Raw genomic sequence first — 57671 nt, 5'->3', positions numbered from 1 at the left:
GTAGTCGACTTTATTTTACCTGATGCCCCTTTAGGTGAAGCAATTCCTTGTACTGTTATGGCAGACATTCCTACTATTGTAATGACTGGCAATATAGACAAACAAACGCGCGACACAGTAGAAAAATACCCAATCATTGATTACATCATTAAAGAAAACAAACAAGCGTACCAGTATCTAGAAAGACAATTACTTAGACTAACTCGCAACGAAAATGTAAAAGTGCTTGTTGTTGACGACTCAGCATCTACACGTACCTACATATGCAGTTTGCTTGCACGCCATAAATATCAAATTCTACAAGCTGCAGATGGTGTAGAAGCACTTGCCGCACTTGAAGCCTCACCTGATATATCGGTAATTATTACTGATAACGAAATGCCAAACATGAATGGTGATGAACTATGCACCGAAATTCGTCGTTTATATGACAACGATGAAAAGGCAATTATTGGTGTTTCTGCTGCAGACTCATCTGATTTATCAACTTTATTTTTAAAAAATGGCGCAAACGACTACCTTCGTAAACCTTTTAACAATGAAGAGTTTTATTGTCGCCTAAGCCAGAACGTCGATATGCTAGAACTTATGGCTACAATAAAACGCCAAGCAAACACCGATTATTTAACTAATTTACCTAATCGTCGTTACTTTTTTGAAGAGACGGGTAAATCACTCCAAAAAATTAAAGGTGAGCAAGGATGTGGGTCGTTAGCCATGCTTGATATTGATCATTTTAAAGTGATTAATGACACACACGGACATGATGTAGGCGACGAAGTATTAAAAGGGCTTTCTATTTGCTTTAGTAAATATTTTAAAAAGTATTTAGTAGCGCGTTTAGGTGGTGAAGAATTTGCAGTGTACTTTGCCGACACTGATAAACAAGAAGCGCTAAAAAGGCTTGAAGGTTTTAGGTACTTTATAGAAGCAAATAGCCAAGAGTTTAGTAAAGCTAAAATTAAGTTTACACTTTCTATTGGCTTTGCTTTTGGACCTGTTTATCAAATTGATGAATTATTAAAACAGGCCGATTTAAAGCTTTACGACGCGAAAGAATCAGGTCGCAATAAAGTAGTTAGCTAACAGATCTATTAGTTATACTTCTGCGGCTGTAATAGCCGCTTTTTTACGTTTGCGTGATTGATGGTAAGAGTCCCAACTAAAAATAGCTAAGGCACTCCAAATACATGCAAACGTTACTACACGCTCTGCATCAAACACTTCACCATAAAATACTACCGCAAGTATAAACATTAAGCTTGGTCCAATGTACTGAAAAAAGCCAAGTGTAGTGTACTTCAAACGCTTAGCAGCACCGGTAAAACAAAGCAGCGGCAATGTAGTTACAATTCCGGCACTAATTAGTAATGCATTAGTATGCCAATCATTAGCAGGCAAACTTGATGTTGTTGTAGGCACCATTAACCACCAATAAATAAGCGCAACCGGCAATAATATAAGTGCTTCGAGTAATATCCCAGGCAGAGCTTCTACGGGTAGCTTTTTACGTAATAAGCCATAAAGTGCAAATGAAACCGCTAACGAAAAAGCCACTACCGGAAACGAGCCAAAACTAATTAATTGTAATACAACACCTGTAAAAGCAAGCGCTACAGCAACACCCTGAAATTTACGTAAGCGTTCACCTAAAAATAGCATGCCCAATAATACATTTAAAAGAGGGTTTATATAGTAGCCTAAGCTGGCATCAAGCATGTGGTTGTTATTTATAGCCCATATAAATAAACCCCAATTAAACCCTAACAACGAAGACGTTATAACAAGCATGAGTAAAAGTTTAGGCTGAACAATGATGCGTTTAACTTTATCCCAATAATTTAAAATACTCACCACTAATACTAAAAATACAACCGACCAAATAACCCTGTGCATTAATATTTCAAAGGCAGAAACATGCTGAATCAACTTAAAATATATTGGCGCAAGACCCCACATAAAAAAAGCAAGACAAGCAAAAATAGCACCTTTACGCTGCTCGGTATCAATCGACATAATAAACACTTAGTGATTTAAAAGGTCGCTAGTTTACTTGCCATAGGTGTTTTATCCAACTAAATACGTGCCTGTACCAAAAGCAATTTGAACTGATTGATCATTATGTAATTCCATTCGACAAACACACACTTTATTACCTGAGCGAATAAGTGTGGCACTTGCTGTAAAACTCTCTCCTTTACCTGGGCGTAAATAATCAGTGCGTAAGTCTATGGTCCCTAGCGTTGCTAATCTTTTTTGCACACTTCTTATATCTAAATCTGTTAATTTATCTATTACGCTTGCAGCCGCTAACATACCACCAACGTTATCAAGCACTGCTGAAATAACACCACCATGAAGTATTTTTTGGGCGGGGTTTCCTATTAAAATATCTTGCCACGGGAACGTAATTTTTGCCTGCTCAGGGCTAAGTGACTCTACCGATATTTTTAAAAACTGATTAAACGGCATACCGTTTACAAACATTGCACCTACTTGCTCAATTAACATTTCTTTATTCATTATTATTCTCTATGTTTAAATTAGTGATATGAGTAAAACACAGCTCGGATAAAACTACGAGGTTCATGTAAAATCATTTATTAATACCAATTTTATTAAAAATATCGTCATTCTATCGCATTAAATAGCTCACTCACTGCGTTAAAAATTATTTATATAGAACAACTATATGCCATAATTTTTGTGTTGTTATTGAGCTGTTTTCTTGGTGCTATAATAAGTCACCAATTTAATGCGATTGGTATAAGCAACTCAGCTAAAGACATCCTGCTAAAAAACCACTAAAATACCGGCGATGAATACATTAACAACACCACCTAGTACGCTTGTGCGTAAACCCGAAACTGTCCTCAAACAAGTGTTTGGCTACAGCGAATTTCGCGATGGTCAAAAAACAGTTATCGATGCAGCCATAAATGGACAAGATTCGCTTGTATTACTGCCTACTGGCGGCGGGAAATCGGTTTGCTATCAAATACCTGCTTTAGTGCTTGAAGGCGTAACTATTGTTATTTCTCCGCTCATATCGCTAATGCAAGATCAGGTAAGTCAACTTCAAGCACTTGGGGTAAAAGCCGCTTACGTTAATAACAGCCTAGCGCGCGAAGAACAGCAGTTGGTGTACCAGCAACTTCATCAAGGACTAATTAAGCTCTTATATGTGGCACCTGAAAAAGTACTTCAGCGAGAGTTTTTAGAACGTTTATCACATTTAAATGTAAGCTTATTTGCCATCGACGAGGCACACTGTGTATCGCATTGGGGTCACGACTTCAGGCCTCATTACTTTCGCTTGAACGAACTAAAGCAACGCTTTGCGCATGTTCCAATGATGGCACTTACCGCCACAGCCGATAAAGCGACTCGCTTTGATATAGTCGAGCAGTTAAGGCTACAGCAGCCTTATATTCATACTGGCAGCTTTGATAGGCCTAATATTCGCTACACCATTGAAGAAAAATTCAAACCAATGGTGCAACTACTTCGCTACCTAAAAGAACAAAAAAGCCAAAGTGGTATTATTTATTGCACCAGCCGTAAACGTGTAGACGATATAGCTGAAAAAATTGCTGATGCAGGTATTAACGCCGCTGCCTACCATGCAGGTATGAGTAATGAGCAACGCCAATTTGTACAAACAGGTTTCGCTCGCGACGACATACAAATAGTGGTTGCCACCGTTGCCTTTGGTATGGGGATTAATAAACCCAATGTGCGCTTTGTATTGCATTACGACATTCCAAAAAGTATCGAGTCGTACTATCAAGAAACAGGGCGTGCTGGGCGAGATGGACTTGCCGCAGAAGCCATAATGTATTTTGACCCAGCTGATATTGGCCGTGTAAGACGCTTTTTTGAAGACATAGACGACGAACAACGCCGCCGTGTAGAAGAACAACGCTTTAACGCAATGGCAAGTTTTGCAGAAGCACAAACGTGTCGCCGCCAAATTTTGCTTAACTATTTTAGTGAGTATCAACGCGAACCTTGTGGTAACTGCGATATTTGTCTAAATCCACCTAAAAGCTTTGACGGTACATTGGTTGCCCAACAGGCGCTTTCTTGTGTGTATAGAGCTGACCAACGCTTTGGTCTTGGTTACATTGTTGAGTTACTTCGCGGTGCAAACACTAGCCGCATACGAGATAACAATCACCACGAACTAAGTACATACGGTATAGGCAAAGATAAAAGCAGTGAGTTTTGGCTCAGTATTTTACGCCAACTTATTCACCAAGGTTTATTAAGCCAAGATATTACTCAAGGTGCTTCACTTAGATTAACCGAAGCTGCACGTGCAATTTTAAAAGGCGAGTACGCACTGCAATTAGCCGAACCACGCTTGCAATCTAAGCATGTTTATCAAGATAAATTAGCCCAATTTAATTACGATAAAAAACTGTTTGCTCGCTTACGAGCGCTGCGAAAAGAGCTTGCCGATGCCGACGATGTTCCACCTTATGTTGTATTTAACGACAAAACATTAGCCGAAATGGCGCAGATTATGCCAACAAACGACAGTGAGTTTTTAAAAGTGTCTGGGGTTGGCTTTACTAAATTAAATAAATACGGCGGCGCATTTTTAACTGCAATTCGCAATTATCTAGCTACAAATTAAGAATATTATGACCCAAATAGAATACGACCATATCCATAAATGCATTGTAGTTACACCTGTTGAACCTCCACATGATGATGACTTTGAGCTATGGAGTACATTATTTTTACACTCAGCTGATGTGACTATTAATGAGTATTCTGGCGGCGCTGATCGTCATCAGGTTCGCTTTACTTACAATCAGCAAAGCTTTAATTTAAATTACGAGCATTACAGTCAAAGTATTTGGATTAATGGCGAAGGCGTTGATGCTGATCACTTACTTGCTGCGCTAGCCTACTATTTAAGCTAGTTTGTTTTTTCTGATTTATTAACGTTATTTTATTTTCAAACTCCATACTTTTTGCTTACATTTAAATAACAATGATGTAAGCTGATATTACAGTAGTAAATTGCTACGTAGCAGTAAAGGGTTTGAATGGTCAATAATAAGTGGATTACGCAATTTTATATAGGCTTAAGTTTTTTAGGCTTATTTATGCCCAGTGCATTTGCACAAGAGCAACCTACTACCTTAAATAATTGCCCTATTGAAAAATCTAAACAATCAAGCGATAAAAAACTACGTCGCCAACTAGACGACGAAACCATTCTTGTCGCCGCTAAACCCAACGCCAAAATTGCCAACATAACTCTTGAACAACTCAACGTATTTAATACCGAAATTGAAGAAGAAAATAACGCCCTATTTCGCTTTGCTAATCGTGCGCATATTCAAACAGAACCTGATGTAATAAATAACCTATTATTATTTGCCGCAGGCGATAAATACGATGCGAGAAAGCTATCTGAATCAGAGCGTCTTTTACGTAAAGAAAGTTATTTATATGATGCTGAAATTAGTGCAACCGAAAACTGTGACGGCGACGTGGATGTAAAAGTAGTTACCCGCGACTTATGGACTTTATTACCAGAGATAAGCTTTAGTCGCAGTGGCGGTGAAAATAAATCGAGTATTGGCTTTAGAGAATCGAACTTATTTGGCTGGGGGAAACGCTTATCCTTTTCACGTACTACAGACAGCGATCGTAATGGTTATTTATTTGTGTATGACGACCCAAATATTTTTCCTACGCGTTACCGAGGTCGATTAGAGTATGCTGATAACAGCGATGGCAAGCGTCATTTACTTGAGCTCACCTACCCATTTTACGCAATAGATACTCCTTTTAGCTATGGCATATTAAGCTACTCTGAGCAACGCGAAGAATCGTTATATCAACGTGGTGAAGAGTTTAGCGAGTTTGATCAAACCACCGATTTAAATAGTGTATTTATTGGTCACTCTAAAGCTTTGAGTAATAATTGGACCCAACGTCTTACATTAGGTTATGTAGATCAACAAGACACTTTTAATGCAATAGACACCACCTTTGCGCCTTTAGCCGAAAATAGAAGCTTGAGCTACCCTTATGTGAGCGGGCATTGGTTTGAAGATAACTATATAAAAGTACGTAACTTCGACAGCATCCATCGAACAGAAGATTTAAACCTTGGCTGGAATGTCAAAGCGTTACTGGGTTACTCAGATGAATCGTTAAGTAATGATGATACCCGTGCGGTTTACTCATTTAACTTTAAAAAAGCACATTTTAGTGGCGATAATACATTATGGCGATTTAGTACTGATATTGATGGTTACTGGAATAAAGAAGACAAAAAACTCGAAAACTTTAAAGCAACGAGTCAAATTCAATATTATTTAAATACCAGCATTGATCAGTCTTGGTATGTAAAAGCGCGTGTGCAATATGCTAAAAACTTAACTGCCGATCAACAACTTACTTTAGGTGGAGAAACTGGCTTGCGCGGTTACCCAATGGATTATCAACATGGCGACCGTAGCTTTTTATTCAGCCTAGAAAAACGCTATTACTGGGAATACGATTTGCTACAGTTATTTAAAGTGGGTGCGGCTGGATTTATTGATGTTGGTAGAGCATGGTTTAACGACCAAGATAACGGCGAAAATGACCATGTACTTAAAAATGTTGGTATAGGTTTGCGCCTAGCACCGAGTCGTGCAAATGCAGGCACCATGATCCATATAGATATTGCCGCCCCACTTGATAGCTACGAAGATGTAGATTCTGTTCAATGGCTAGTAAGTGTAAAAAAATCTTTTTAAATAACCAAAACGCTAATTAAATAGCTATTTCGTATCAGACTAAAACGTTAAACTAATCACTTAATTATTGCTTATAACTCATGTGAGAATATATTTTGGAACCGTTAGAGATTTTAGATTTTTTTGGTGCGCAATATAAATTGATTGTAACCATAATTGCCTTGCTACTTTATCCGTTGCTACTAAAACTTACTAAAAAGCTTCTCGAAAAAACCATAAAAGGTAAAGTTGATTTACACCATAAATCGCGCGCAGAGCTGCTGCTTAAAATAATACTTGCCTGTGTGATGTTATGTTTAGTACTGGTATTTTGGGGTATTGAGCTACGCGGGTTGCTAGTACTGGGCTCATCGTTGTTTGCCATGCTAGGCGTTGCACTTTTTGCGGCATGGTCGCTATTAAGTAACTTAACCGCGTTTTTGCTTATGTTTATCCAAAATGATTGTAGAGTTGGGTATTGGGTTCGTATTATTGATGGTGCTAATAATATCGAAGGTCGTATTGTAGAAATGGGCTTAATGAATGTAGTTCTTGAACATATAGACGGGCACCGTGTTATTTATCCTAATAACCTTTTTGTTACTCGCCCCGTCATGGTTTTAAATAAAGAACCTAAACCAACAAAAGCACCAACGATAAAACGTATTATTGGACCTAAAAAATCTTAAATTAAAATAAACATACAAAAAAGCCGTTTTAGTAATTACTAAAACGGCTTTTTTACAACAGTATTAAAATTAATTATTTAGTTCGGCTGTTTTAAGCTCGTCATCTAAATCATTTATTTCGTCAATAAAGTTCTCTAGTTGCTGCTCTACTAAACTATTGTCATTTGCAAAGTAAGCAAGGTGGAATACGGCATCACCTTCATTTACTAATGGCATAGTTTGCTGACCAATAACAATACCGCCTTTAGGAGATAAAAGCTCCAGTTCAGAGTCACCCAGAGGGCTGCTTATATAAGCAAGCACTTGCCCTTTAGTTACATGCTCACCGAGGGATACTTGTGCACGCACAATGCCATCAACTTCAGCACGAATCCAACTAGTTGAACCTGCAATAATAGGATCTGGTAACTTTTTAGGACGCTTGCCACGAATCATTTTTAAATGACGCATAACATAATCAACGCCTTGCACACCGGCTGCTATTGCGATTGGATCAAAACGCAATGCTTCGCCTGCTTCATAAGTTATAACTGGTATACCTAAGTTTGCAGCTTCACTTCGTAACGAACCGTTTCGTAGTGACGCATCGATTACTGCTGGCGTGCCAAATGCTTTAGCCATGTCGGCTGTTGCTTCATCAGCTAAGTTAGCGCGAATTTGCGGTAAGTTAGTTCGATGAATAGCACCGGTATGTAAATCAATTATGTGCGTGCAATGTACCGCCACTTGATTGAAAAACATATAAGCCATGCGCCCAGCTAACGAGCCACGCTCAGACCCAGGAAAACTACGGTTCATATCGCGTCTATCGGGTAAGTATCGTGACTTATGAATAAAGCCAAATACATTCACAATAGGTACCGCTATTAACGTGCCACGTAATTGGCTAGGATCTATTTTAGCAAGCAACTGACGCACAACTTCTACGCCGTTTAATTCATCACCATGAATAGCCGCACAGACCATTAGCACTGGTCCTTCCATTACACCATTAACCACTTCGATAGGAATATTAAGTGGTGAGTGGGTGTAAAGCTTAGCAGCTTCCAAGGCAAGAGTTTTACGCTCACCTACGCCAATACTTTCACCTAATAAGGTAAAAGGACGGTTAATTTTAACCTTTGCCACGTGTTGCTGTTCCTTTACTTGAAGCATTTTTTTCGATGAAATCAATCACCATGCCCGCAATATCTTTACCTGTTGCTATTTCAATGCCCTCTAAACCTGGTGATGAATTTACTTCCATCACAAGAGGACCACGAGATGAGCGAAGTAAATCTACGCCAGCTACGTTTAGACCCATTGATTTAGCGGCTGCTACTGCTGTTTTACGCTCCTCTGGTGTAATACGAACTAATGTAGCGCTACCACCACGGTGAAGATTAGAGCGGAACTCACCTTCTTGTGCTTGGCGCTTCATTGCTGCAATTACTTTATCGCCCAATACGAAACAACGTATATCAGCACCGCCAGCTTCTTTAATGTATTCCTGAACCATAATGTTAGCTTTTAAGCCCATAAATGCTTCAATAACGCTTTCTGCCGCTTTACGCGTTTCAGCAAGTACTACACCAATACCTTGCGTACCTTCTAGTAATTTAATTACTACTGGTGCGCCGCCAACCATTTCTAATAAGTCTTTTACGTCATCTGGTTTGCTAGCAAAACCGGTTACTGGCATGCCCACGCCTTTGCGTGATAAAAGCTGTAATGAACGTAATTTATCGCGCGAACGAGAAATAGCCACCGATTCGTTTACAGGGTAAACACCCATCATTTCAAACTGGCGTAATACAGAACAGCCATAAAATGTAACCGATGCACCAATGCGTGGAATAATTGCATCGAACCCTTTTAAGTTCTCACCGCGGTAATGAATTTCTGGTTGTTCTGAGTTTATATTCATATAACAGCGTAATGCATCAACCACTTTAACTTCGTGTCCACGTGCTTCTGCAGCTTCAATTAAACGACGTGTTGAATACAAATTTTTGTTGCGAGATAAAATACCAATTTTCATAGTTAAAACCTTAACTAAATTGTGTAGCATCGACTCTTCGGGCATGTATTACACACCCAAAAACTCAATACTTTTATAATAAATGAGATAAAGCCGGATCAACGGTTATGCGATTTTCCATGGCTGTACGCCCTAATAACATTCTAAACTTCATTGTTGCACGGCTCGCCAATGTAATTTCTATTGGCCAACTATCATTGCCTGCATGCAATGTTGTTTCTATAAAGTAACGTAATTCTTTTTGCCCGCTAGAGCTAGTTACATACTTCTTTTTTTTAACCTTTGCATTGCAAGTAATTTGAGTTTGCTCATCTTCTTGCAATGGCTGGGCTGTAAATTTAACCCATTTTTCTCCGTCAACTTCGTACTCTTCAATATTAATTGCATGAATACATGAAGTGCGGGCGCCGGTATCAATTTTAGCTTTTATTCGACTGATGCCAAGCTCTGGTAAACTTAGCCACTCACGCCAACCAACTGTTATTTTTGCTGTCATAAATGTGCCCTTATTAAAAAAGTGACTTATACGCTACCGGTCAAAAAAGACCAACGAAATAAATTTATCTAGTCGATAAGTCGATTTGATTGATCTTTATAGCCAACTAGTTTAACAATGCGCACCTTACTGTAAGGTTAAATACAATTAATAATTTGTATGCGTTTATCAACTTACTGAGGACTTTAAGTAAAAACATCATCTATTTAAATATAGCTAACCTATATTACTTAAGTAGGTACACTATAGTTAACAGTATTAAAAATACACTATTATGAGAAATTAATATGATTAATGGCTTACTTCATGCTCTTGTGCTTGACGAAAATGGCGGCGCTCGCGCCATAGAAAACAGCGATGAATTACATAACTGGAAGCCTCAACAAGGTAAGTTATGGGTACATATGGATTATAGCCAAGCAGAAGTTGTAGCTTGGTTGAAAGATTGTGATTTTTTAACGGATTACGAACTTGAGTCGTTAACTGCAGACGAAACACGCCCTCGTATTACCCCTGCTACCAACGGTCATATGCTCTTTTTACGTGGTATTAATTTAAACCCAGCGCAAAGCCCCGAAGACATGGTTTCAATTCGATTTTTTATTAATCAAGACATTGTGATCACAACGCGTAAGCGTCGCTTATTATCAATACAAGATATTCTTACTTCATTTAACAGTAATACAGGTCCTTGTAGCATATCAGAGCTAGTGTGCTCTATTGCGCAAAAGCTTACATCACGCATGCAAGGCGTTATTAATTCGCTTGATGAAACTCTTGACGAATTTGAAGAGGAAATAGACGAGCCAAGTAAACCTTTTGATAACCAAGGTTTATCACAATTACGTCGTCAAACAATTGCGCTTAAACGCTATTTAAAACCACAAAAAGAAGCGCTAAGCAGTATGGTTAACCATCATTACCCATGGATTGATGAAGACGATAAAGCAAAGTTAAATGAAACCACAAACTTACTTATTCGTTATCTTGAAGAATTAGATAGCTCAATTGAGCGTGCGCAAATTATTCAGCAAACAATCACTAACCAAGTGTCTGAGCAACTAAACCAGCGCATGTATGTTATGTCGGTAGTTGCTGCTTTATTTTTACCATTAGGCTTTTTAACAGGTTTATTAGGTGTGAACGTAGGCGGTATACCAGGAACAGAAAGCCCCTATGCATTTAGTGCCTTCGTGATATTTTTAATTGTACTTACCGGCGGTATTGGAGTGTACTTTAAAAATAAAAACTGGCTTTAGATGCTACCAAATCCTTTTTTATCGAAGAGGGTTTTATAAGGCAATTAACTCTTAGCATCTGCGTTTTCACTTATTTATTACAGTAATGTGATTTTATAAAGTAGCGCAGGTGTATTTACCAAGGCAACTAATTACAAACCTCGCGTTACAATTAAATTATTTGATTTTAATGACTTTTTCAACGAATTTTTTAATCATTTTTAATAATTTTTAATAAAGTTCATTCAAAAAAACGACTCTGCCTCTCTATTTTTTTGTACTCTTCATTTTGATAATCTTAAACATTATCAACCAAAATATGATAGATATTAAAAAATAAACCAACGCTCTGAAGTCTTTCAAATATTGTTTGTAAATCTAAATTAAATAAGTAAAAAAAGAATAAAACATACACATTAAAATATTGGAAAATAAGCATTACAAACACGCTTATTTATAGTTATTCTTTTTAATCACTACTCCCAAATACAATTAATAGTATGTAAGCAAACTATATCTGTGAGTAACTTTGTACTGTATTCACAATCATCTTTAATTAAAACACTATAATAAAAAAGGTCACTCAGTTTTACACCAAAGTGACCTTATAAATAATTAAGTAATCAAATGACTAGTTAGTTTTTCTTGTGTAGCTAACATTTGTCATAGTAACTTTTGACTTAGTAATACCTAAATCTTTAAAACACTCTTTGAATGAGTCTGAGTTACCTGATTCACCACAATCATCTAGTGTATATGGGTCTTGCGATTGTAGGTAGTTACCAAATTTGAAGTAAGACTCTGAGTCATCTTCTACTGGAATACCAAAAGTAGTCCCTAGTGCAGTTACATCTACGTCTCCGTAATTGTTCACTACTTTTAGATTAAATGAACCACCGCTAGTAATAGTACCTAGTGCATGCTTTTCTTCGTTACCATTGGTGTTACGTAAACGAACATAAACGTCAAAAACTCCGTTACCCGCTACGCTATCATCAAAACCTGATTCATCAGTATCTGAAACATATACTTTCGAAATTGTACCTGTATCGCTAGCATGGTGCTGAGAAATAATCGTTTTACCACCATCCGACATTTCAACTTTTACAGTTGCTTCAAAAACTTCATAGGTTTCGGTCATTGCAACACGTGCACTTTCTTTAACCTTATATTCATGACGCCAGCCATTTCCATTTGGAGTGATATGACGTGCTTCTAAAGGAACAAATTCTAAAGTGTCACTATTTACTAATGGGTTAGGATTGTCGCCTTCAAGGTCGAAAATACTGCCATCAGTGATATTGCTTGCTATGCCAGAACCGTTATCAGTACCGCCACCAGTATCACCGCCGCCAGTGTCACCACCACCTGAACCACCATTGCTTAGAGCAAAGTCATCAAAACGAACATCACTTGAGCTGTTATTGTGCTTAGCAAAAACTTGTAATGAGTTAGTATTCGCTGAAGTAAATGTTTTAGTCACTTTAGTCCATGAAGAAACATCAAATTTTTCGCTTTGAAATAAGCCATTTAGATCATTAACGCCAATTTCACCTTTACCAAGTACATATGCACTTAACGTGTATTCAGTGTTTTTATCTATATTTACAACTTGGTGCACACGACCAGGACTACCTTGAATTTTTAACGAACTAGAACCTTTGTAAGCACTATCTGAAATAGCGGCTGGTTCTACTTCATTCCAGTTGCTCCAACCATCTTCAAAACCAGAGTTTTCAATAGTTGCTGCCTGTACGAAACTTGAACTAGCAGTCATAGCTGCAAGTATAAATAGGGATTTTTGGTTAATCATTATGTTATTTCTCCGAACCTGTACATGAAAACAATCTACTACTTGGCTAAGTAAAAAATCACTTGAACCTAGATCACTGCCTGTAAACAAGCTTTAAATTGTGTATTGTATATTGTGTAATTGGTAATAATAAAATCAAAACAAAGCTCCAGACTTGAGTTGAAAGAATGTATTACCAATTGAAGTTACCAGCTGGTCGAAACACAAGGTATATTTCTTGTTAATACTTTGCAACATTTAATTTGATAAGAAATAAGTACTAGTTACATTTACTTTCTTGTATGGATAATAGGTATAAATGCAGTATAAACAACGAATAAGGTAGAAATTATGAGCAAAAAAGACATAAAACCTAAATAAGGAACAGCGTGAAAATAATAAATAAGTACTAACAATAAATTGTAATTGGTAGACCAAAAAACGAACATTCATTAAAAATCAAAAAATCGGTAAAAATGTAAATAAAAAAATTGTTTATTTTGTTTTTGGTAATAAAGCTTACGTTCAGCTTTGGTTACTAAATCACACCATTGGTTAACCAATAAGCATTAAGTAAATTCATCTTTTATGAAGAATTATTTACATATCGGCTTTTAGTTACGCAATAATATAATTATGCAAAGTTGAATCGGCACTTAAAAAGCATCAAATAAATGTATCTTCAGTAAAAAACAGGTATAAAACGGCGGGAGTAAATATACCTAAAAGCGTGTCGCCTTTCAGGGTTAAAGTTTGTTCAATCTAGGAGATATTTGTAGTGGTACAATTTAAACGCAGTGTGGGATTTATAATCTAATAAGCTCGGTAACGGCTTCTTTGTTGCCTCACCGCTCTTAACCTATTTAAGAATCAGTAAAAAAAAACTAAAGCATCAACATCCTACTCACCTCTTTAACTACATCTATGCAGGCAATAAAGAGCTAATTTCTGCTAGAAATAGCCTTTTGGCATCGTATATTTCACCCCTATGTGTCGTTATCACCTATTTACAGAGGGGGTTACCATCTCATAACATTAAATAGCCCCCTACATCGCTTAGAAAACAGAGCTGTAAATTTAACCTCGATAGATAACCGTACTTCAGCAAACTTACGATGTTTATATAAGTAGCTTAATTGATGGGATAAATTTTTCTCAAACAAAAAAGGCGAACATTTTTCAATGTTCGCCTTTTAATAAACGCTAGTTACTAATTACTCTTGAAAGTAAGTGCCCCAACCGTCGTATTCTACTTCGCACTCTACAGCTAGTTGAGCTAGCTTATCAACGTCTTCCATAATAACGTCTACATCAAGCTCAGCTTCAACAACTATGTCAAAGCTCCAAATTTTACTGCCGTCTTCAAGCTCAAGTTCTGCTGGCTCTTCAACATCGTAACCCAATTTAAAAGCAGCAAGAGCAGCTTGCTCTAATTTAGGAAAGTCTTCACATACAAAGTGATGTTCTACTTCGTATAATATTTCAGGATCAGACCCATCTTCAAGTAATGAAGATACGATGTCTTCACTTATTTCACGCCAATTTTCCATTATTTTTCTCTCACTTGAGCATCTAATTCAGTTATTTTAGCAGCCATAATACTGTGTACACTTTTGGCGTGCTCTCGCGCACTAATACTTTCATCAAGTGATATAGGCGCTAACATTTCGATGTAAATTGTACCATTATCCCAGCGGTTTAGCTTAATGGTTTTATGCGAAGTGCTCATACACACTGGCACTATTGGTACATCTGCACTCATAGCGGTATGAAAAGCCCCTGTTTTAAAAGGCAATAAACCGCGCCCGTAGCTACGGGTACCTTCGGCAAATACCCAAACAGATAAGCCATTTTGCTTTATTTTATCAGCTGCTTTTGAAATTGTACCAGCCGCTTTTGAACGATTTGCTCGATCAATTAAAATATTACCTGAAAGCCAATAAAGCTGACCAAAAAATGGGATCCACTTTAAACTCTTTTTACCTAAACTCACGCAGTTTTTTGGCACCATTGCTGGCACTGTAAATAAATCGTAGCTATTTTGATGGTTAGCAACATAAACAGCAGGACCAATATCAGCAGCATCTTTATGACGGGTTAAAACTAATTTAACACCAATCATTTTAGCCATTGAGCCAAACCAACCCGCTATAATATGTACATTATTACGGTGAAATGGTCTTACTAACGAAAGCAATAAGCCAAAAAAACAGCTTAACAATATAAATAGCAGCATAATAAAAATACGAATAACAGCTAGCAAATGAACACCTCCTAAAATCTATTATAAGTATTATAGCGTTATTTTGTGACACAAACGAGATAATAGCGCACAAGTGTACGCTGAAATTTTTAATTTTTTATTTGAAAAAAAAACGGCCTGCAAATGCAGACCGTTTCTAATTATACAAAAAAGTAATTGGCTACTCTTCAATAATGGTTTCTATTGGCTCATCATCTTGAGGTGTTAACTCAACAACGGCTTCGTCAACACGCTGTAACCCGCGCGGTAGCTTATTACCTCTACGACCTCGCTCACCATGATAGTGTTCTAGGTCACTTGGTTTAAGGGTTAGTTTTCGCTTACCAGCATGCAATGTTACGCTACTGCCTTGTGGTACAACAGCAAGCACTTTTACAAACTCTTCGCGAGCTTGCACTTTAGCACCTGGAATAGAGATTATCTTATTACCTTTACCTTTGCCTAACTTTGGTAAGTCACGCAGCGGGAATAAAAGCATTCTGCCTTCGTTAGAAATAGCCATACAATAATCGCTAGCTACGTCGTTAACTCTAATAGGAGAAAGTAATATTCCACCCTTAGGTACACTTACTAACGCTTTACCGTTTTTATTTTTACTAACTAAATCTTTAAAGTCGGTAATAAAGCCGTAACCCGCATCTGACGCCATAAGCAATACTTGCTCATCTTCACTCATTACCACGTGCTCAAAATTAGCCCCTGCTGTTAAGTTAAATCGGCCAGTCATTGGCTCGCCTTGGCTGCGCGCCGAAGGTAGGCTATGCGCATCGGTTGCAAACGCGCGTCCTGCTGAATCTAAAAATACCGCAGGTTGATTACTCTTACCACGAGCAGAGGCTCTAAAGCCGTCACCCGAGCGATAATTTAAACCTTGTACATCTAAGTCATGACCTTTACCAACGCGTGCCCAGCCTTTGTCTGATAGCACAACAGTGACTGACTCTGATGGAATTAAGTCTTTTTCGTTGAGTGCTTTCGCTTCTGAGCGCTCAATCACTGGCGAGCGACGATCGTCACCGTACATTTCAGCGGCTTCTTGGATTTCTTTTTTAAGCAGTGTCGACATACGACGTTCTGAACCAAGAATTTGCGCTAATTTATCACGCTCTTTGGCTAGTTCATCTTGCTCACCGCGAATTTTAAATTCTTCAAGTTTTGCTAAATGACGAAGTTTTAATTCTAGAATTGCTTCTGCTTGCGTATCAGTTAAATCAAAGCGCTCCATTAATACAGGCTTTGGTTTATCTTCGCTGCGGATGATTTCAATTACTTCATCAATATTTAAAAAGGCGGCTAATAAGCCCTCTAAAATATGCAAACGCGCTAATACTTTATCTAAACGGTACTGCAAACGACGACGCACTGTTTCACGTCTAAATATTAGCCATTCACTTAAAATACAGCGTAAATCTTTAACCTGCGGACGACCATCTAGCCCCAGCATATTTAAGTTTACGCGGTAATTTTTTTCTAAATCGGTGGTTGCAAATAAGTGCGCCATTAATGGCTCAGCTTTAATACGATTTGAGCGCGGAATAATTACAATACGTGTTGGATTTTCGTGATCTGACTCGTCACGTAAATCGGCAATCATTGGTAATTTTTTAGCGTTCATTTGCGCTGCAATTTGCTCAAGTACTTTACCACCAGAACATTGATGCGGCAGTGCCGTAATAACAATATCGCCATGCTCTTCAGTGTATACCGCGCGCATTTTGATAGACCCACGGCCGGTTTTATATATTTTATGAATATCGGCTTTTGGGGTAATTATTTCAGCATCGGTTGGGTAATCTGGCGCATGTACAAGCTCAAGTAATTCTTCAAGCTCTGTTTTTGGTTTATCAAGTAATAAACAACATGCACTGGCTACTTCACGTACGTTATGCGGCGGAATATCGGTTGCCATACCTACGGCAATACCGGTTATACCGTTAAGTAAAATATGCGGTAAACGAGAAGGCAGTACAACAGGTTCATCCATTGTGCCATCAAAATTTGGTGTCCAATCTACAGTCCCTTGACCAAGCTCTTTAAGCAGTATTTCAGAAAACTTTGATAAACGCGCTTCGGTATAACGCATTGCTGCAAACGATTTAGGATCATCTGCCGCCCCCCAGTTTCCTTGCCCGTCTACCAAAGGGTAGCGATAAGAAAATGGCTGCGCCATTAATACCATTGCTTCGTAACAAGCGCTGTCGCCATGTGGATGATATTTACCGAGTACGTCACCCACTGTACGGGCTGATTTTTTGTACTTAGCATTTGCCGATAAACCCAGTTCACTCATCGCATAAATAATACGACGCTGTACTGGTTTTAAGCCATCACCTACATGCGGTAAAGCACGATCCATAATTACGTACATGGAGTAGTTTAAATAGGCGTCTTCTGTAAAACGCCCCATTGTTTGTTGTTCAATTCCTTGCATTAGCAAGGTATCTGTATCACTCATTAAAGCTTACCTAGTTTTTCTTATAGCTTACACGGTAGATTACATTGGCGTAATCATCGCTTACCAATAGACTGCCATCGCCTAACTCTGCAAATGCAACAGGGCGTCCAAATGTTGTTTCGTCTTTCATAAAACCAGTAATAAATGGTGTATATTTAGTTACGCGACCTACTTCAATTGTTGCCAGCCCTACTTTATAACCTGACTTTTTAGAACGATTCCATGAGCCATGTTCAGCAACAAATAACTGCTGCTTATAACTTGCTGGAAATTGCTTACCGTTATAAAAATGAATACCCAGTGGTGCTACATGTGCAGGGAGTGCAAGTGCCGGCGACGTGTAATCGGCAATATTTTTGCCAGCACCAAATTCAGGATCGATAATCGCACCGGCGTGTACATACGGAAAGCCAAAATGCTCACCTTCTTTAGTTGCACGATTTAATTCATCCGGCGGAATATCATCGCCCATCATGTCGCGACCATTATCAGTAAACCATAGGGCTTGAGTGGCAGGATGAAAATCAAAACCAACTGAGTTTCTTACGCCTTGCGCTATGGTTTTTATTTGCTTTGTTTCTACATTTAGCGCGAAAATTCGACCAAAGCGTTCATCCTCAGCACAAATATTACATGGCACACCAACTGGAATAATTAACTCACCCGTTGGCGCAAAACGTAAAAACTTCCAACCATGATGACGCTCAGACGGTAATGCGTTATAAACAACATCAAACTTTGGATCTTTTAATTGAGTATCAATATTTTTAAAGCGAATTATACGGTGTACTTCACCTACATATAAATCACCATCTTTAATGGCGATACCTGATGGCATATTTAACCCCTCAGCAACCAACATTTTTTTATCTGCTACGCCGTCGCTATTATGATCAATAAGTGCATATACATTACCCGCCTTGCGAGAACCTACATATACAATACCTTTTTTTGAAACTGCTATTTGACGGGCATTTTCTACATTATCTGCAAATAGACTAATTTCAAATCCGGCTGGAACTGTAAGCTTATCGAGTATATTTTTCGCCATTACAGGGCTACTAACTAATCCAAGCAGTAGCAGTGTATTAAGTAACCTTTTCATATGCCTCTCCTAGGTTTCAGCGCTTACGCTGGCTAAACTTGTGCTTTGTTACCATGATCTTCTAACCATTGACGACGATCTGGCGATCGTTTTTTAGCAAGTAGCATATCCATCATTTCCATGGTTTCTACTTCATCTTCTAAAGTAAGCTGTACTAAACGTCGTGTATTAGGGTCCATAGTCGTTTCACGCAACTGCAGCGGATTCATTTCGCCTAGACCTTTGAATCGTTGAACGTTTACTTTACCGCGTTTTTTCTCAGCTTCAATACGCGCTAAAATTGCCGTTTTCTCTTGCTCATCTAGAGCGTAGTAAACTTCTTTGCCAATATCGATTCTAAATAAAGGTGGCATTGCAACATACACATGACCTGTTTTTACTAACTCAGGAAAGTGACGTACAAACAGTGCACACAATAACGTCGCGATGTGTAATCCATCCGAGTCAGCATCGGCTAATATACAAATTTTATTGTAGCGTAATGCCGACATATCCGTTGATTCTGGATCAATACCCAATGCCACTGAAATATCGTGTACTTCTTGTGATGCCAGTATTTGACCTGACTCAACTTCCCACGTATTTAAAATTTTACCACGTAGCGGCATGATAGCCTGAAATTCACGGTCTCTTGCTTGTTTAGCTGAGCCACCAGCAGAATCACCTTCCACTAAAAACAATTCGGTACGGTCGTTGTCTGCCGCACTACAATCGGTAAGTTTACCAGGTAAAGCAGGACCTGCAGTAACACGTTTACGCACTACTTTTTTAGCTGCACGCAAGCGAGTTTGCGCATTTGAAATACATAACTCAGCTAATAATTCTGCGGTATCGGTATGTTCATTTAACCATAAACTAAACGAGTCTTTTACAACCCCCGATACAAATGCAGAACACGAGCGTGATGATAGTTTTTCTTTTGTTTGGCCGGCAAATTGAGGGTCTTGCATTTTAACCGACAACACATAACTACAACGATCCCAAATATCATCAGGAGTCAGTTTCACACCACGTGGAAGTAAGTTTCTAAACTCACAAAATTCACGCATTGCTTCAAGCAAGCCTTGGCGTAAACCATTTACATGCGTACCACCTTGCGCGGTAGGAATAAGGTTTACGTAGCTTTCAGCTATTGATTCACCACCTTCAGGTAGCCATACAACAGCCCAATCAGCGCCTTCAATTGAGCTTTTAAATTCGCCAACAAATGGGTCTTGCGGTAGGGTTTCAAAACCTTTAATTGCTTCAACTAAATAATCTTTTAAGCCTGTTTCGTAAAACCATTCTTGAGTTTCTTTTGTTTGTTTGTTAACAAACTTAATACGTAGCCCAGGACATAAAACCGCTTTGGCTTTTAATAAATGGTTAAGTTTAGTAATTGAATAATTTGGCGAATCAAAGTAGCTAACATCAGCCCAAAAACGAACCGTAGTACCGGTGTTACGCTTACCGACTGTACCAATTACGTTTAAGTCTTCTACTTTATCGCCGCTTTCAAATGCCATTCTAAATTGCTGAGCGTCGCGTCTTACTGTTACTTCTACACGCGTAGATAACGCATTTACAACCGAAATACCTACCCCGTGCAAACCACCAGAAAACTGATAGTTTTTATTAGAAAACTTACCACCGGCGTGTAATTTAGTGAAGATCAGCTCAACTCCAGGTATCCCCTCTTCCGGATGGATATCAATAGGCATACCACGGCCATCATCACTTACTTCGAGTGAGTTATCTTCGTGTAAAATCACGTCAATACGCGTGGCGTGACCGGCCATGGCTTCATCGACGCTGTTATCGATAACCTCTTGACCTAAATGATTGGGACGTGTTGTATCTGTGTACATCCCTGGGCGTCTTTTTACCGGATCTAATCCATTAAGTACTTCAATGGCTTCGGCATTATAATTTTGATCACTCATAATTTTTATCTTTATATGCGCTAAGGCTATGCTCAGCTAGTTTTACGTGATTTTAAGAAAATCTACAATACTTGCAAAGGTGCTCTCGAAACCGGTGTAACTGTGGTCGCCACCAAATTCTACTAGCTGCTTGCATTGCGAATAATAATTTACTGCGTGTTGAAAATTTAACACTTCATCGCCCGTTTGCTGTAATAAATAGAGCAGTTCAGGGTGTTTTAATTCATTTACAGCCAAAGCTTTGAGCGCTTCTATATGACTATTATTTAAATCATAATGATAATCTTGATACGGATTGTAATTAGGTCCAATCAATGACTGTAATAAGTTGTATGGTGCTACTGCGGGATTTATTACCACTGCAGGAATTTGATAACGCTGCGATAAATATGTGGCAAAAAAACCGCCAAGCGAACTTCCTAATAATACGGTATTAGGTGTTAATAACTGCTCAAGCTTAATGATTGCTTGTAAAGGCTCGTGGTTTAAGCACGGCACACAATAGTCAACTTCATAGTGTGCCATAAGCTCACCAAAGCGCACAGCTTTATATGATTTTTGTGAGCTATTAAAGCCATGAATATAAATTACTCGTTTAGCCATACCACTTCCGTTCTTATACTTATTTTATCTTGTTTTGAAACTATATAAAGCATTCTATAAGCTGCACCACAATTTTGTTGCAACCACTGCGAGCTATGTTTTTTAAACTGCACCGAACTTGCTGGAGTAGAAAGAATATTAAGCCCTCTAAAGCTTTGCTCATATTCGTTATGAACATGCCCATAAAACATTGCATTTACTCGGTCACTATTTACCAATGCATTTAAAAGTTGCGGGCCATTTTCAAGCATATGCTTATCAAGGTAGCCATTTATTGGTAGAGGATTGTGATGGCAAAATATCACTTTGCTGTTACTTGATTGAATCAAGCATTGTGCTATTTCATCTAAATGGGTATCTGTCACCCAACCTGCGGGTGTAATCCCTTTAGAATTAATTAGTAATAACTCTATGCCATTAGCAATAACATGCTTGGCACTTTTTATTTGCCCATCACTAATTTGATTAAACAATGCAATGTCGTCGTGATTACCTGGCAGCCAAAATACAGGACACGTTAAATCACTGCTTATAATTAGTTCTTTAAATAACAAGTAAGATTCAAGACTGTGATCTTGTGTTAAATCGCCACCAAATATCACACAATCAAGTTGTTGTGTCGCCATATGCGCAAGCGCTTGTTCAAAATGATCAGCCGTATTTATACTAAAATACTCACCAGTTCTATCTGCAAACAAATGACAATCAGTGACATGTGCAATAGTTAAAGATGATTTATCGAATGTATACGTATCATCAAACCAAGCCATTGTTTACATCCCAGTTTAAAGTCGCTTGTCCGTGCTCTACACAAGCAACTAACCAGTCATATAAAAAAGCATTAAGCTGATACTTTTCGTCTTTTTGATGCATTTTAGGATTAGGGTAACCATAAGAAGGTTTTATACGTTGATGGTAATCGTGATGAACAATTTCAGCCACTTTGGCATCGTGATACATTCTAACTGTTAAATACAGCGGCTTAATACCTTTAACCATCCCTGTTAATTGTTTAATAGAAATATCCATAGTGTACTTAGCGCTGCCATCAATTTTTGTAGCAAACTCACTGTTACCTAACTTCACTTCACGAATACTTCCTATATCGCGATCACTTGGTAACAACTTTAATAGTCGTAAGTAATTATGCTCACAAAGTGTTAAATACTTTGGAAGGCTTTGAATATATCGTTGGGTTGTTAAAAGTGCTGTCAAAATACCGCCATAATATTAGTAAAAGTTTATGCCCATTTGTTTGTCATTTTCTCACGATTTAGTGCAAGCCACTGCATACAAATAACCGTTGCTGCATTATCCATTTCACCATTATTGAGCCGTGTAAGTGCCTCATCAACGGTTAATATGTGAGTTCTAATATCTTCGCCTTCAGTTTCTAAACCATAAACGCCAGATTTAACTTCGCTTAAATCAGCGCGCGCTAAATATAAATGCAAACGTTCAGTTGTACCGCCTGGACTTGAAAGATACGACAACATAAATTCAAGTTCAGTTAAATTAAGCCCTGCTTCTTCAAAGGCTTCTTTTTTAACTACCGCTTCGTAATCTTCATTGCCATCGGTCATACCCGCTATACATTCTAACAGCCATGGAGTTTGTTTGCTTTTAATAGCGCCCATACGTACTTGCTCAATTAAAAGTATAGTGTCTGATACGGGATCGTAAGGTAATACAGCGATTGCATCGCCTCGCTCTAAAATCTCTCTGCTAATAATTTTTGAAGTTCCGCCTGCAAACAATGCATGTTCAAATTGATATAAATCTAATTGAAAAAATCCCTTATAAAGAGATTGTACCGACTTTATGGTCACATCTTTATGGGTAAATTGAACCAAATTTTTATTAGCCATATGGCTACCTCTTGCTTATCTAATAAATTAAAATCCGTTAATATATTCTGTTACACTTGAACGTATCGTTTTACTCTTTTTTTTTTTAGTTATTAAGTAAAACACGTTACCATGCTTTTAGTATAAAAATTGTCTAAGGACTGAATCCCACATGAAAAAGAACATTCTTGCGGCGCTGGTTAGTTTATCATGCGCATTAGGCACTACAGCAGCTAACGCTGAAGATTTACTACAAGTTTTTGAAATAGCCACAGCTAACGATCCTACTGTGTTAAAAGCAAAAGCCCAAGCTGATGCACAATCTTATCAAAGCGATTTAGCAATGAGTACGCTCTTGCCGCAAATTGGTTTGACTATGGGTTATGAAAAAAGTGACGCAACGTCTTACCAAAGTGTTGGTGATTTAGCTAGCCAAGTAAAAGTTGAAAGCGACACAGACCAATTCACTCGAGGTGTTAGCTTAAGCCAAACCTTATTTGATTTAGGTGCTTGGAATACTTTAGATATTGCCGACAAACAAGCTTTACAAGCTAGCGGTTTGTACGATGCAGCAAAACAAAATTTAATTGTACGCGTTGCTGAAGGTTATTTTAACGTATTAAGTGCAAGCGATAACCTTGAATTTGTTGAAGCTGAAAAACGCGCAATCGAACGTCAACTTGAACAAACAAAACAACGTTACGCTGTAGGCTTAACCGCTATTACTGACGTACACGAAGCGCAAGCTGAATTTGATAACTCAGTAGCACAACAAATTATTGCCGGTAATGCTGTAGAAACCGCACGTGAAGAACTTCGTGAAATTACAGGAAAATACCACGCTAAATTAGACTTTTTGAATACCGATACATTTTCAACAACTAAACCAGTTAAGCGTTCAGAAGACTTTGTAAAAGTAGCTGAAGATAACAACATTAACTTACAAGTGTCTAAGGTTACGGTTGATATTGCTAAGGATCAAATTGAATTAGCTAAAGCGGGTCATTATCCAAAATTAACATTAAGTGCAAGCTACGGCGATTCACTTACTAACCGCGAAATTAATGGCGCTAACTTTGATGATCAGCCTAGAGCAGACTCAAGCTCTGTAGCACTTAACTTTAGCGTACCGCTATATTCAGGTGGTGCAACAGTTGCGGCAACAAACCAAGCGCGTGCATTTTATGTATCGGCTAGCCAAGATTACGAAACTAATTACCGCGCTGTAACTCGCTCGGTTATTACATCTTATAATCAAGTCGTTTCTGATATCGCAACTTACAGAGCACTAGAGCAAGCTGTTGTTTCTGCCCAAAGCGCACTTAAAGCAACAGAAGCAGGCTTTGAAGTAGGTACTCGTACTATTGTTGATGTGCTAGTAAGTACACAAAATTTGTATGATGCAAAACGTAACCTTGCTGATGTACGTTACCGTTACGTGTTATCAACCCTTCGCTTAAAACAAGCGGCTGGTACATTAACAAGTGAAGATTTAGTTGCTATAAACCAAGGTTTAAAAGCAGCTTAAATTGCACAACTAAATATAATGTAAATTTATTGAAAGCCAGCGTTTAGCTGGCTTTTTGTATTTTATAGCGCTTAGCGTTAAACTAGCGTTTTTATTTTAGAGATTTTTTTGTGGTCACCTCATCTCCTTTTAAAGCATCATTTTTAGGTCCCCGCTATTGGCTTACGTGGATTGGCGTTTTATTTTTATATTTAATTTCTTGGTTGCCACAAAAACTACAGCTAACAATGGGCAAACTACTTGGTCGTTTAGTTCATAAGTTTATGAAACGCCGCCGCCATATTGCAGAAGTAAACATTGGTTTATGTTTTCCTAATATGAGCGAAATAGATCAACAAGCATTAGTTTTAAAAAATATGGAAAACACCGGTATTGCTATGGTCGAAACGGGCATGGCATGGTGGTGGCCGCAGTGGCGAGTTAAAAAAGCTTATGGTTCTATTAAAGGATTAGAGCATTTTGAGCGAGTGCAGGCATCAGGCAAAGGTATTTTACTACTTGTGCCACATATTTTGCATCTAGAAATGGCAAGTCGCGTTATGGGTTTAAAGTGCCAAGGTTTAGGCTTTTATCGTCCGCATAATAATGCGTTAATGGAATACTTTACAACTAACGGTCGCCTACGTTCAAATGAGTATTTAATTGGTCGAAAAGACGTTAAAGGCCTATTAAAAGCACTTAAAAATAAAAAGATATGTTACTACTTGCCTGATCAAGATTACGGTCGTAACCGTTGTGAATTTGTACCATTTTACGCAGTACCCGATGCTGCAACTACCACCGGAACACTTATGTTTGCCGCTAGTAAAAACTGCGAAACAATGAGCTTAATTAGCCGCCGTGATGAAAATGGAAAATATCATTTAGAAGTAATTCCAGAACTCGAAAACTTCCCTAGTGGTGATGATAAAGCTGATGTAACACGCGTTAACCAACGTGTAGAACAATCAGTTAATGCAGCTCCTGAGCAATACATGTGGCTACACCGCCGTTTTAAAACACGACCTGATAAAAATACCCCTTCTTTTTATAAAAAGTAATGGTATAACAATAAAAGGTACAAATATGATGAGTTGCTGTTATGTGGTTTTGGGTTAAACATTTATCGTTCGCCGTTGTATTAATCGTACTCGCCATTTACTTTTTGGTAGGAGAAGGTCCTACGTTTGATATAAGAGACTCTAAAAATGCGGCTGCCGAAGGGCTATCACGTTTTTATGCATCTATTAAAAATCAGGCTAAAAGCGATGAAGAGCGCGACAAATACGTTCTGCAGTTAAAAACCCCAGAACAAACTCTTGATACTGTACTTGCTGAGCGTACCCGTATTGTGAGTCCTATGCCCCCTAATTGGGTGGGTAGCGTAGAGCCTAGGCGTTTTAAAAACGGCTCCACACTTAAAAAAGTACTTAGCGCTTATGCCGATAAAGAAGGCATTGTAATGTATTGGTATTTAAGTAAAGACTACGTAGTTAAAGAACATTTTAGAGTCGATGGTAATTTCACTTCTGCTTTATACCAAGTTGGACGTGCTATAAACGATGATTTTGAATACGAAGTTTACACATACCTTTGCTTTAAACAGCGTGCTGCTGTTATTACCGAAAAGCCATCTGAGTTTGTCCGAGCTAACTGTTTAAAATTAAAAACTTAAAAGAAACGACTTAAAATAAAAATCCAAGCGTACGCTTGGATTTTTGCTAATTCAATTCAATTCAATTCAATTCAATTCAATTCAAAAATAGCATTCCAAACTTGCGTTATATTAGCTATATCTTGTAAAAATGCTTCTCGGGATACTAGCTTCCCTTGCTGATCTAAACTCAACACATGATAACAAGAGCGGTAATCTATATACGCTTTAATTAGCTGCTGCTTCTGCTCTTTTGTAATGCATCCTATATTAGCTGCATCCGTTAAAATTCTTACATTATCGGAATACACCGTCAGCTGTTCAAATTCTTGAGCATGCTTAAGCACTAAATATTGAGTAATAAATTCAATATCAGCCATTCCACCAATATCTTGTTTTAAATCAAATTGCTCAGTATTTCCTTTGGCAAGATGCCCGCGCATTTTTTCACGCATTTTTATTACATCACTTTTTAGCGTTACTTCATCACGTTGCTGACAAAGAATGTTTTTACGAATTTGTGCAAAACGCTCAACAAGCTCATCTTGACCTAAAATTAAGCGAGCACGAACAAGCGCTTGATGCTCCCACGTCCATGCTTGAGTTTGTTGATAATGATTAAAGCTCTCAAGGTTAATTGCTAACAACCCTGATGCACCTTCAGGTCGTAAGCGCGTATCAAGCTCATATAAAATACCCGATGCGGTACGTGTATTAAATAAATGCATTAAGCGCTGGGCAAGCTTTAAATAAAACTGTCGTGAGTCTATTGGTTTATCGCCATTCGTTTGGCTTGTACCATCGTGATTGTGCACAAAGACTAAATCTAAATCTGAATCGTAACCTACTTCAAACCCGCCTGTTTTACCGTAGGCAATTACAGCAAAGCCTTTATGTTCATTATCAGTACCTGGCGGCATACCAAAGCGTTTAACGGTGTTATGCCATGCAATATTAACGGCCTGCTCAACAATTGCCTCTGCTAATACAGTTAAGTGATCGCTTACTTTCATTACATCAAGAACACCCGTGGCATCAGCTGCGGCAATACGTAATTGATGCGTTTGCTTAAACTGCCTTAACGACTCCATTTGTAGCTCTAAGTCATCATGCTCAATACGTAAGAAATATTGTCTTATTTCATCCTTATAAGCACTTAATGGGGTTGGCTTATAAAGTATTGCTGGGTCAATTAGCTCATCAAGTAATATTGGATAACGAGATATATGCTCACCTATCCACTTACTGTGACAACATAATAGGACCAGCTGTTTTAGTGCGCCTGGATTTTCGTATAGCAACTCTAAGTAAGCAGTACGTGAAATAATTTTATTTAGTATTTGGCAAATCATCGTAAATGCAGCCGCACTGGCTTTAAAGTCACTTAACTGCTTTAACAATGCAGGCATTAATTTATCTAGGATGTCTCGACCCCGATTTCCAACATTTACTTTTGAAAGGCGCTGCTTAAAGTTTTGAAGAGGTAATTGCCACTCATCTTTTTGCTCTTTCAAAAAGCTTATATCACCATGATCCCATGCACTAATAAATGCACCTTCGCAGGTATCTAGAGGCTCGGTTTCCTCACCTATTACATGCGTAAATTCATTATTAACCTGACCCATAACATGCTCTATTTTATTAATAGATGCAGCAAAGTCAGGTTGCTCTAAAAGAAAGTTTAAGCGTTGTTGATTTAGCTCATCGTCTGGCAGTGTTTGTGTTTGTTGATCGTCGAATATTTGTAAATACTGCTCTACCTTACGCAAATAAAGATAATTACTTTTAAGATCTTTTGCTTCTAGTTCGTCAATTACTTGGCTAATTGTTAGTTCTTTTAATGCCTTAAGTAACGATTGAGTTTGTAAATTAGCTTCTCTTCCGCCACGTACCATTTGCAATGCTTGAACAATAAACTCAACCTCGCGAATACCACCCGCCCCTAACTTAATATTATTGGTTAGGCGTTTACGGCGTACCTCTTGGGCAATCATTAGCTTCATTTTACGCAATGATTCTATTACCGAAAAATCAATATAACGACGATAAACAAACGGTTTTAATAGTTTATTAAATTCATCCCAGTATTGATTAGGCGAACCAATTAAACGCCCTTTTAGCATGGCATAACGTTCCCAATCACGACCTTGTTCTTGGTAGTAATCTTCAATTGCATTAAAGCTCATAACCAATGGACCGCTTTCACCAAATGGACGAAGGCGCATATCAACTCTAAATACTTGCCCGTCACCGGTGGTTTGGTTAAGTGATGCAATAAGCTTCTGCGCTACTTTTGTATAAAATATTTGCGCTTCAATACTGCGACGACCGCCTTGGGTTTTAATACTGCGAGGGTATGCAAAAATAAGATCTATATCAGAAGAATAATTTAGCTCTTGTCCACCTAATTTCCCCATACCAAGCACCATAAGTGGCATAGATTGACCTTGTTCATCCAAAGGCTCGCCATTTACTTTAGCAACTTGCGCATGTGCCCATTCATTAGCGCTGCGTATGAGCATATCCGCAAGCTGGCTAATATACTTAATGCTATCTGAAATTGGGTTATTACAGCATAAATCTAAAAAAGCGACTTTAAGCCAATATTTTTCACGATACTGGCGAAGTTGCTTATGACATTGTGCTTCGTCTAATTCACTCAGATTTAAATTTTCGAAAGGCGATTTTATAGCTCTGTTTTTAATTTCGTCTTTGCATAACAACCACGAGATCAAGTCAGGCTGCGAATCTAAACACCGCCATGCAAAGTCGCTAAGCGCTAGTAACCTTACAACTTCACTTTCTATATTGTTATGTGGGTACAACGACTCAAAGCGCGTTAAGCCAAGTTTTTGTAATTGAATAGGAAGTTGCTTTACGTTACTCATCAATCCTCTCTTTTATATCATCAACAACCGTACTAGAATGATTAAAACCTAGAAAGGTTAACTCTAATTAGGATTACCATGTCATATTTGTCTTTATCTAACACTAGTTTTGTTGCTATTGCCATTAGTTTTGTCGTTATTTGCATTACTATTTTTCTTTTACGAGTTGTAACTCAAGTCAAAGCAAAACAAGCGCTTAAAGATGAATTAGCGCAGTATGATAACTTTGCTATGGGTATCAGCTTTGCCTCAGAAATATCAGTTGTCATAGCAACCATAGCATTTTTATTTGATGAAATAAGTGTAAATACAGCTCAATCAAATCCATTCAAAGTAGTCGTGTTAATCATTTTGCTATTTTCATTTATAAAAGTAGGGCATTTAATTCATCGTAAATGGATTTTGCACCGTTTTAATGAAGAAGCCGCTATTTTGAAAAAAAACGTATGCGCCGCATTAGTCGATTCAGGAATGTTAATTGCTAATTGTATTATGACCTTGGGCCTTTATACATGGACCCACACACAAGGTTTTAGTAACTTGCTAATCGCATTTGTCAGCTTTTTTGTGTTGCAAGGTATGTTTGCTTGCGATAGCAAAATACGTGAATACCGATTTGCCAAAGCAAACCAAGGTGCTTCATTACAAAGTAACTTTAATTTAGAAAATACCTCTATTGGTATTCGTTATGCTGGAAAATCAATTGGTTTAGCGCTATCTGTTTACGCAGGTTTATCCAGTGCCGCGTTTCAAAATGGTAAGATGGTTGAAAACTTATTTACACTCGTTATGCATTGCGGTGTAATGTGGATATTACTTTATTCGTTAACTTATATAATAAAAAAAATATCGTTACCAAATATTGATACCGCTCTTGAGGTCGATCATCAAGATAACATTGGTATTGCTTGCATCGAATTCGCTGTTTTTTGCGCTATAGGCTATTTACTTATTAGCATGTTTTCTATTTAACTCTGAGCTTTTTAAATTAAGTTGCTATAAACGCCTGCATTTAATTAGATTAGTAAACACTTTTGCTTAAATGCATTGGGGTCTTATGCCATTTGATATAACTAACTATCTATTAATTGATATAGATAACGATTTTAGTAGAGCCCTTGCTGGGCACTCTTTTAATAGCTCTGAGAATAATGCTCCAAGCACTTTAGTGATTGCAGGTAATAATATGCGTCAGTTAGTCAAAATGATGTTTGACGAACTAATAAAAGATTACTGCTATTGCGATTTCGAAAATGAAATTAGTGTTTCTGAACTTGCGAGCTATTTGCATGAACATCACGATATAAAGGGTGTTTTATTTAATCACACCGATTATTTACTTGCCGATGAAAAACAACGTTTTATTTATAATTCATTGCATAAAAATCGATTTTTGGTCAGTCAAAACGAAAATGGTTTTACCTTTAATCCTGTTACCGACCCTGGGCACTCTAACCATTTGTCATGCCATACCGACATAGCAGAAACACCACTTAATCTTATTGAACCAAATTAAATTAGTTACTCTTTACCTCCTACATGGATGTAGATAAAGAGAGCTAGGTTTTACTGTATTGTAAAAAATCGCATCCTCAATTAAACCTCCTTTGTTTTAACATATTTAATTTTTAAAAATTCAGCCCCCTAATAGCAATTAAATTTTTGGATTAGCCAAGCCCTTGGGAATGACATAATAAATTTTAATAAAAATAAATAATTGCACCAACTCCCCTGCTTACTTACCATAGCGGTATATAACTTTTATTCGCTAACCAATAAGTGACACCACATGCGAGTTCCTCATATTTATCAGGCATCGAGTATTGCCTTAAATACTCCCGTTACATTAGATGACGACGCTGCAGGCCATATTGGTCGGGTATTACGTATGAAAGTAGGTGAAAAAGTCTCTATTTTTAATGGTGAAGGTGGAGAATACCTTAGTGAAATTATTGAGGTAAGTAAGAAAAATGTTGTTGTAATGCCACAAGAATTAAATCCGCATGATGTTGAATCACCACTTAAAATTCATTTAGGGCAATGTGTTTCTCGTGGTGACAAAATGGATTTCACTATTCAAAAGTCGGTTGAATTAGGTATTACCGAAATCACACCTATTTTTAGTCAGCGCTGTGGCGTTAAACTAATGGGTGACCGCCTTGATAAAAAGCACCAACAGTGGCAAAAAATTGCAATTGCTGCTGCAGAACAATCAGGTCGTAATTTTATTCCAATTATTCATCCACCAATAGATTTAAAGCAATGGCTTGCACAACAAACCGATGCAATTAAGCTAACGCTGCATCCTCGTGCAGAGCACAGTATTAAAACGATTACTGTTCCTAAAGATGGCGTTCGCTTTTTAGTGGGGCCAGAAGGCGGCTTTACAGATGATGAAATGGCACAAACAAAACAACAAGAATTTGTAGATATTCGCTTAGGTCCGCGCGTTTTACGAACGGAAACGGCCGCTTTAACGGTCTTAAGTGCATTACAACTTCAATTTGGCGATTTAGCTAATTGAAATAACTAAAAGCACCCTCATATAAACATTAACATTTATAGTAAGGCACAGCGCATGGCAATTAAGTTAGGTATTATTTCAGATCCTATTAGTGGATTTAACATCAAAAAAGACACCGGTTTTGCAATGATGATGCAGGCGCAAGAGCGCGGCTACGAAATTTATTACATGGAGATGGATGACTTATCTCTTCGTAAAGGTAAATCGTATGCAACAGCAGCTAAGGCGCAAGTATTTAACAACGCAGAAAAATGGTACGAACTTGAAGAAAAATCTACCATTGCGCTTGCCGATCTAGATGTGATTTTAATGCGTAAAGACCCTCCTTTCGATACAGAGTACATTTACGCAACGTACATTTTAGAGCGCGCAGAACAAGAAGGTACGTTAATAATTAACAAACCACAAAGTTTGCGTGATGCTAACGAAAAGCTGTTTACTGCTTGGTTTAGCGAGCATACCCCTGATACATTAGTGACACGTAGCCAAAAACAAATTCGTGAGTTTTTAGCTGAGCATAAAGACATTATTTTAAAACCACTTGATGGCATGGGTGGCGCGTCTATTTTTAGGGTAACTGAAAACGACGCTAATATTGGCGTTATTTGCGAAACATTAACAGAGCACGGTAGCCGCTTTGCAATGGCACAAAATTATATTCCAGAGATCAAACAAGGCGACAAGCGCGTATTGGTTATTGATGGCGAAGTAATTCCGTACTGCCTAGCGCGTATTCCACAAAATGGCGAAACACGTGGTAACTTAGCTGTTGGTGGTAGAGGCGAAGCACGCCCGCTTAGCGAGTCAGATTTAAGAATTGCTCAAGCTGTTGCACCAACGCTTAAAGAAAAAGGCTTAATATTTGTTGGTTTAGACATTATTGGCGATAAGCTAACAGAAATTAATGTTACAGCGCCAACGTGTGTTCGCGAAATTGAAGCAGCATACGATATTTCTATAACAGGTATTTTGTTTGACGCAATTGAAAGAAAGCTAGATAAATAAGCATCTACCTGTCGTTATTAAAAGCACTTTCGTGTCATAAATTTTAATATAGTTGTTAACTATTAATTTTTAAACCGTATGAAAGTGCTTTTTTAGTTTTAAAAACAAAGGTATGTGCCATACTCAAAGTTCATTAACTAAAAAGGGTGAAATCTATGCAGTCATTAGAAAATCATTTTTTAATCGCGATGCCGTCGATGCAAGACCCTCTTTTTAAACGTGCTGTTACCTATATTTGTGAGCACAATGAAGACGGGGCTATGGGCTTGGTTATTAACCAACCTATTAATGTAACAGTTGGCGAACTACTCGATAAAATAGAAATTGATAACGATAAATCCCAACAAGCAGCGCAGGTTGCTGTTTATGCTGGTGGTCCGGTTAAAACCGACCGAGGCTTTGTACTTCACTCTCCAAAACTCGGTTATACCTCAAGCCAAAAGCTCAGTAGTGAAATAATGATTACGACATCAAAAGATGTATTAGCGAGCCTAACTACGTCGCAAGCACCCGATCAATTTATTATTACTTTAGGCTATTCTGGCTGGGAGCAAGGTCAACTAGAGCAAGAACTGCTAGATAATAGCTGGTTGATCATTGAAGCAGATCCAAAGATCATTTTTGATACTCCCGTTGAAAAACGATGGGAAAAAGCAGTTTCAATGTTGGGCTTTGATATTAGCCAACTCAGCCCTGAAGCTGGTCACGCATAACAACTTAAAATTTAAACAAGATAAACATGACAAAAAGAACGCTTAAACCAAAAGGCGAACGAACTGTAATGGGTTTTGACTTTGGTACCAAAAGCATTGGTATTGCTATAGGACAAGAGCTTACTGGTAGTGCGTCTAGCCTTAAAGCCGTAAAAGCACAAGATGGCATACCTAACTGGGATGACATTGCAGTACAAGTAACCGAGTGGGAGCCCGACTTAATGGTTGTTGGTTTACCATTAAACATGGATGGCACCTCACAGGAGGTTACGTTCAAAGCTAAAAAGTTTGCCAACAGGTTGCATAACCATTACGCCATACCTGTAGAAACACAAGATGAACGCTTAACAACCGCTGATGCTAAAGCACGTTTATTTGAGCAAGGTGGTTACAAAAAGTTAGGTAAAGGAAACGTAGATAATATGTCTGCGGTTATTATTTTAGAAAGTTTTTTTGAATCTAGCTACGGTGAATAAGCCTGCTATATAAACAACTCGTTATATAAATAAAAAGCGCCGACATTGGCGCTTTTTTTATTCGATTTAAAAATTAATTACTCTTTTTCGCCCATTCCATCAACGGTAACGCCTTGTAAGAACCCTGCTCCTTGCTGCTCGTTGTTTCGCAGCTTGATCATTAAGCGTAGATCGTTAGGCGAGTCGGCATGATGCAACGCATCTGCGTAGTTAATTCGCTCTTGTCTATAAAGCTCAAACAATGCTTGGTCAAAGGTTTGCATACCCATTTCTTTCGACTTAGCCATTGCTGTTTTAATGCCACCAATATCGCCACTTTTAATGAGTTCTGCAATCATTGGTGAATTAAGTAATATTTCGATCGCAGCAACACGGCTTTCGCCATCAGAAGTTGGTACTAATTGCTGCGCCACGATAGCACGTAAATTAAGTGCTAAATCGTACTTGAGCTTATCGTGTTTTTCTTTTGGTACTAAATGCATAATACGGTCAATGGCTTGGTTTGCATTATTAGCATGCAGTGTAGCTACACATAAGTGACCTGTTTCAGCAAAGCTTAATGCGTACTCCATGGTTTCTTGTGAGCGTATTTCACCAATCAAAATTACATCGGGAGCTTGGCGTAATGAACTCTTCAGTGCTGATTCAAAGCTTTCAGTATCAAGCCCTACTTCTCGTTGAGTAATAATACTTTTACGATGCTCATGAACAAATTCAATCGGATCTTCAATCGTTAGTATGTGACCACGTTGATTACGGTTTCTGTAACCTATAAGTGCAGCTAACGAGGTAGACTTACCAGTACCTGTACCACCAACAAATAAAACTAATCCGCGCTTAGACATAATTACATCGGTAAGTGTAGAGGGCAGCCCTAATTCACTTACATCGGGTATTTGCGTCACAATTCGACGAATAACCATACCGGCTCTATCGCGTTGCCAAAAGGCTGAAATACGAAAGCGCCCTTCGTCTGTTGCAATAGCAAAGTTACATTCTTTTGTTTTATGAAACTCTGCTTTTTGCTTTTCGCTCATGGCTGATTCAACCATTTCAAGCGATTGTTCGTCTGTTAACTTTTCATCACTAAGCGCAATAAGCTCACCGTTTATTTTTGCGCTTACTGGTAGTTGGCTCGATACAAATAAATCAGAGCCTTTTTTGTCAATCATTACTAATAAAAAATCGTTTAAAGATAAAGCCATAATAATTCCTTAACCACCAAACTGTGTTTTATCTTGCGCTTTTTCTTTCGCAGCAGTATTAGTAATAACGCCACGATTTACTAAATTAGTTAAGCACTGATCCATTGTTTGCATACCTACAGAGGCACCTGTTTGAATAGATGAATACATTTGTGCAATTTTATCTTCACGTATCAAGTTACGAATGGCTGGAACTGCAATCATAATTTCGTGTGCGGCTACTCGACCACCACCCACTTTTTTAAGTAACGTTTGCGAAATTACTGCGCGCAAAGATTCAGATAACATTGAGCGCACCATTGATTTCTCTTCACCAGGGAACACATCGATAATACGGTCAATGGTTTTTGGTGCAGACGTTGTATGCAACGTACCAAATACTAAGTGACCCGTTTCTGCTGCTGTCATTGCAAGACGAATTGTTTCTAAATCTCGTAGCTCACCAACCAATATTACATCTGGATCTTCACGCAACGCACTACGAAGTGCATTTGAAAAACTATGTGTATCACGATGAACTTCACGTTGGTTAATTAAGCTTAATTTATTATCGTGAACAAACTCGATAGGATCTTCTATGGTTAAAATATGGTGATGTTTATTTTGATTTATATAATCAACCATAGCTGCAAGTGTTGTCGATTTACCAGAGCCGGTTGGTCCTGTCACTAACACGAGTCCACGTGGGGTGTCGGAGATTGTTTTAAAAATATCAGGAGCCCCCAAATCGTCAAGCGTCAAAACTTCGCTTGGGATCGTACGAAACACTGCTGCGGGGCCACGATTTGAATTAAAAGCATTAACACGAAAACGTGCTAAGTTAGGTACTTCAAACGAAAAATCCACTTCTAGATTTTGTTCATAGTCCTTACGCTGATTATCGTTCATAATATCGTAAACCAGACTGTTTACGTCTTTGTCTTCTAATGCTGGTATATTAATGCGGCGAACATCACCATCTACACGTATCATAGGTGAAACACCTGACGATAAATGTAAATCGGATGCTTTGTGCTGCACACTAAATGCCAACAATTCGGTAATATCCATTTATGACTCCACAACTAACTGATAAATATATGGTTACAATAGCAGAACGACTTACATCCGCCTACGCTAGAATTGCAAATGCGGCAAAAAATGTACAACGTAATAGTAACGAAATTAATTTGCTGGCAGTGTCTAAAACAAAGCCAAGCGAAGATATTATTGCAGCCTATCAACATGGTCAACGCCAATTTGGTGAATCTTATGTTCAAGAGGCTGTAGATAAAATAGCTCAACTACACACATATAGCGACATCATTTGGCATTTCATTGGTCCTATTCAATCAAATAAAAGTGCATTAGTTGCCGAAAATTTTGATTGGGTGCAAAGTGTGGATCGTATAAAAATAGCAAAGCGATTAGACTCACAACGTCCTGATGATAAAAGCCCGCTTAATGTACTTATTCAAGTAAATATAAGTAATGAAGAGGCTAAATCGGGCTGCCACCCAGATGAAATCAGCCAATTAGCTGACTTTATTAATCAGTGTAAACATCTAACATTACGCGGATTAATGGCTATTCCAGCTAAAAGCGATGATCCCTTAGCTCAAACTCAATCTTTTGAGCAATTACAAACTTGCTTTGATAAACTAAAGACCCAATATCTTTATATAGATACTTTGTCGATGGGAATGAGTAACGATGTTGAAGCCGCGATTAGCGCAGGATCAACTATGGTTAGAATCGGCACAGACATTTTTGGAACACGAACTTAAAAGGTGATAACAGATTTATGTCAGATAAAAAAATCGCATTTATAGGCACAGGTAATATGAGCTACGCCATTATTGGTGGCATGGTAAAAAACGGTTTTAACGCAAGTAATATCATTGCGACTAACCGCAACCAAGAAAAGCTTGCAAAGGTAGCAGCCGACTTTAAGGTGCAAACCACCAGTGACAATAACGAAGCCCTTCGCGATGCTGACGTAATTGTTTTGTCTGTTAAGCCACAAATGATGGGCGATTTATGCAAATCGTTTCAAGAATCTGGCGTAGACTTTAGCGATAAACTATTTATTTCGGTTGCAGCTGGCTTAACCGTAAAACGTTTACGTGAAATGCTTGGTCAAGAAGTGAAAATGGTACGTTGTATGCCAAATACACCTTCGTTGCTTGGTCGTGGTGTATCTGGTTTATATGGTGCAGGCGAAACACAAAGCGAGCACGAATTTGTACAACAAGTTTTTGAATGCACCGGTATTGTTGTGTGGGTTGAACAAGAGTCGCAAATTAACGACATTATTGCCGTTACCGGTTCATCACCTGCTTACTTCTTCTTATTTATGGAAGCTATTGAAGAAAAAGCTAAAGCGCTGGGTTTTAACGATGAAGATGCGCGTCGCTTAGTACAACAAACAGCACTTGGCGCAGCTGAAATGGCACTTAGCCAACCAGATATTACTATCTCGCAGTTACGCTCAAACGTAACATCAAAAGGTGGTACTACTCATGCTGCTGTTGAGCACTTAAAAGATCAAGGCTTAACAAAAACCGTTGGTGATGCTATGGATGCGTGTATTGCCCGTGCAGAGCAAATGGAAAAAGAACTTTAAGCTTATTTTACTTTAAAGGTAAAACTTATGAATACCATACAGTTTTTGATCAGTACCCTATTTGATTTATTTTTAATGGTGGTATTACTGCGTTTTTGGTTACAGTGGGCAAAAGCCGACTTTTATAATCCAATGAGCCAGTTTGTGGTTAAAGCCACTTCGTTTGCAGTAAAGCCTCTGCGTAAAATCATTCCTGGATTTGGTGGGCTTGATTTAGCATCACTATTACTTGCGTTTATTGTTGCAGTAGCCAAAATAAGCACTTTAATGCTTGTGTTATATGGTGGATGGGCAATACAGCCTGTAATTATTCAAGCATTAATAACCGTGTTAAAAGAAGGTCTTAATTTAGTCTTTTGGGTACTTATTATTCGCGCTATTTTGAGCTGGGTTAGCCAAGGTTATAACCCCATTGAGGCAGTTTTCCACCAGCTTACTGAACCAATGCTACAGCCAATTCGTAAGGTATTACCATCAATGGGTGGCTTAGATTTATCAGTTTTAGTGCTTATTATTGGTATCCAAGCTTTGCAAATGCTGCTTATGGACTTTTTAGTTTAATATAGGTTTTTAGGGCGCGCTGATCTTGAGTGGTTAAATTTACAGCAGTGTGTTTGGTTTTTAGGCAAGGTAGAGCCTGTGTAGTGTGGTTACTCCCCATAAATAGGCGATAACGCAGCATAAGACCAAACATGCGCTGCCCAAAGGGTTCCTTCTAGGGGCGATTAACTCTTTGTTGCCTACATGGATGTAGGTAAGGGGCGTGAGCAGGACGCGGAAGCTTTGCTCGGTTTTTACTTATTCTTACATGGATGTAAGTCAGTAGAATAACGCAGGAGCAGTTATCGAGCCCACTAGGTTACAAACCTCGCGCCACGATTTAATCGCCCCTAGATTGAACAAATTTTAATCCACAAAGATTAACACGCCCTAATTAAAGAGGCCCAAGGGCCTCTTTTTTATATGTTTTAAGGAATACATAATGAACCGTTTAATTAAGTTTTGTTTTATTACTTGTTTAGCATTTGCGTTTAACGCGCAAAGTGAAGAAATGCAAGGAGCACAGTATAAAGAGCTTGGTCCTTGGCAAGTACATTACATCGCGTTTCCTTCTACCTTTATTCAGCCAAAAATAGCAAAAGCGTATAACCTTGAGCGAAGTGGATACAAAGGTATTGTAAATATTTCCATATTAAAAAATGATGCCGAAAACACAGCCCAAACAGCAAAGCTTACTGGCACAGCTAGAAACCTACTTGGCAACAAACAAACACTTACTTTTAAAGAAGTAAAAGAAGGTGATTCTATTTACTACCTTGCCCAAGTTGACTATACCAACGAAGAGATTTTACGCTTTGAGATTGAAATACAACAAAATAATCAATTTCAAAAATTACAGTTTCAGCAAAAATTTTATGTAGATTAATAATATGACTAAAACTTTAGTACTTGCTACAGGTAATCCTGGCAAAGTAAACGAGCTGGCTAATATGCTAAGCCCTCTTAATATTAATGTAGTTCCACAGAGTAATTTTAACGTAGGTGAAGTTGCTGAAACTGGCACTACCTTTGTTGAAAATGCCATAATTAAAGCGCGCCATGCGGCTAAAATTACTGGTATGCCCGCTATTGCCGACGATTCAGGTTTAGAAGTAGACGGCTTAAATGGCGCACCTGGTGTGTATTCTGCCCGTTTTGCAGGTGCTGACGCTAGCGATCAGGATAATATTGATAAATTACTCGTTGATTTAGGCGACAATCCTATTCGCAGTGCGCGCTTTTGGTGTGTACTGGTATTAATGCGCCACGCAGACGATCCTACTCCACTTATTTGCAGTGCAAGCTGGGAAGGCGAAATTACACTAACTCAAAATGGTAATGGTGGTTTTGGTTACGATCCGGTATTTTTTGTACCAGAACAAAATTGTACAAGTGCTGAGCTCACAAAAGAGCAAAAAAATGCAGTAAGCCATCGTGGTCAAGCACTGCAAAAATTATTGCTAGAGTTAAAGCAAAAAGGCGGCCTGTGAACCTTCCACCACTGAGCTTATATGTGCACGTGCCTTGGTGCGTGCAAAAATGCCCGTACTGCGATTTTAATAGCCACGGACAAAAAGGTGAAATACCTGAAGCCGAATATATTCAGCATTTAATTGATGATTTAAAAGCTGATTTGCACTTAGTGCAAGGGCGTAAAATTCATAGTATTTTTATTGGTGGAGGCACTCCTAGTCTATTAACTGGTGCAGCTTACACCCGCTTACTAAAAGAAGTCGACAGCCTAATTGGACTTGAAGAGCACTGTGAAGTTACCTTGGAAGCCAACCCTGGCACAGTAGAAACAGGTCGCTTTAAAGATTACGTAAAAGCAGGTATTAACCGTATTTCTATTGGCGTGCAAAGCATGCAAAACGACAAGCTAAAAGCACTTGGTCGGATTCATGGCAGCGACGAGGCTAATTATGCCGCGCAACAAGCTAAAGAAGCTGGTTTAAACAGCTTTAATCTTGATTTAATGCACGGTTTACCAGGGCAAACACTTGACGATGCATTGAGTGATTTAAAGCAGATCATTGCACTCGATCCTCCCCATATATCTTGGTATCAACTAACTATTGAACCCAACACTCAATTTGCTTCAAAGCCTCCTACCTTGCCACAAGACGAAACACTGTGGGACATTCAAGAGCAAGGGGTAGAGTTACTCGCTCAAGCAGGTTACATACAATACGAAATATCAGGCTATGCAAAAGCGGGCTATCAATGCCAACATAACTTGAATTATTGGCGTTTTGGCGATTATCTCGGTATTGGCTGCGGCGCACATGGTAAGGTTACTGATGCAAATACAGGGCTAATTACGCGTACCGAAAAGGTTAAACACCCACGCGGTTATATGGATTTAATTAAACCGTATATGTATAAAAGCTGGCATGTAGAGCAAGACGATTTAGCATTTGAATTTTTTATGAACCGCTTTCGCCTTGTTGAGCCTTGCCCTATTAATGATTTTAATAAACTAACAACACTGCCGCTACAAAGTCAGCAAAGCGCATTAAACCAAGCAATTAATAAAGGTTTATTGACTCAAACAGACAGCCATTGGCAGGTGAGCTTAAAAGGTCATCGTTTTTTAAATGACCTGCTAGAATTGTTTGTGTAGCGCAAAGGCACTGCACAACAATATAAAACTAATAAATATAAATCACCCTAATGGGTTTCTAACAACAAAAGGGAAAACAATGCGTAAACTTACTTTTATTGCAGCAGCAGTTGGCGTTGCACTTCTTGCTGGTTGCCAGCAAACAACACAACAAGCTACTTCAGCTCCTGTTGCACAAGCAGTTCAATCACAACAAAGTGAAATAGACAAAGCGAATGCATTTTTTGAAGATACATTTAACCGCGACGTAATGAGCAGCCCTGTATATCAAACATACATGGGAATTAAGCAAGATTACGATAAGTGGGACGATGGCAGCGAAGAAAGAAAGCTTAAAGATTTAGCACAAACAAAAGCTGACCTAGTTACACTAAAAGCAATTAATCGTGATTTATTAGATAACGCAACAAAAGTTAGTTACGACTTAAAAAAACAAGATCTTGAAAGCTCAATTGCTGACTTTAAATGGCGCTACCATAACTACCCTGTGAACCAAATGTTTGGTACGCATTCTATGATCCCTGCATTTTTAATTAACCAGCATCAAATTAGTAATGTAAAAGAAGCTAAAGACTACATTTCTCGTTTAAATGGTGTGACTGGTGTTATTGATCAGCTTATCGTTGATTTAACTGTACGTGCAGAAAAAGGCATCATTGCCCCTAAATTTGTGTTCCCACATGTTATTGATTCAAGCAAAAATATTATTCATGGTGCACCGTTTGAAAAAGGCGATGATTCTACATTGCTTGCTGACTTTAAACGTAAAGTAACGGCGCTTGAAATTAGCCAAGACGAAAAAGACTCGTTAATTAGCGATGCATCAGATGCATTAAAATCAGCTGTTAAACCATCTTACTCTAAACTAATTAATTACCTAGCACAGCTTGAAAAACGTGCTGATGATCGCGATGGCGCATGGAAATTACCTGATGGCGAAGCGTTTTATAACAACGCACTTAAGCGCACAACTACAACTGATTTAACCGCTAAAGAAATTCATGCAATTGGCCTATCTGAAGTGACACGTATTCATGATGAAATGCGTGAAATTAAAGATAAAGTTGGCTTTAAAGGCGACTTAAAAGCGTTTATGCAGTTTATGAAAACTGACAAGCAATTTTACTACCCTAATGATGCACAAGGTAAACAACGTTATCTTGATGAAGCCACTGGGCTTATTGATACAATGAAAACGCGTTTAGATGAGCTATTCATTGTTAAACCAAAAGCAGGTTTAAAAGTAAAAGCGGTTGAAGGATTCCGTGAAAAAGCGGCAGGTAAAGCATTTTACCAACAGCCAGCTCCAGATGGTTCACGCCCAGGTGTTTACTACGCTAACCTTTACGATATGGAAGCAATGCCAACGTACCAAATGGAAGCACTTGCCTACCACGAAGGTATTCCGGGACACCATATGCAAATAGCTATTTCACAAGAGCTAGAAGGTATTCCTAAGTTCCGTAAGTTTGGTGGCTACACTGCGTATATTGAAGGCTGGGGTTTATACTCAGAGTTCATTCCTAAAGAAATGGGCATGTACTCAGACCCTTACTCAGATTTTGGTCGCCTTTCAATGGAGCTATGGCGCGCATGTCGCTTAGTTGTTGATACGGGTATTCACGCAATGAAGTGGACTCGCCAAGAAGGTATTGATTACTACGTAAATAACACGCCTAATGCAACATCTGACGGTGTTAAAATGGTTGAGCGTCACATTGTAATGCCTTCACAAGCAACGGCTTATAAAGTGGGTATGCTTAAGATTTTAGAACTTCGTGAAGACGCTAAAAAGCAACTGGGTGATAAATTTGATATTCGCCAGTTCCACGACGTAGTACTTAAAAATGGTCCTGTGCCACTTAATGTACTAGAAAACTTTGTTAACGAATGGGTAGCAAGCAAAAAAGCTTAATATCATTTAAAGCAATTGTTTAAATTGAAAAGGTCGTATTTGCGACCTTTTTTGTTTTATAGTGATAAAAAATCTTTGAGAATAATAATGGATTTAAGCATACAGCTACTTAACGCACGCATTTCAAAGCATCAGTTAAATGAGCTCGATAACGACTTTAAAAAGCTAAGCCCTGCTCAGCAAACTTTGCAACTAAACCATTTATATGAAAGCGCTCAACGATTGAGTGTTAAGTATGATTTTATGCAAAACATTGCTACACGTATATTAAGTACTAATACAGCACCCGCACCATTTATTAATCAACTTACTAATATTGATGCGTTAAGTTTTTTTACCCCAGCGCTCAAAGTAAATAAAGGCTTTTTAGCACAAGATACCCAAGGAAATAACGTACTGCATAATGTGTTTAAACACGCTAATTATGCAAAGCTGCCATTTAACTATGTACGCTCTCTAATGCTATTTGAATCTAATGACGATTTACTAAAAGCGCTAGCTCAGCCAAATCAACAAGGATTAACGCCGGTTGCTAACTACATTGCTTACGCCGATAAACCTAACACACCAGTTAAGCATGAGTTTTCAGCGTTATTAGCACTTATGGAAATAGAGCAAAAACAAAACCCGAGTGCCAAGCAGCAATTCCCTAGCGCATTAAAAGGTCAAAAACTTAATGAGACCACTATTTTATTAAGTGCCGCTTATTTACAGCGTTCAACAGTGCAAGTCGTACATTTAATCAAAGCACTTTAACTTACAAATGTCTTCTAAAAAACATGCTGTTTATAAAGTGGCAAGCATACGTGGCAGTGCAGTTTTTCATGGTGGTTGATGTGCTTCAATATGAATATTTTCTGCCACTTTAGAGCTTAAATAATATTTTAGATTTAATCACTTAAGTAATATTCAACACTGGTTACCACTCTTACGTTTTTTATTTGTGGTGTGTTTGAATCTCTATTACCAATACTAAACTGACCTTGGCGGGCTGTTTTTATTTTTCCTAATTTAGAATTAGAATCTTTAGCAAATTTATTAGCTACCTCTCGCGCCTTTTCAGTTGCCTCTTGCACCATTGTCGGTTTTATATCGTTTAAGCCTGTAAATATGTATTCAATTTTTGTTTCGTAGCTATCTTGCACAACAGCAATATCTTGCTTAGCAAGGCTGCTAACTTTACCAAGTGCATTTTGAACTTTATCAGGTGCATTTGAATATACGGTTATATTTGAGCGGACAATGTACCGAAACTTCTGGTTTTCGTTGTTATATTCACGTGCTTGTTTATCAATAATTGATTGGCTGCCCAAGGTTATTTCATTGTCGTCAAAACCATGTAATTTTAAAAAAGCGATTACAGCATCATTTTTTCTTTCAACTCTGCTTACCAGCTTTTCAAGGTTATTATCGGCATCACTAAACTGCAGTGGCCAAATAACTGTATCGGCGATGACTTCGCGCTCAGCTAATCCCTTTACTTGCACCGTACGTTCCATACTTTTTACATTAAGGGCCGTGCTTTTTAAAATAAATCCGAAACTAATTAAGCCTATACTTAAACAGACAGCAGCAATTACTATATAAAAATCGGGTGCTTTATTCACATTATTCTCCTTGATTGACATCAATAATAAGCAATTGTCCGCTCGAAATAACACGACAAACAGGGTACATTGAGACTATAAATAACGCAAAATTTAATCAGCCAAGGAAAATCCATGAGCTTAAAGCGCATTACCCAGTTTTTTAACCCAAGCTCAGTGGCAGTTATTGGTGCCTCTAACGTATCTACTCGTGCTGGTTTTGTTGTTATGCGTAACCTTTTACAAGGTGGCTTTAAAGGCCCAATAATGCCTGTAACACCTAGTTATACAGCAGTTCACGGTGTACTCGCATATTCTTGTATTGCCGATTTACCTAAAGTCCCCGACCTTGCTGTTATTTGCACAAACAAAAACACCTTAACCGACATAATTCAGCAGCTTGGTGAGCTGGGTTGTAAAAGCGCAATAGTTATTGCTGACGGACTTTCTGGGGATCAAAAAAGTGCGCTTAAAGCATGCGCTCAAGCCCATCAAGTTACTTTACTAGGACCAAACTGTTTAGGGTTACTGATTCCGCATATTGGTTTAAATGCGAGTTTTTCGCACACAGTAGCAAGCCCCGGTAAAATTGCATTTGTATCTCAATCTGCTGCGGTATGTTCTACCATTTTAGACTGGGCTAAAAACAAAGAAATTGGTTTTTCGTATTTTGTCTCGGTTGGTGATTGCCTTGATATAAACTTTAATGAGTTACTTGATTTTTTAGGGCGTGACGTTAAAACCAAAGCTATTTTGCTCTACATAGATAACATTGAAGATATACGCGGTTTTATTTCAGCTGCCCGTGCAGCGGCTTTTAGCAAACCTGTTATTGCTATAAAAACAGGAAAAACCAGTGCAGGCGCCCTCGCTGCAGAAATTCATACAGGCGGAAAGCAAAGCTCTGATGCAGTTTACGATGCACTTTTTCAGCGTGCTGGTATGCTACGCGTAAATGATTTACGTGAACTTTTTGCAGCTACACAAACACTTGCAATGCACCCGAAGTTACTTAAGGTTGAGCAGTTAACCATTTTAACAAATGGCGGCGGACCTGGTGTTATGGCTGTTGACGAACTTATTCAAAGTTCAGGTAAGTTAGCCGAGTTGAGCGTTGAAACTCGCAATGCGCTTAATAAAGTGATTCCGCAATCAGAAACCACTTCAAACCCTGTAGATATTTTTGGCGACTCCGCTCCGGCTCGTTACAAGCAGGCACTGGAGATTTTATTACATGCTAAAGAAGTTAAAAATTTACTTATAATTCATACTCCATCAGCGCTAGCACCTAGTGAAGATTATGCAGATATTATTGTGCAAACACTTAAAACGCTTCCTAAAATGGCCCGTCCTTATGTAATTACTAACTTTATGGGCGAAGATGCTTCATACGCAGCAAGAAAAGTGTGCTCTAACAATGCAATACCCACCTATCGTACGCCAGAGGGTGCTGTTGGTGCATTTATGCATTTAGTAACTTATCGCCGTAACCAAAAGCATTTAACACAAACACCTGAGTCTAATACCGATGACGCTAAAATAAATAAAGAGGCTGCTAAAGCCCTTATTAATGAGTTTTTAGATGATCAACACAGCTATCTACCTACCCATCAAGCGAGCCAAATATTAAATCATTATGGTATTAAGTGTATTAAAACCGAAGTTGCTTACACCCCAACAGAAGCTAAAGAGCAAGCAATAGAACTCGGGTTTCCTGTTGCATTAAAACTGATTAGTCCAAGTATTGCCTCTAAATCTGAGGTTGGTGGAGTCGTGCTTAATTTAAATGATGCGCAAGAAGTAGAACAAACTGCATTTGCAATGCTCATTCGGATCAAAAACACGTACCCTGATGCAACCATTGAAGGTTTTTCATTACAAAAAATGGCTCCTCGCGCCGGCGCTAATGAATTAAGAATAGCGATTAAAACAGAGCCAAATTTTGGTCCTGTTATTTTATTGGGTGAAGCAGGTACAGGGTTAGAATATGCACAAGCAGCGGTTGCCTTACCACCACTAAACATGAATTTAGCAAAGTATTTAATTGCCGCAGCACACGATAAAGGCGTGTTAAAAGAGCGCATATTACCTGAAAAGGTCGATAAGTATCGTTTATGCGCATTACTAACTCGCATTTCGCAGTTAGTGATTGATCAACCCGATATCAGCTCAATGGAGCTTAACCCTATACTTGCCAGTAACGGGCAGTTTTTAGTACTTGATGCGACCATGACACTTAATCGCTATCAAACCCAAAGCAATCGTAAGCGCTTATCTATTCGCCCCTACCCTATTGAGCTCGTAGAAATAGTAACGCTTAAAAACAACACTCAGGCTACGCTCAGACCAATAAAACCAGAAGACGAGCAAGCACACCAAGCATTTGATCAATCTCTTAATAAAGAAGACAGGTACAAACGATTTTTTGGTGAATTGCCACAGTTTAACCACGATCAACTCGCTAAAATGACGCAAATTGATTACGACCGTGAAATGGCGTTTATTGTATGCCAACGCTTTGAAGGTAAAACACGTACATTAGGTGTATCAAGAGTGATTATGGATCCCGATAACTTACATGCTGAATTTGCTATTGTTGTACGCTCAGACTGCCAAGGTTTAGGTTTGGGTAGAATACTAATGAGTGCAGCAATTAATCACTGTAAACGCCAAGGTGTTGAGTCGGTTGAAGGTATTACATTGCCAGAAAATACCGGCATGATTGAGCTTGCACGTAAACTCGGCTTTAAAATAAGCCGTGATTTTGAAGAAGGCAGCATTAATATGGTGCTTTTACTTAAATAATGACAAACAAACCAACCTCAAGACAAAAAGTAGCGAGTCTGTTTGAAGGCACAGGCGGCTATCATCGCGCTGGGCACCTACTTGATATTGCGCTGATTGCTTTAATTATGATTAATGTAGTCGCTATTATCATTGAATCAATCCCAAGTGTTGCACAGCAATACTACGACGCATTTTTAATCTTAGAAATTGTCTCGGTGGCTATTTTTGGAGTTGAATATGTAGTAAGAGTTTGGTCGTGTGTTGATAAACCCAAATATGCTGCAATTGAAGGTTCTAACGTAAAGCGCCGACTCAAGTATCTTTTTTCCCCATTGGCAGTAATAGATTTAATAGCTATATTGCCTAGCTTATTAATGTTTATAGTACCACTAGACCTGCGTTTTTTACGTGTACTAAGGCTTTTAAGAGTATTTAAACTTACGCGTTATTCACGTGCTATGCAGCTACTTCTACAAGCTTTTTTAAGTGAAGGAAGCTCCCTCTTTGCCGCCTTTTTTATTATGGCAGTTGTTCTTATTTTAGCGTCTTGTGGCATTTATTTAATTGAGCACGACGTACAACCAGATAAATTTGGGTCTATTCCTGCCGCCATGTGGTGGGCAATGGCAACATTAACCACGGTTGGCTATGGTGACGTAGTGCCAATAACACCACTTGGTAAGTTGTTTGGAGGAGTAATAACGCTGCTTAGTATGGGGATGATAGCAATACCAACCGGTTTATTAGCATCAAGTTTTTCAGAGCAAGTACGCAAACGTCGCCAAGCTTTTGAAGACGCTGTACACGAACAGATTCATGGTGGCACACTTAACGATGGCTCGCTTAATGATGAACAGCGCGGTCACTTAGATGAGTTACGTTGTAAATTAGGTCTAAATAAATTAGAAGCTAACAAAGCAATTAAAACTCAACTAAATGAGCACAATAGCAAATTATTTTGCCGAAATTGCGGAAAACGCCCCTAGAATGAACCCAAAGGGCAGCGTATCTTTAACTTAAAAAGACGAGCAGACCTTAGGTTAACTTTTATTGAATATGTCATCCCAGTTACGTGTAATCAGTGCTGGTACATCTTCACTTGAAACTGGCCGACTAAATAGATACCCCTGAAAATGCTTACAACCAAGCGCCTTTAAAAAGGTAAGTTGATGTGAGCTTTCAACCCCTTCAGCTACACACTCTTTTCCTAAACTATGAGCCAATGCTAATGTTGAGCGAATAATGGCTTCATCATCAGAATCAACGCCTATATCTTGCACAAAGCTGCGGTCGATTTTAAGCACATCAATAGGGAAGCGTTTTAAGTAAGTGAGTGAGGCATAGCCGGTACCAAAGTCATCCATATATAATCTACAACCAAGCTTTTTAAGCATTTCCATACTCTGTAAAGCGTGCTTTGAGTCACGAATTAGTATTGATTCTGTAATTTCAAATACAATAGCTTCTGATGGAACTCCTGCAAAGCCTAATGCTCGTTTTATCTCTGGCACTAACTCTTCAAATTCGAAATCTAATGCAGATAAATTTATAGATAAATACAACTCAGGCGACACTTTACGCCATTCTTTTAGCTCATCTAACGCACGGGCGAGCGTTTGTAACATTATTTTTGTAATCAAACCAATACTCTCAGCCGCTAAAGAAAACTCCTGAGTTTGTACTAATTTGTTCTCAGGCCAACGCAGTAACACTTCAAACCCCTCGGTTTTATAAGTTTGCGCATTTATAATCGGCTGGTAGTTATTACAAAATTCATGCTCTTGATATGCCTTAGTTAGCTGTGACTCTAAGTGAAGCGCTCTTTGTACATGTTGATTCATTTCTTGTTTATAAAACTGATAACTGCCCTCAAGTGAATCTTTAGCATGATAAAGCGCAATATTCGCAGCTTTTAATAGTGTTCCACTTTGCAATGCATCATCAGGTGAAATAGCCACACCAATGCTTAAATTAATATTTACAACTTGCCCGCTAATACTGATATTTTGGTTTACACAATCCATAAGTTTTGCGCAAATTAATAATACTTCTTCAATTTGGTGAATATCCTCTACAAGTACAACAAACTCATCACCACCAAAGCGTGCAACACTATCTGATGGGCGCAAAGTAAGCTTTAGTCGTTTGGCTACTTTTTTAATTAATTCATCAGCAGCCTCATGCCCTAATGAATCGTTAAAGTATTTAAAGCGTTTAATATTTATGTGTAATAACGCTACCTTGCATTGATGATGTTTGGCTTGCTCTAATGCGTGCTCAACACGGTCATTAAATAATGTACGATTAGGTAAGCCTGTTAATACGTCGTAGTTGGCAAGTAAATGAAGTTCATTTTCAGCTAATTTTTGCGCACTGATATCTGTTAAAATAATTACATAGCTATTTAAGCTTTGGTTGTTATCGGCTACAGCACTTATTTTCACTAATACATGACGCGACTCTCCACTAGCAAGAATAACCGTATCCTCACAAGAAAAGTGCTCCTCAACCGATAACTTTTTCATAATACGTAAATAATCAAACCGATGGCTGCGCGAAATACCTAAATTTAAGGAGCGGCTAGATAATGACTCAGCCGAAAAATTGAACGCCGTTTGTAGGGATTTATTTGAAGCTCGAATATTTAAATTTTTATCGAGTATAAACACCCAATCTCGAGTTTGTTCAAATGCTGCCGTAAATAATAACGCATGCTCTTCAAACACCATTTCACGGGTCATATTAGTATAAGTACCAGCTACTTTTTGCGGTGTTTTGTCGTCCCATTCAACTACTTTGCCAAAGTCTTTATACCAGCGCCAATAACCTTTAGCGTGGCGTAAGCGGTAGGTACAATTAAAATACCCTTTCTCGGTAGATAAAAACTCCAACCATTCTAAACGGAATAACTGCTTATCTTGAGGGTGAATTTTAGCTAAATATTCATCAAGGCTAACGGTTTCATTGCTATATCCCAATTCGCTGTATAAACGAGGCTGATAAATATTTGGGTTAGTCGATTTCCAATCCCAAACTCCAGATTCACTGCCCTCAAGCGCTATTTTTAAACGCGCCTCACTCTCTTTACTTTCTTTATTTGCAGCTAACAAAATACGTTGAATTTTATTACGACGCATTACCCACATAGCTATTAAGGCAATAAATAGCACACCATATAAAACAATAAAATATGGAGCACGCCACAGAGGGTATTTTACTTTTATTTTTAAAATAGCTGGTGAAGTGTATTCACCGGTAAGTGGATCTTTCGCCCAGACTTTTAATTGATAGTTACCTGGGTTTAATTTAGGAAACAATACTCGGTTGTTATTGCGCGTATACGTTTTTTGACCATTATCTAATTGATACTCATAAATAATACGTTCTTGATTACTAAAAGCCATTGCTGAGAATGCAACTTCAAGCCCTATATCATCATGATTTAGCACAACTTTATTTAGTGGCTGTTTTAAATTGGGAGATAAATCTCGTGACATCAAATCAACTCGCGTAATATTTACATGCTCGATAAGCGACTGATGATTTTTGTTTTCCATTGGGTGAAAATAAGTAAAACCTTTAATACCACCATAAGCAATACGACCATCTTTAAGTTGTGCCATGGCATTACTATTAAATTCAGCCGAAAGTAGCCCTTCAGAGGTTGTGAATTGTTGAAAATGAAGCGTTCCTGGATTTAATCGCCAAATACCTTTATGGCTACTCATCCAGATCATACCGTCATCATCAAGCACCATATCGTAGAGCAAAGTACCGAGTTTATTTTTTTCTAGATCAATTGTATGTACTAATTGATAAGTCGTTGCATCTAGCCCTATCAAACCAAAATTAGAAAGTGAGATCCATAAAATATTATTGTTATCTATCACATACGACAGTACGTTAATAGCAACGTTTTCATGTTGCCTAGGTACTTTATAAATCATTTTTAACGCTAAATTTTTTGGATTTACTTGATACAAAATACCCGCATTAAAAAATAATGGAGAGTCGGGTTTATTAGACAAAGCAGGTAAAAATCCGTGGGCTAAAAAAGGTTCAAACTGCGCCATTTCGCCAGCCAATCGGGACACTATTTGCGTATTTATATTATAAACAAACACGCCATGATCAGAGTGAACATAATATAAGTCGCCATTTGGCATTAAGGTAACGCCATGTACCCAACCGGTTATTTGTTCTTGGTTAGCCGGATTTTTTGTTTTAGGTTCGCTGATCTGATGTGTAATGGGATCAAAAATAAACAACCCGCGATTACTATAAAGCCAAAGCTTATCTTTATAAGGCATTATTTCATATACGGTAAACTCAGTGGTGAGTAAATCTACTTTGTAATCTTTTAAATAAGGAGTCCCTGTATTTGCTTTTAAATCAACTTCAGTTAAACCGTTATGCGTTGCTAGCCATATCTTATCTTTGTACTCTGTAATTCCCCAAATCGAGTGATGTGACAGCCCTTCTCCACCGAGTTTACTACCATCAACATTATTAAAATGGTAATTATCATTTGATAAATAAAAAGCGCCATCGGTTTTAGTAGCAACCCATTTACCACCAGACTTATCTTTAGCCATGTCTATAATACTCGTGTCGGCGAGGGTATATTTACTCTGCGTAATGCGCGTATTTTTAATTATTTCACCGCTGTTTAAATTAAACTTAAACAACCCTTTATCTGTCGCTAAATCAATTTTTCCGTGTTCGTTAACTATTTCCCAAATATTTAAATCCGCTAACAATGCTTTATTTTTAAATACTAAATCTAATCGCTCAAACATACCCGATAGATCACTGATATCTACCTGATACAAGCCTTTAACAGTGCCGACTAATAGTTGATTATTTTCAGCTAACGCAAACGACTTCACATTATTTTGATAAATATGATTAGCTTCTCCCTTTAAGTGCTGTAAAGGTCGTATTTGCTCTGTGGCAATATCAAATACATAGGCTCCATGGCTAGTGCCGATAAATATATAACCGTTGTAATGAAATAGCTTTCTAACAAGAGTACTTTTATATTCACTAGGGAGTTCAAAAATAGACGTGATTTCGCCACTTTCTATATCAAGCTTAGCAAAGTCTCGACCTCGACCAATCCATAATGTTTTTTTATCAACGGTAAGCATACTAAAAACAGATTGATTCATTATCTGTTTTTCGCTGGTAGGTTTTTTTAAAAATTGTTTATATGAATCAGTTACCGGATCGTACCTAAATAATCCAGCAAGTAGAGATGCAATCCAAATACGACCTTCGGTATCTTGGTAAATACGGTCAATAATAGCTTCTTCTAACTCGCCATTAGGACCATTAATAGAGAGCACCTGATAGCCATCATATCGATTTAGCCCTGCTTCGGTAGAGAGCCATAAGTAACCGTTATTATCAATTAGCATGGTGTTGACGTAGCTTTGTGACAAACCTTCGCTTGGAGATAAACGCTTAACCTGCGCGCTTAGTTGGCAGCTTACAATCGCCATAAAAACGATAAAGTAACTTACAATCCGGTTAACGCCTCTGCTCATGCTTATTCCACATTATTATTTATTGTTATGGGTATTTTAGGGCGACAATATTACGGTGTTTATAAATATCAAAAAGTGATTGTAAAGCAAAAGTATATGTTAACACTTGGTTAAAACCAAGAGCACTATATAAATCAACTACGTTTTTGTAAGCAAAGGTATAAACTACTTTTTTTTGGCTTTTTAAAAGTGTTGAGATTAGTAACGTAGCTAGCCCTTTTGATCGATGTTTGGGAGCCACAAAAACAGTAGATAAAAATAGAAAATCAGTTTTATTTTGCAGCCTACATGCTGCAATAATTTCTTTATCAGCATAAACAACCCACAGTTGATCTTGCTTATTAGCACGCCCTTTTGCGTTATGTTGCTTATAAAACTTATTTACGAGTGGGGTTTTAATTTCATTTATGCATTCAATCACATACATAGTTGTACCAATTCGCCTAATTAGTACTAATTTAGCATCATAACCAAATACTGTTCAAATTGTTGCTTCAAAAACATTTGATCTGCAATCGGGCGGTTATGGATCGTGTTGTACACTTGTTCACGCGTTTTTTTATTTCGCTTAATTTGATACGCCCAAAATGACGCTTCATAATCAAGCTGAATTTGATACTTTTCCTCACGTGGCAATAGACACAGATTAAAACTCACGGTATTTCCTCATTAATTTATAAATAGATATTCAAACAAGCCACCACTGTGCAACTGTGCAACTGGTAACCAACTTGCTATTATACACTTCTTATTTTATTGATTTTTTCTGTAATTGGAAGTGATAGTGCATAGACGTTTTAATACTTTGTTATTATTGGTTAATTTATTCTTTAGCGCATCATGTTTGAGCCATCAATATAACCTTACTTTTAACCGCCCTGAAAGCACACCTCAATCTGATTACGTCGTTGAGTTATTAAAACTCGCTTATGCTGATATTGGTTATAAAATACACTTTGTAGATTTTGATCGCCGAAACGCATTATTAGCGGCTAATAACGGAGTATTAGATGGACAGTTAGGTCGAGATATTAGTGTAGAAAATCGTAGTAATTTAATTCGAGTTAACTACGAGCTCCTTAAATTTAATTTAGTAGCTTATAAAAATTGCCAACCAAATACATTTGATCAGCTCGATAATGTTGCGATTTTAGATGGTTACACAGTACAAGAGCGCTACTTATCTAGCTCGCAGTTTCCAGGTAATGTGGTCCGAGTTAAAAATTTAAATACACAGTTAAACTTATTTACTCAACATAAGGTACAGGGAATTCTATTATTTAATTCTTCTTTGCCTAAAAAAACAATAGCAGATACCTGTTTTATAAAAGAAATATTAATAACTTATCCAATATATCATTACCTACATAAAAGAAATGAAAACTTAGTTGAAAAACTACAACACGCATTAATTAAGCTAAACAGCGACGGAACAGTATACGCATTAAGAGCAAAGTATAATTTAAGCTTTTAAAAATCAAAACCTTGCTGTTCTATTGTGTTATCTAATCCACTGCCTTGCTGCTTTTTTTGCAAATAACGTTTATAACGTTGCTGACACAAACTTAATACTTTCTTTTTTTGTACGTTAGTTAACGAATTCCATAAAAAACGCTCATCACGACTGCGATAACACCCTTTACAATAACCTCGATTATTAACCAGACAAATACTTTTACAAGGACTTGGAATATCAAATATTTCAATTTGTTGCATCGCATTTACACCAATTAATTAGAGGTACTTAGTATAGCGTTATTTTTGAACAAAAAAAAAGCAGCAATTAATTGCTGCTTTTCGGTGTTATTTTTAAATTAATCTAAGAGGCTAAAAGCTTAATGCTCACAACCTTTAGTTTTAATCTCTGTTTTACGATGAAACGGTTTGGCGTACATGGCAAGTACCAATGGCTTTAACTCATCTGGTACGCACGCTATACGCTGCTCAAACGTAGCTGTATCTGGCGAATCAATTACTTGTTCTTTACAGCCACCAGCAATGTAATTACCAGGATGTAAGTAAAACGAATCCACAATTTGCTTATCTATCGTTTTTGCAAGTTCTTCAGCACTATCGCAACCCGACTCAATTGGTTTTCCAAATGATAAATGCACGTGTCCTTTCGCTGCGCTAAAGCCCTCAACAATACTGGCAATATCTTCACCTGCCGACTTAATATACTCACCATGCTGTTGTTTATGATAAAGCTCTTTTGCTTTAGCTATCGCACACGGCTCGTACTGATACGATATAGAAACAGGGACTATTTTTAATTCTTTTACATAATCACTAAATTCTTTCTTTTGCTTACGTCCATTCAATTGCAGCATTTTTAAAAGTGCGGGATCGGTTTGATCAAAACCATCTTTTGCACGACCTTCTTTTTGCGCAATCCAAATAGAATTACCACTCATTAAAGAGTCATAAATATAGGACGAAAGCTGAGTAAGTGCTCTTAACATTTCTTTAGGAGCTTTAGCTGAGCGTTTAACAATAAAACTTTTATTTAAACGCATGAGCTCAGTAATATAAGGTATTTGCAATAAGTTATCGCCAATAGCAATACGTACGGTTTTCATTTTATGCTGAAATAAACCCCAATTAACTAATGCCGGATCGAGCACAATATCGCGATGGTTAGATACAAATAAGTAAGCCTGATCTGAGTCCAGTTTATCGAGCCCCGAAAATGTTACTTTTGAAGTGGTACGCTTTACTAATTTATCTAAGTATTGCGCAACTTCGTTTTGTACATCCTCAACCGTGGTCACTTTACCCCATTTTTTACGTAATTGGCTTCTTACCAATAGGCGGGCTATGAATGGCACAGACGATAAAAAGCGCGGTAAGTTATACTTTGCTATTACATCAATAAACGCATTATCGTTCATTAAACGCGAAAGCGAATCTTTAACTTCATCATCGTTATAAGGTCTTATGTCAGCGTACTTGTCTTCTAATTCACTCATTACTACATCTATAATGTTAAAAAACGGCACGCCAAGGCGCACCGTTTATGTCTATGTTCGATTATAACTCAGCCAATCTAAAATGCGAAATTACCTATAAAATGCTTCTATCTTTGATGCACTATTATCATAACTGTAGATTACTTTGTTATTCCTAAAAATCGCTAATCTGCGATAAAGCGGCAAGTTATATATTTATATTCAATTTCTATCTAAGTTACGACCACAAAATTAAGCATTAGTGCCAAAAGTTATGCGCTTAATCATCTTAGATAGCTAATCAAAATAGCATATTATTAGGGGGTTAGTGGGCTGACCACGTTGATATTCTTCACTTATAACAAACATAAGCATCGACTAGTCATTTGGTAGTATTAGCATTAACAAAAGCTAATTTTCGTAGTACCTTAAGCATCAATTCAAATTATCTGTACTTACTTTTTATATATCTTCATTATTTACAGGTATCTGCCTTTATTTTTTAATTAGATTTAATCTATATAATTAGGACACATCATGAAAATTACCGTTCTCGATAACGCGACTTTAGCTAAAACATCACTTACCGGTATAGAGCAATTAGGTGAGCTAACGACTTATGAGCTCACTAGTCCGGAGCAAGTACTTGAGCATAGCCAAGGCGCTGATGTTTTAATTACCAATAAAGCGGTTCTAAATCGCGATACAATTAGTCAATTAAAGCAACTAAAGCTTATTTGCGTAAGTGCAACAGGTACTAATAATGTTGACTTAGAAGCAGCTAAAGAATTTGGCATAGCAGTAACTAATGTTGCTGGTTACTCAACACCTTCGGTTGTACAACATACATTTTCATTAATCACTAACCTTTTAGGTAATACACACCGTTATCAAGCTGATTGCCAGCAAGGTGCATGGCAAAAAAGTGAAATGTTTTGCATACTCGATTACAGCTTTAATGATTTACAAGGTAAAGTATTTGCAATTATTGGCGGTGGAACATTAGGTCAAGGTGTAGCTAAAGTGGCTGAAGCTTTTGGGGCTAAAGTTATTATTGCTGAGCGAAAAAATGTTGCATGTCGCGATGGTCGTACCCCATTTGAAGAAGTTATTAAAACTGCAGATATAATTAGCGTACATTGCCCACTTACCGATGAAACCCGTGATTTAATTGCTATTAACGAACTTAAAATGATGAAACCAAGCAGTATTATCATTAATACAGCACGTGGCGGTATTATTAACGAAGCAGACTTAGCTACAGCCCTTGAACAAAATTTAATTGCCGGTGCAGGTGTAGATGTATTAACTAAAGAGCCAGCTGAGCTGTCAAACCCGCTTGCTAATTATAAAGGTGATAATTTATTACTTACACCACATATTGCATGGGCGAGCACGGAGTCGATTGTGCGATTAATTAATGAAGTAAGCTTAAATATTGCCGCATTTTCTAAGCAAGAGTCGCGAAACCGCTTAGTTTAAATAACTCATCTGACAAGGTAGTCAAATAAACCAAAAAATAGCTGTTCTTACTAATCACTCTAGTAAATTGATAATGTAAAACAGCTATTTAAAATGTAATGCATTGATTAATAATACATTACTAACATGGCTTATTCTTTACTTTAATGTAGCTATAAAGTGATTTAATAATTTATTTAGAGCTTATTTAAGGAATATAATAATGAAAAAAATACTTTTAATTGCCGCGCTAACAGCGCCACTTTTAACTGGTTGTGTAATTGCAGTATCAGACGGTGAAGCTGAAACACATTGGGCTGGTAAAAACTCATCTAGCTGGCAAAGTAAGTATAAAAATAATCGTGAAGTAATTGCTGAATTAAAAATGGATAGCAGTTATCAGTCAGTATTAACAACACTAGAAACACCTAGGGCGTGTTGATCTTTGCGGTATAAAAAACAAACAGCATGAGGATGAGGTATAATTGAATTCGCTAAAAAACGTT

Annotated in this window: 51 protein-coding genes and 1 pseudogene (1 of these 52 running past the window's edge); 28 read left to right on the top strand and 24 right to left on the bottom strand. The window is 37.9% G+C overall.

Going from position 1 to position 57671, the window contains the following annotated elements; translation table 11 throughout:
• Positions 1-1086, top strand: the 3' portion of a protein-coding gene (locus I6F65_RS10385) for a diguanylate cyclase (RefSeq protein WP_166108868.1). The gene continues 150 nt to the left of window position 1, outside the view; only the last 1086 of its 1236 coding nucleotides appear in the window; the start codon falls outside the window, past its left edge; the stop codon is at positions 1084-1086.
• 12 nt (positions 1087-1098) lie between these two features.
• Here the strand turns inward: I6F65_RS10385 and rarD are convergent, their stop codons facing one another.
• Together rarD and I6F65_RS10375 are read right to left on the bottom strand one after the other, a co-directional pair.
• Positions 1099-2016: an EamA family transporter RarD gene (gene rarD / locus I6F65_RS10380; protein ID WP_024611474.1), complete on the bottom strand. Its 918-nt coding sequence runs from the start codon at positions 2014-2016 to the stop codon at positions 1099-1101.
• A gap of 51 nt (positions 2017-2067) precedes the next feature.
• Positions 2068-2523, bottom strand: coding sequence for a thioesterase family protein (locus I6F65_RS10375; RefSeq protein ID WP_197112755.1), 456 nt, complete (start codon positions 2521-2523; stop codon positions 2068-2070).
• A 295-nt stretch (positions 2524-2818) separates the two neighbouring features.
• Between I6F65_RS10375 and recQ the strand changes: the two genes are divergently transcribed.
• The 4 genes from recQ to I6F65_RS10355 all read left to right on the top strand — a co-directional run bounded on the left by recQ (position 2819) and on the right by I6F65_RS10355 (position 7438).
• The gene (recQ, locus tag I6F65_RS10370) at positions 2819-4642 is read left to right on the top strand and encodes a DNA helicase RecQ (RefSeq protein WP_197112754.1); all 1824 of its coding nucleotides are present in this window, start codon (positions 2819-2821) and stop codon (positions 4640-4642) included.
• A 7-nt stretch (positions 4643-4649) separates the two neighbouring features.
• Positions 4650-4934, top strand: a complete 285-nt coding sequence (locus tag I6F65_RS10365; protein ID WP_024611476.1) for a DUF3630 family protein — start codon at positions 4650-4652, stop codon at positions 4932-4934.
• A gap of 126 nt (positions 4935-5060) precedes the next feature.
• On the top strand, positions 5061-6770 hold the full coding sequence (locus I6F65_RS10360) for a ShlB/FhaC/HecB family hemolysin secretion/activation protein (protein ID WP_197112753.1): 1710 nt from the start codon (positions 5061-5063) through the stop codon (positions 6768-6770).
• Between the two features lie 95 nt (positions 6771-6865).
• Positions 6866-7438 (top strand): mechanosensitive ion channel domain-containing protein, encoded by a 573-nt coding sequence (locus I6F65_RS10355; RefSeq protein WP_024611478.1) that lies wholly within the window; start codon positions 6866-6868, stop codon positions 7436-7438.
• Positions 7439-7507: 69 nt separating this feature from the next.
• Here I6F65_RS10355 and I6F65_RS10350 read toward each other — a convergent pair whose 3' ends face one another.
• From I6F65_RS10350 to I6F65_RS10340, 3 genes are all read right to left on the bottom strand, one after another.
• Entirely contained in the window at positions 7508-8566 is a 1059-nt protein-coding gene (locus I6F65_RS10350) for a succinylglutamate desuccinylase/aspartoacylase family protein (protein WP_024611479.1), read from the bottom strand.
• Positions 8553-9458: a 30S ribosomal protein S6--L-glutamate ligase gene (gene rimK / locus I6F65_RS10345; protein ID WP_024611480.1), complete on the bottom strand. Its 906-nt coding sequence runs from the start codon at positions 9456-9458 to the stop codon at positions 8553-8555. The genes I6F65_RS10350 and rimK overlap by 14 nt, the downstream gene beginning before the upstream one ends.
• Before the next feature lie 73 nt (positions 9459-9531).
• Entirely contained in the window at positions 9532-9954 is a 423-nt protein-coding gene (locus tag I6F65_RS10340; protein WP_024611481.1) for an ATP-dependent zinc protease, read from the bottom strand.
• A 287-nt stretch (positions 9955-10241) separates the two neighbouring features.
• Here I6F65_RS10340 and I6F65_RS10335 point away from each other — a divergent pair, with 287 nt between their 5' ends.
• Positions 10242-11213 (top strand): zinc transporter ZntB, encoded by a 972-nt coding sequence (locus I6F65_RS10335; RefSeq protein ID WP_024611482.1) that lies wholly within the window; start codon positions 10242-10244, stop codon positions 11211-11213.
• A 610-nt stretch (positions 11214-11823) separates the two neighbouring features.
• On the opposite strand, the gene I6F65_RS10330 is transcribed toward I6F65_RS10335, so the two are convergent.
• The 10 genes from I6F65_RS10330 to I6F65_RS10285 all read right to left on the bottom strand — a co-directional run bounded on the left by I6F65_RS10330 (position 11824) and on the right by I6F65_RS10285 (position 23200).
• A complete protein-coding gene (locus I6F65_RS10330; protein WP_166108865.1) occupies positions 11824-13005 on the bottom strand; it encodes a polysaccharide lyase family 7 protein in 1182 nt (393 codons plus the stop codon).
• 1193 nt (positions 13006-14198) lie between these two features.
• A complete protein-coding gene (rraB, locus tag I6F65_RS10325; protein ID WP_007376503.1) occupies positions 14199-14534 on the bottom strand; it encodes a ribonuclease E inhibitor RraB in 336 nt (111 codons plus the stop codon).
• Positions 14534-15247, bottom strand: coding sequence for a 1-acylglycerol-3-phosphate O-acyltransferase (locus I6F65_RS10320; protein WP_024611484.1), 714 nt, complete (start codon positions 15245-15247; stop codon positions 14534-14536). Before I6F65_RS10320 ends, rraB begins: the two co-directional genes overlap by 1 nt.
• A 160-nt stretch (positions 15248-15407) precedes the next feature.
• A complete protein-coding gene (parC, locus tag I6F65_RS10315; protein WP_166108864.1) occupies positions 15408-17702 on the bottom strand; it encodes a DNA topoisomerase IV subunit A in 2295 nt (764 codons plus the stop codon).
• A gap of 10 nt (positions 17703-17712) precedes the next feature.
• Positions 17713-18807 (bottom strand): sorbosone dehydrogenase family protein, encoded by a 1095-nt coding sequence (locus I6F65_RS10310; RefSeq protein ID WP_197112752.1) that lies wholly within the window; start codon positions 18805-18807, stop codon positions 17713-17715.
• A gap of 32 nt (positions 18808-18839) precedes the next feature.
• Positions 18840-20729: a DNA topoisomerase IV subunit B gene (gene parE / locus I6F65_RS10305; protein ID WP_024611486.1), complete on the bottom strand. Its 1890-nt coding sequence runs from the start codon at positions 20727-20729 to the stop codon at positions 18840-18842.
• A gap of 42 nt (positions 20730-20771) precedes the next feature.
• Positions 20772-21332 carry a YqiA/YcfP family alpha/beta fold hydrolase gene (locus tag I6F65_RS10300; protein ID WP_166108862.1) on the bottom strand — a complete coding sequence of 187 codons (561 nt, stop codon included), beginning with the start codon at positions 21330-21332 and terminating at the stop codon, positions 20772-20774.
• Positions 21317-22102, bottom strand: coding sequence for a metallophosphoesterase (locus I6F65_RS10295; RefSeq protein WP_197112751.1), 786 nt, complete (start codon positions 22100-22102; stop codon positions 21317-21319). Before I6F65_RS10295 ends, I6F65_RS10300 begins: the two co-directional genes overlap by 16 nt.
• Positions 22089-22547 (bottom strand): DUF1249 domain-containing protein, encoded by a 459-nt coding sequence (locus I6F65_RS10290; RefSeq protein ID WP_024611489.1) that lies wholly within the window; start codon positions 22545-22547, stop codon positions 22089-22091. The genes I6F65_RS10295 and I6F65_RS10290 overlap by 14 nt, the downstream gene beginning before the upstream one ends.
• Positions 22548-22573: 26 nt before the next feature.
• Positions 22574-23200: an NUDIX domain-containing protein gene (locus I6F65_RS10285; RefSeq protein WP_024611490.1), complete on the bottom strand. Its 627-nt coding sequence runs from the start codon at positions 23198-23200 to the stop codon at positions 22574-22576.
• A 151-nt stretch (positions 23201-23351) separates the two neighbouring features.
• On the opposite strand from I6F65_RS10285, the gene tolC reads away from it, so the two are divergent.
• The 3 genes from tolC (at position 23352) to I6F65_RS10270 (ending at position 26361) form a co-directional block, all read left to right on the top strand.
• Positions 23352-24707 (top strand): outer membrane channel protein TolC, encoded by a 1356-nt coding sequence (tolC, locus tag I6F65_RS10280; RefSeq protein WP_166108860.1) that lies wholly within the window; start codon positions 23352-23354, stop codon positions 24705-24707.
• Positions 24708-24817: 110 nt separating this feature from the next.
• Positions 24818-25747 (top strand): LpxL/LpxP family Kdo(2)-lipid IV(A) lauroyl/palmitoleoyl acyltransferase, encoded by a 930-nt coding sequence (gene lpxL, locus I6F65_RS10275; protein ID WP_166108859.1) that lies wholly within the window; start codon positions 24818-24820, stop codon positions 25745-25747.
• A 41-nt stretch (positions 25748-25788) separates the two neighbouring features.
• Complete coding sequence (locus I6F65_RS10270; protein WP_166108858.1) at positions 25789-26361, top strand: toxin co-regulated pilus biosynthesis Q family protein; 573 nt, start codon at positions 25789-25791, stop codon at positions 26359-26361.
• A gap of 71 nt (positions 26362-26432) precedes the next feature.
• On the opposite strand, the gene glnE is transcribed toward I6F65_RS10270, so the two are convergent.
• A complete protein-coding gene (gene glnE / locus I6F65_RS10265; RefSeq protein ID WP_024611803.1) occupies positions 26433-29228 on the bottom strand; it encodes a bifunctional [glutamate--ammonia ligase]-adenylyl-L-tyrosine phosphorylase/[glutamate--ammonia-ligase] adenylyltransferase in 2796 nt (931 codons plus the stop codon).
• Between the two features lie 78 nt (positions 29229-29306).
• Between glnE and I6F65_RS10260 the strand changes: the two genes are divergently transcribed.
• From I6F65_RS10260 to ruvX, 6 genes are all read left to right on the top strand, one after another.
• The gene (locus I6F65_RS10260) at positions 29307-30200 is read left to right on the top strand and encodes a hypothetical protein (RefSeq protein WP_166108857.1); all 894 of its coding nucleotides are present in this window, start codon (positions 29307-29309) and stop codon (positions 30198-30200) included.
• An 85-nt stretch (positions 30201-30285) separates the two neighbouring features.
• Positions 30286-30744 carry a hypothetical protein gene (locus tag I6F65_RS10255; RefSeq protein WP_197112750.1) on the top strand — a complete coding sequence of 153 codons (459 nt, stop codon included), beginning with the start codon at positions 30286-30288 and terminating at the stop codon, positions 30742-30744.
• 273 nt (positions 30745-31017) lie between these two features.
• A complete protein-coding gene (gene rsmE, locus I6F65_RS10250; RefSeq protein WP_197112748.1) occupies positions 31018-31752 on the top strand; it encodes a 16S rRNA (uracil(1498)-N(3))-methyltransferase in 735 nt (244 codons plus the stop codon).
• Positions 31753-31806: 54 nt separating this feature from the next.
• Entirely contained in the window at positions 31807-32757 is a 951-nt protein-coding gene (gshB, locus tag I6F65_RS10245) for a glutathione synthase (protein ID WP_024611800.1), read from the top strand.
• A 155-nt stretch (positions 32758-32912) separates the two neighbouring features.
• Positions 32913-33470 (top strand): YqgE/AlgH family protein, encoded by a 558-nt coding sequence (locus tag I6F65_RS10240; RefSeq protein WP_024611799.1) that lies wholly within the window; start codon positions 32913-32915, stop codon positions 33468-33470.
• A gap of 26 nt (positions 33471-33496) precedes the next feature.
• Positions 33497-33946 (top strand): Holliday junction resolvase RuvX, encoded by a 450-nt coding sequence (gene ruvX / locus I6F65_RS10235; protein WP_024611798.1) that lies wholly within the window; start codon positions 33497-33499, stop codon positions 33944-33946.
• A 77-nt stretch (positions 33947-34023) separates the two neighbouring features.
• Here the strand turns inward: ruvX and I6F65_RS10230 are convergent, their stop codons facing one another.
• Positions 34024-35151 (bottom strand): PilT/PilU family type 4a pilus ATPase, encoded by a 1128-nt coding sequence (locus tag I6F65_RS10230; RefSeq protein WP_024611797.1) that lies wholly within the window; start codon positions 35149-35151, stop codon positions 34024-34026.
• Positions 35152-35160: 9 nt separating this feature from the next.
• Positions 35161-36201 carry a type IV pilus twitching motility protein PilT gene (locus I6F65_RS10225; protein ID WP_024611796.1) on the bottom strand — a complete coding sequence of 347 codons (1041 nt, stop codon included), beginning with the start codon at positions 36199-36201 and terminating at the stop codon, positions 35161-35163.
• Positions 36202-36203: 2 nt separating this feature from the next.
• Between I6F65_RS10225 and I6F65_RS10220 the strand changes: the two genes are divergently transcribed.
• The 8 genes from I6F65_RS10220 (at position 36204) to I6F65_RS10185 (ending at position 43590) form a co-directional block, all read left to right on the top strand.
• Positions 36204-36917 (top strand): YggS family pyridoxal phosphate-dependent enzyme, encoded by a 714-nt coding sequence (locus tag I6F65_RS10220; protein ID WP_197112746.1) that lies wholly within the window; start codon positions 36204-36206, stop codon positions 36915-36917.
• Positions 36918-36934: 17 nt separating this feature from the next.
• Positions 36935-37756 (top strand): pyrroline-5-carboxylate reductase, encoded by an 822-nt coding sequence (gene proC, locus I6F65_RS10215; protein ID WP_024611794.1) that lies wholly within the window; start codon positions 36935-36937, stop codon positions 37754-37756.
• Positions 37757-37783: 27 nt separating this feature from the next.
• On the top strand, positions 37784-38317 hold the full coding sequence (locus I6F65_RS10210; protein ID WP_166108854.1) for a YggT family protein: 534 nt from the start codon (positions 37784-37786) through the stop codon (positions 38315-38317).
• A gap of 421 nt (positions 38318-38738) precedes the next feature.
• Positions 38739-39182: a DUF4426 domain-containing protein gene (locus tag I6F65_RS10205; protein WP_166108853.1), complete on the top strand. Its 444-nt coding sequence runs from the start codon at positions 38739-38741 to the stop codon at positions 39180-39182.
• Positions 39183-39186: 4 nt separating this feature from the next.
• Positions 39187-39786 (top strand): RdgB/HAM1 family non-canonical purine NTP pyrophosphatase, encoded by a 600-nt coding sequence (rdgB, locus tag I6F65_RS10200; RefSeq protein WP_166108852.1) that lies wholly within the window; start codon positions 39187-39189, stop codon positions 39784-39786.
• The gene (hemW, locus tag I6F65_RS10195; protein ID WP_166108851.1) at positions 39783-40919 is read left to right on the top strand and encodes a radical SAM family heme chaperone HemW; all 1137 of its coding nucleotides are present in this window, start codon (positions 39783-39785) and stop codon (positions 40917-40919) included. Before rdgB ends, hemW begins: the two co-directional genes overlap by 4 nt.
• A gap of 79 nt (positions 40920-40998) precedes the next feature.
• Positions 40999-42834, top strand: coding sequence for a DUF885 family protein (locus I6F65_RS10190; RefSeq protein ID WP_024611790.1), 1836 nt, complete (start codon positions 40999-41001; stop codon positions 42832-42834).
• An 87-nt stretch (positions 42835-42921) separates the two neighbouring features.
• The gene (locus I6F65_RS10185; RefSeq protein ID WP_166108850.1) at positions 42922-43590 is read left to right on the top strand and encodes a hypothetical protein; all 669 of its coding nucleotides are present in this window, start codon (positions 42922-42924) and stop codon (positions 43588-43590) included.
• 134 nt (positions 43591-43724) lie between these two features.
• On the opposite strand, the gene I6F65_RS10180 is transcribed toward I6F65_RS10185, so the two are convergent.
• The gene (locus I6F65_RS10180) at positions 43725-44441 is read right to left on the bottom strand and encodes an SIMPL domain-containing protein (protein ID WP_166108849.1); all 717 of its coding nucleotides are present in this window, start codon (positions 44439-44441) and stop codon (positions 43725-43727) included.
• A 114-nt stretch (positions 44442-44555) separates the two neighbouring features.
• On the opposite strand from I6F65_RS10180, the gene I6F65_RS10175 reads away from it, so the two are divergent.
• Both I6F65_RS10175 and I6F65_RS10170 read left to right on the top strand, forming a co-directional pair.
• The gene (locus I6F65_RS10175; protein WP_166108848.1) at positions 44556-47225 is read left to right on the top strand and encodes a bifunctional acetate--CoA ligase family protein/GNAT family N-acetyltransferase; all 2670 of its coding nucleotides are present in this window, start codon (positions 44556-44558) and stop codon (positions 47223-47225) included.
• Positions 47225-48193 (top strand): ion transporter, encoded by a 969-nt coding sequence (locus I6F65_RS10170; RefSeq protein ID WP_024611786.1) that lies wholly within the window; start codon positions 47225-47227, stop codon positions 48191-48193. The genes I6F65_RS10175 and I6F65_RS10170 overlap by 1 nt, the downstream gene beginning before the upstream one ends.
• A gap of 54 nt (positions 48194-48247) precedes the next feature.
• On the opposite strand, the gene I6F65_RS10165 is transcribed toward I6F65_RS10170, so the two are convergent.
• The 3 genes from I6F65_RS10165 to I6F65_RS10155 are packed head-to-tail and all read right to left on the bottom strand — an operon-like array spanning position 48248 to position 53413.
• Positions 48248-52756 carry an EAL domain-containing protein gene (locus I6F65_RS10165; protein ID WP_197112744.1) on the bottom strand — a complete coding sequence of 1503 codons (4509 nt, stop codon included), beginning with the start codon at positions 52754-52756 and terminating at the stop codon, positions 48248-48250.
• A 25-nt stretch (positions 52757-52781) separates the two neighbouring features.
• Positions 52782-53183, bottom strand: a complete 402-nt coding sequence (locus tag I6F65_RS10160) for a GNAT family N-acetyltransferase (RefSeq protein WP_024611785.1) — start codon at positions 53181-53183, stop codon at positions 52782-52784.
• Positions 53184-53209: 26 nt separating this feature from the next.
• Complete coding sequence (locus I6F65_RS10155) at positions 53210-53413, bottom strand: DUF3283 family protein (protein ID WP_024611784.1); 204 nt, start codon at positions 53411-53413, stop codon at positions 53210-53212.
• Between the two features lie 127 nt (positions 53414-53540).
• On the opposite strand from I6F65_RS10155, the gene I6F65_RS10150 reads away from it, so the two are divergent.
• A complete protein-coding gene (locus tag I6F65_RS10150; protein ID WP_024611783.1) occupies positions 53541-54230 on the top strand; it encodes an ABC transporter substrate-binding protein in 690 nt (229 codons plus the stop codon).
• Here I6F65_RS10150 and I6F65_RS10145 read toward each other — a convergent pair.
• Both I6F65_RS10145 and I6F65_RS10140 read right to left on the bottom strand, forming a co-directional pair.
• Positions 54227-54472: a DUF1289 domain-containing protein gene (locus I6F65_RS10145; RefSeq protein WP_024611782.1), complete on the bottom strand. Its 246-nt coding sequence runs from the start codon at positions 54470-54472 to the stop codon at positions 54227-54229. The two genes, I6F65_RS10150 and I6F65_RS10145, sit on opposite strands and share 4 nt — an antisense overlap.
• Before the next feature lie 119 nt (positions 54473-54591).
• Positions 54592-55725, bottom strand: coding sequence for a 1-acyl-sn-glycerol-3-phosphate acyltransferase (locus I6F65_RS10140; RefSeq protein ID WP_197112742.1), 1134 nt, complete (start codon positions 55723-55725; stop codon positions 54592-54594).
• 516 nt (positions 55726-56241) lie between these two features.
• Between I6F65_RS10140 and I6F65_RS10135 the strand changes: the two genes are divergently transcribed.
• Entirely contained in the window at positions 56242-57186 is a 945-nt protein-coding gene (locus tag I6F65_RS10135; protein ID WP_197112740.1) for a D-2-hydroxyacid dehydrogenase, read from the top strand.
• A 202-nt stretch (positions 57187-57388) separates the two neighbouring features.
• Positions 57389-57595, top strand: a pseudogene (locus tag I6F65_RS10130) (hypothetical protein); the annotation flags it as partial.
• Between the last annotated feature and the right edge of the window lie 76 nt (positions 57596-57671).

The organism is Pseudoalteromonas sp. SWXJZ94C, assembly GCF_015864385.1.
In the GTDB taxonomy this organism is placed as follows: domain Bacteria; phylum Pseudomonadota; class Gammaproteobacteria; order Enterobacterales; family Alteromonadaceae; genus Pseudoalteromonas.
Note: the sequence above shows the minus strand (reverse complement) of the source record. Positions and strands in the feature narration are given on the sequence as shown.

Excerpts from the sequence above, each read along its gene's own strand:
- rarD (WP_024611474.1), bottom strand. The coding sequence starts at position 2,016 with ATGTCGATTGATACCGAGCAGCGTAAAGGTGCTATTTTTGCTTGTCTT.
- I6F65_RS10375 (WP_197112755.1), bottom strand. The coding sequence starts at position 2,523 with ATGAATAAAGAAATGTTAATTGAGCAAGTAGGTGCAATGTTTGTAAAC.
- recQ (WP_197112754.1), top strand. The coding sequence starts at position 2,819 with ATGAATACATTAACAACACCACCTAGTACGCTTGTGCGTAAACCCGAA.
- I6F65_RS10365 (WP_024611476.1), top strand. The coding sequence starts at position 4,650 with ATGACCCAAATAGAATACGACCATATCCATAAATGCATTGTAGTTACA.
- I6F65_RS10360 (WP_197112753.1), top strand. The coding sequence starts at position 5,061 with ATGGTCAATAATAAGTGGATTACGCAATTTTATATAGGCTTAAGTTTT.
- rimK (WP_024611480.1), bottom strand. The coding sequence starts at position 9,458 with ATGAAAATTGGTATTTTATCTCGCAACAAAAATTTGTATTCAACACGT.
- I6F65_RS10340 (WP_024611481.1), bottom strand. The coding sequence starts at position 9,954 with ATGACAGCAAAAATAACAGTTGGTTGGCGTGAGTGGCTAAGTTTACCA.
- I6F65_RS10335 (WP_024611482.1), top strand. The coding sequence starts at position 10,242 with ATGATTAATGGCTTACTTCATGCTCTTGTGCTTGACGAAAATGGCGGC.
- I6F65_RS10330 (WP_166108865.1), bottom strand. The coding sequence starts at position 13,005 with ATGATTAACCAAAAATCCCTATTTATACTTGCAGCTATGACTGCTAGT.
- rraB (WP_007376503.1), bottom strand. The coding sequence starts at position 14,534 with ATGGAAAATTGGCGTGAAATAAGTGAAGACATCGTATCTTCATTACTT.
- parC (WP_166108864.1), bottom strand. The coding sequence starts at position 17,702 with ATGAGTGATACAGATACCTTGCTAATGCAAGGAATTGAACAACAAACA.
- I6F65_RS10310 (WP_197112752.1), bottom strand. The coding sequence starts at position 18,807 with ATGAAAAGGTTACTTAATACACTGCTACTGCTTGGATTAGTTAGTAGC.
- parE (WP_024611486.1), bottom strand. The coding sequence starts at position 20,729 with ATGAGTGATCAAAATTATAATGCCGAAGCCATTGAAGTACTTAATGGA.
- I6F65_RS10300 (WP_166108862.1), bottom strand. The coding sequence starts at position 21,332 with ATGGCTAAACGAGTAATTTATATTCATGGCTTTAATAGCTCACAAAAA.
- I6F65_RS10295 (WP_197112751.1), bottom strand. The coding sequence starts at position 22,102 with ATGGCTTGGTTTGATGATACGTATACATTCGATAAATCATCTTTAACT.
- I6F65_RS10285 (WP_024611490.1), bottom strand. The coding sequence starts at position 23,200 with ATGGCTAATAAAAATTTGGTTCAATTTACCCATAAAGATGTGACCATA.
- tolC (WP_166108860.1), top strand. The coding sequence starts at position 23,352 with ATGAAAAAGAACATTCTTGCGGCGCTGGTTAGTTTATCATGCGCATTA.
- I6F65_RS10270 (WP_166108858.1), top strand. The coding sequence starts at position 25,789 with ATGTGGTTTTGGGTTAAACATTTATCGTTCGCCGTTGTATTAATCGTA.
- glnE (WP_024611803.1), bottom strand. The coding sequence starts at position 29,228 with ATGAGTAACGTAAAGCAACTTCCTATTCAATTACAAAAACTTGGCTTA.
- I6F65_RS10260 (WP_166108857.1), top strand. The coding sequence starts at position 29,307 with ATGTCATATTTGTCTTTATCTAACACTAGTTTTGTTGCTATTGCCATT.
- I6F65_RS10255 (WP_197112750.1), top strand. The coding sequence starts at position 30,286 with ATGCCATTTGATATAACTAACTATCTATTAATTGATATAGATAACGAT.
- rsmE (WP_197112748.1), top strand. The coding sequence starts at position 31,018 with ATGCGAGTTCCTCATATTTATCAGGCATCGAGTATTGCCTTAAATACT.
- gshB (WP_024611800.1), top strand. The coding sequence starts at position 31,807 with ATGGCAATTAAGTTAGGTATTATTTCAGATCCTATTAGTGGATTTAAC.
- I6F65_RS10240 (WP_024611799.1), top strand. The coding sequence starts at position 32,913 with ATGCAGTCATTAGAAAATCATTTTTTAATCGCGATGCCGTCGATGCAA.
- ruvX (WP_024611798.1), top strand. The coding sequence starts at position 33,497 with ATGACAAAAAGAACGCTTAAACCAAAAGGCGAACGAACTGTAATGGGT.
- I6F65_RS10230 (WP_024611797.1), bottom strand. The coding sequence starts at position 35,151 with ATGGCTTTATCTTTAAACGATTTTTTATTAGTAATGATTGACAAAAAA.
- I6F65_RS10225 (WP_024611796.1), bottom strand. The coding sequence starts at position 36,201 with ATGGATATTACCGAATTGTTGGCATTTAGTGTGCAGCACAAAGCATCC.
- I6F65_RS10220 (WP_197112746.1), top strand. The coding sequence starts at position 36,204 with ATGACTCCACAACTAACTGATAAATATATGGTTACAATAGCAGAACGA.
- proC (WP_024611794.1), top strand. The coding sequence starts at position 36,935 with ATGTCAGATAAAAAAATCGCATTTATAGGCACAGGTAATATGAGCTAC.
- I6F65_RS10210 (WP_166108854.1), top strand. The coding sequence starts at position 37,784 with ATGAATACCATACAGTTTTTGATCAGTACCCTATTTGATTTATTTTTA.
- I6F65_RS10205 (WP_166108853.1), top strand. The coding sequence starts at position 38,739 with ATGAACCGTTTAATTAAGTTTTGTTTTATTACTTGTTTAGCATTTGCG.
- rdgB (WP_166108852.1), top strand. The coding sequence starts at position 39,187 with ATGACTAAAACTTTAGTACTTGCTACAGGTAATCCTGGCAAAGTAAAC.
- I6F65_RS10190 (WP_024611790.1), top strand. The coding sequence starts at position 40,999 with ATGCGTAAACTTACTTTTATTGCAGCAGCAGTTGGCGTTGCACTTCTT.
- I6F65_RS10185 (WP_166108850.1), top strand. The coding sequence starts at position 42,922 with ATGGATTTAAGCATACAGCTACTTAACGCACGCATTTCAAAGCATCAG.
- I6F65_RS10175 (WP_166108848.1), top strand. The coding sequence starts at position 44,556 with ATGAGCTTAAAGCGCATTACCCAGTTTTTTAACCCAAGCTCAGTGGCA.
- I6F65_RS10170 (WP_024611786.1), top strand. The coding sequence starts at position 47,225 with ATGACAAACAAACCAACCTCAAGACAAAAAGTAGCGAGTCTGTTTGAA.
- I6F65_RS10165 (WP_197112744.1), bottom strand. The coding sequence starts at position 52,756 with ATGAGCAGAGGCGTTAACCGGATTGTAAGTTACTTTATCGTTTTTATG.
- I6F65_RS10160 (WP_024611785.1), bottom strand. The coding sequence starts at position 53,183 with ATGTATGTGATTGAATGCATAAATGAAATTAAAACCCCACTCGTAAAT.
- I6F65_RS10145 (WP_024611782.1), bottom strand. The coding sequence starts at position 54,472 with ATGCAACAAATTGAAATATTTGATATTCCAAGTCCTTGTAAAAGTATT.
- I6F65_RS10140 (WP_197112742.1), bottom strand. The coding sequence starts at position 55,725 with ATGAGTGAATTAGAAGACAAGTACGCTGACATAAGACCTTATAACGAT.
- I6F65_RS10135 (WP_197112740.1), top strand. The coding sequence starts at position 56,242 with ATGAAAATTACCGTTCTCGATAACGCGACTTTAGCTAAAACATCACTT.